Below are 55,617 nucleotides of genomic sequence, written 5' to 3' on the forward strand. Positions count from 1 at the left end.
TACAACACCGAACGCATCCAACAACGACTCAAGGGCCTGACCCCGATGCAATATCGAAATCAGACCCTTGAAGCCCTAACCGCCTAGAATTAAACCAGTCCAACTTTCGGGGGCCAGTTCAAATTCCGCTGGGGCGCATTGTATTGCAGGCCCGGGCGATTAAATGCCGGCCTAAAAGTTAGTCGTAGGTGCCCAGCTGGTAGCTGGGAAGGTCAACCCACATTTTGTTGAATTCCTCGACTTCACCAGACACCGGTTCAAGGGAATCGCCCTGTGCCCGCAGGCGCACGGTGTGGTGGGCGGTAATGCCCTCTGCGGTGGTGCGGCTGCGCTCTCCCCACGTGAAATCGACCTCGTTGTCTGAGACCGGGGTGATGCTCTCTACCTTGTGGAAGATGGACATGTCTTTGGCCGGAGCGCCATTGACGTAGAAGGCTATGCCATCAGCAATCGAAGCGCCGGTGCCCGCCGGACCGTTCAAGTCACCCATTGAGCCGCGGAAGATGATCCAGCTAATCGTGGCGCACGGGTCATAGGAGTTCTCAATATCGGCGATCCAGTAATTGAAATCACTGCCATCATCGGCGGGCATGCGCCCGGGAGCCGTGCCAGAGGCGTAGACCTTGCGCGGGTCGTTGGGCAGCTCCGTGCACTCGCTGTCCTTGGCCTTATCCTGCTGCTGCGTGGTTTCCTCCTCGCCCCCGTCGGTGGACTCGGACGGGGAGGGTGCTGCAGCGGAATCCGCATCCTCCCCGCCGGAGGATTCATCCTCGGCAGGTGCTTGGCTGGAAAAGACCGGCTCTGGGGAGGAAGAAGAATCCTCCTGAGCACCGCAGGCGCTTAGCGCGAGCGGCAGGGTAGTAGCAAGCAATACGGCGGCGGAGAAGCGGCGTAGGCAGCGTGGTGTCACGGCAGGCATGCGGGAACTCCAGGATTAGTCGAGGAGGGTGGCGACGGAGTCCGGGTCGGCGTCGGAAAGCATCTGGCGAATGCGGTCGTATTCGTCGTCCTCGCCGATGGCCTTGGCGGCGTGGCCGAGCGCGGCGATGGCGCGTAGGACACCCTGGTTCGGTTCATGGGAGAAGGGGACAGGGCCCCAACCCTTCCAACCATTGCCACGCAGGCGGTCGAGGCTGCGGTGGTAACCCGTGCGCGCGCAAGCGTAGGCGGTGATGAAAGCGGACGGCTCAGAGCCTTCCTGCTCCTTGAGCTCCTGCTCCGCTAGGAGCGCCCACAGCAGCGGGGAATCGGGGTGGGCAACAATGCCGGCGGCGAGATCCGAGGTGGACTCTGCGCCGGGATCAGCCGGCAGCTCAATGGGTTTCGGGGCAAGCATGTCTTTCATTTCCATGCCACCCCACTGTAGCGACGCCGGCGCGCGGCTACCAGAAATCGGAGACGTTCAGCTCAAAGGCATAGAGCGCGCGGCGCACCACCGGCAGCGATAGCCCGATAACGGAGGAAGGATCGCCCTCGATGCGGTCAATGAACCAGCCACCCATGGCTTCCAAGGTGAAGGCGCCGGCGCAGTGGAGAGGCTCGCCGGAGTGGGCATATGCTGCGATATCGGCCAAGCTGGCGTGGGCAAAGTGCACCGTGGTGGTGGACGTTTCTACATGGCGCTTATCGCCAAAGATAAGGCAGTGGCCGGTCAGCAGCTCGGCTGTGCGGCCGGCTTGCTGGTGCCAGCGCTCAATGGTGGCTTCCTCGGTAAGGGGCTTGCCTTGTAGCTCGCCGTCGAGCAGCAGCATGGAATCGCCGCCGATGACAGGCTCGGTGGGGTAGCGTTCGGCCACCTTTTCAGCCTTGGCGGTGGCGAGGGCCGCCACGACATCGGCCGGCGGGTGGCCCGCGAGCGAGGCTTCGAGAGAGCGCTCGTCTATATCGGCCGGCTCCAATACAGGCTCCACGCCCGCGCCGCGAAGGATAGACGCGCGCGAGGGTGATTGGGAGGCGAGGATAAGTCGCATTAGAAGTACCGCACGGTATGGAAGGCGGAGGGGTTGTAGACGCGCTGCGCCCCAAAGCGCTCGAAGCGCTCGGCCGGGTTGCCCCATTCATTGCGTTCTCCGGTAGCGCCTGAGTGCTTGGCGCTCATCTGCGCCAATACGGTGCGCAGAGCCGCGAGCTCATCCTCGGTGGGATTGCCCTTGACTACCTTGATTTCAGGTGCAGACATGTGCCCTCCTAAACGGTTCCGTGCTTCTTCGGTACCTGGGCCACGGCCTTGCGCTCTAGCAGGCGCAGGCCTTCTACCAGGTAGTGGCGGGTTGCCGTTGGCTCGATGACATTATCGGCCAGCCCGCGCTCCGCTGCGGCGTAGGGGTGCAAGAAGAGCTCGTCCATCTCCTCTTCTTTGTCCTCCGAGCCATAAATGGCCAGGGAAGCTTGGGAGGCCTGGGTGACGGCAATTTCCGCGGTGGGCCATGCGTAGACCAGGTCCGCGCCGAGGTCCTTGGCACCCATAAATACGTAGGCCGGGCCAATGGCCTTGCGGGTGATCACAGTGAGCTTGCCGACGCTCGCTTCAGCCTGCGCATAGGCAAACTTCGACGCCCTGCGCAGCAGGCCGGCCTTTTCCTCTTCCGGGGTAGGCACAAAGCCCGGGGAGTCCACGAATTCCACAATGGGGGTATTGAAGGCATCGCAGGTACGCACGAAGCGTGCGGCCTTTTCTGCGGCGGCGGAATCTAGGGCGCCGGCCAGTGCCAGCGGCTGGTTGGCAACGATGCCGACGGCGCGGCCATCGATGTAGGCAAAGCCGGTAACGATGTTTTGTGCCGCCTCGACAGAAAGCTCGAAGAAGGAGCCTTCATCGACGACAGCCTTGATGACATCGCTCATGTCATAGGCCTGCGCGGCGGTATCCGGGATGACGCTATTGAGATCAAAGTCTGCGACGCTACCGGCTTCCACTCGCGGCGCCTCGGCGCGGTTATTGGCGGGGAAGTAGGCCAGAACGTCGCGCACCAGGGACAAAGCCTGCTTGTCGTCGCTGGCCACCAGGTGAGCGGTGCCAGACTCTGCGTGGGCTGCGGCACCGCCGAAGGTTTCCGGCTCCGCGCCGGCCACGTGGCTGGCGGCCTGGTGGAGGGCGGTGCCCTGGGTGACTACGAGGACATCAGCAAACGTCGGCGCGAACGCCGCAATGCCGCTGGTATTGCCCGCGACAACGGAAATCTGCGGGATAAGGCCCGAAGCCTGGGAGACACGCGCCATGAGGCGGGCGTATCCGGCCATGGTGACGATGCCTTCTTGTACACGCGGGCCGGTGGATTCATAGATGCCGATGATGGGCACGCCGGTCTTGATGGCGAGGTCATATATCTTGGTGAGCTTTTCGGCATAAACCTCACCCATCGTGCCATCGAAGATTTCGCCGTCCTGGCTAAAGACGCACACGCGGCGGCCGTCGATAGTGCCGTAGCCGGTGACCACGCCATCGGTATAAGGGCGGTCATGCTCGCGACCGAAGTCGGTAGAGCGGTGGCGGGCTAGCGCGTCCGTTTCCACGAAGGAGCCCTCATCGAGCAGCTGCGTCACGCGGGTGCGGGCGGCCGGCTCGCCTTCTCCCAGCGGCGCGCGGGACTCGGCGAGCTTGGCGTCCAGGTCCTCGATCTTGCCGGCGGTGGTTTTCAGGTCAGTCATAGGCCCCCACATTACTAGCGCACCCCGGTCAATGCGGAATGGAACGCTGCGGGGACGCGGTGCGGAAAATGATTGGGTGGCAAATGCCACCACAGTGTGGGCGGTGCATAAAACCTGGGAATTCCTTGGGTGGCACTAGGCCAAAGGGCCCTAATCTGGGGGTGGTTCCCACTGTAAACATTTAACGGTGCTGGGCAGGTGAGTGCCCATTATTGCACCTCAAGGTGGATAAAAGCATTAGAAAGATTTTCATTCAACTATTGATGTGTGCCCCGTAAGCCCTTATGATTGCCTGAGTCTTCATGAATGTTTCCCCTGATTTTAACGATCTATTAAGGACGGTCTTCTGGTGATTAAAAAGGGACTGCGTTTGCTCGCACCGCTCGCCGTAGCGGCTCTCTTCACGCCAGTGGCACACGCGGGAGATGTTCCCCCGATGCCGCAGGCATATCCCATTTCCAACCTCTACAAGAGCTGCAGTGCCGCCGGCGATAATGCAGAGCGCGAATGGCGCTTTGCAGAAACCGGCCGCCGCTACATGAGCGACGGCACCCTGCAGTTTAAAAACACCACCAACCAAGAAGTGCCCTACACCGCCGAGGTAGAAACTGGTACCAATCACGAGATTGAAGCCAATTCCAAGGCCAAGCTGCCTTCCGGTTGGGACACCACCGCTAAGTCCGATATCGGTCTGAAGATGACCAACGGCTGGCGCGATAAAGAAACCTTCGGCCCAGTGAAGCTGAAGCCGGGTGAGTCCTTCCGCGTCGAGTACGGCGTGATTGAAAAGGACTTCATCTCCATGTTCGTAGGCTGCAACGATGACCGCTTGGAAAATATCCCAGGCTCTAACGTCATCCGCGGTAAGGGCCCGGCCGAGCGCTACGCCTTTGCCTACATCATCAAGGCGGACGGCTCCGTGTCTGATCTGGCCATGGAAATTCCATCCCGTTCCCCGGGTGCAAACTCCAAGCCCATCGAGGGCAACTACACCTCCGTATCCGGCCCGAGCCTAGAGAAGATCGCCGATCCGAAGAAGGATGAGATCATGCAGCCTTCTGCGGATCTGCAGCGCGATCCCTCCTGGCCTAAGGAAGGCGATAAGTGTGAAGCCGGCGATAGCTCCTGGTACCCGCTGGACATCACCGCTGTAAAGCCGACCTACCGCAAGGCTGGTTACTCCACGGACTTCCTCAACTGGTCCAAGGGTGACTACGAGTTTGCACCGGTAACTGACTTCGTCGTTGGCGCCGAGCACGCCCCATACACCAACTGGCAGGGCAACCGCGGCGATATTCCGAAGGGCTGGCTGGAGTCCGTCGGTGCCGTAAAGCGCGCCTACATGCCGGTCGGCACCGAGCTCAAGCACGTCGACCTCAAGCCAGGCGAGCGCGTGCGTGTGGAGTATGGCACCACCATGACCCGCATTAACTACCGCGAGATTCACTGCGGCAAGAGCGGAGACTACGACCTCACCTCTAACTACAAGCAGACCTCCGCCCCGAGCGGCTTCTGGGCAGAGGCCAAGATCACCGATAAGGCCGGCAATACCCGCACCGAGGACGTCACTCCGGACGACTTCCGTGACCTGCCGGTTTCCACCCAAACCATCTACTAAACCCCACCACACCTACACAAGGAGAAAGTTCCATGTTCAAGTCCAAGATTGCTTCTACCACCGCGGCTCTTGCCGTTGCTTCCGGCCTCATCTTCGCTCCGGCCGCTAACGCCCTGCCGCAGCGCGACCTCGGCCCGGCCAACCCGACCACCATCGGTGAGCGTTGCTCCAACCCGGGTGATACCGGCCAGACCGTTGACATCAAGCGCACCTACTTCGATGGCTCCGCCGGTTCCTGGACCGTGTCCAACTACAACGATGAGCCGCTGCCCGTTACCCGTTCTATCAAGGAAACCAAAACCAAGACCTGGAATGTTTCCGCCGGCGTTGACTTCAAGCTGATGGACCTCATCAACTTCACCTTCTCCTCCAGCTACACCGATAGCCAGTCCTACGAGGTAGGCGAGCAGGTTGGTCCGTACAACATCGCTCCGGGCAAGACCGCCGTCCTGCGCGCCGGCTGGGTTGTCTCTGACTTCGAGGGCCAGAAGACCGTGTGCGGCTCCGACCACAAGTGGCAGGCCAACGGCGGCACCTTCACCGCCACCCTGCCGAAGGAGCGCCACATCGAGGTCTCCACCCGCGATAACAACGATTGGGGCTAAACGTGAGCAAGACGTCCATCGCTAGCGCCCTCGCGGCGCTGAGCCTGGTGGCCGCTCCTGTTGCCCACGCCGCTGATTTCGGTGGGGACTTTGAGCTGCCCCAGCGCTGGAACGACGACTACAAGCCAGGCACGCATTGCTCGACGCCAGGTGAAAACGGCACCTACGTCACCGCAAAGCGCCGCTGGTTCAAGCAGACCGACGCTACTAGCGTGGCAAACCGCAACGCCGAGGAAGTACCGGTCAAGCACACTGTTACCCAGGCTCGCACGCAGACCATCGAGGTCTCCGGATCCGTTGAGGGCACCGGCGAGCTGGCCAAGGTGCTGACCAAGACCTATGGCTTCAACTACGTCAGCGAGCAGCACTGGAAGCTAAACCAGGTGGTTGGCCCGTACACCTTGCCTGCGAACTCGCAGGGCAAGCTGGTATGGGGCTTTACCATGCTCGACACTGACGGTCAGGACGTGCGCTGCAACTCCGACCAGCAGTGGGAAGCCCAGGGCAAGCCGTATTCGGCTTCTGTGCCAGAAGCGCGCTACTCCGAGCTGCGCCTCGAAGACGCGCCTGAGTGGAACTAGGCCACCACAACTATTAAGCGCCCTGTCGGCCCATAAGGACCGACAGGGCGCTTTTCTCTGTGGGTTGCGCAGTGCGCCAGTAGGAGAGGAGGCTGCAGCTGCGCGCTCAGGCTTAGGCTGGCAGCCAGGCGTAGCCGTACGGCCCGAGCTCTACTGGGCCCAAGTCGATGGAGCGATCGCTGAAGTTGTGCAAGCACAGCAGATCGCCGCGCTGGTAGCCAAGGACGGCTTCCTCGCCCGTCTCTACTGGTTCGCACGGAGCGGTGCCGAGATCCGGATGGGCATGGCGCTCGGCAATCATGGAGCGAACGGTGTTGAGCAACGAGGTGGCGTCATCAAGCTGGGCGGCCACGGAGGTACCTCCCACAACCGGAAGGCGGGAAGGTGCTTTGGTGCTGAAACCAGAGTGCTCGGAATCGTCCCACTGCATTGGGGTGCGCACCGCATAGCGGTCTGGGAGCGTGGTGTCATCGAGCATGCCAATCTCATCGCCGTAGTAGATAAACGGTGCGCCCGGCAGGGTCATCAGCAGCGAGAACATGAGCTCCACCTTGCGGCGATCACCGTTCATCAGCGGCATCAGCCGGCGGGCAATGCCCACATGGGCGCGCATTTCATCATCGGGGAGGAAAGCCTCATACATTAGCTCGCGCACGTCATCGTCCACCATCTCCAGGGTGAGCTCATCGTGGTTGCGCAGGAAGGTACCCCATTGGCAGCCATCCGGCAGGGCGGGTAGTTCGTCGAGGATGGAGTAGACCGGGGTGGCGTCGGCAAGCGCCAATGCTTGGTACAACCGCGGCATAACCGGGAAGTTGAAGACCATGTGGAAGCGCTCGCCCTTGCCATAGAACTGCATGGTCTCGGCCGGAGGCTGGTTGGCCTCCGCGATGAGCACCGCGTCCGGGTAGTGGGTGTCCATGAAGGAGCGAATCTTCTCCACAAACTCGATGGTCTCCGGCAGGGACTCGCCACCCAGACCATCGCGTTCAAAGAGGTAAGCAATAGCATCAAGGCGCAGGCCGTCCAACCCCTTGTCCATCCAGAAGGACAAGATCTTGAACACTTCCTCCTGCACGGCCGGGTTATCGTAGTTCAAATCCGGCTGGTGGGAGTAGAAGCGGTGGAAGTAGTACTGGCCGCGCTGGTCATCCCATGTCCAATTGGAGGTTTCCACGTCGGTGAAAATGACACGGATTTCGGGGTAGCGCTCTGGGTCATCGCCCCAAACATAGAAATCGCCATAGGGGCCGGTGGGAGCCGTGCGGGAGGCCTGGAACCACGGGTGGTCGGAGCTGGTGTGATTGAGCGCCAGATCCGTCATAATGCGCATGCCGCGGCGGTGCAGCTGCGCAATGAGCTCTTCAAAGTCCTCCATCGTGCCGTAATCCGGATGGATGGAGTAGTAGTCCGCGATATCGTAGCCATCATCGCGCAAGGGGCTGGCATAAAACGGCGAGAGCCACAGGCAGTCCACGCCGAGCCACTGCAGGTAATCCAGCTTATCGATGACCCCGCGCAGCGTGCCTACCTCCTTATCCCCATCGGCCTTGAAGGAGCCGACGAGGGCCTGGTAGAAGACGGCATTGTGGTACCAGCTCATGAAAGGTCCTTTCTTTTCGCCCGCCAGGTCAGGTAGGTAAGGAGGCACAAGACGCCGGCGAGGAGGCCGGGCCATAAGGCGGGGGAGTCGTGGAAGAGATTGAGTACAGCTTGGATAACCGCGAGGAGGCTAAAGAAACCGAGGAAACCTAAGGCGGTATCCCACAGCATGGCCCGGCGCATTAGGCCTTGACACCACCTGCGGTGAGACCGGCGACGATGCGGTGCTGGAAGATGAGCACCATGATGACCAATGGGATGGTCACCAATGCGCCGGCGGCCATGGTTGCAGCATACGGGTACTCGAAAGCGGACGGGCCGGAAAAGCGTGCAATGGCTACGGTCACCGGCTCGGTATCGGTGGTGGACAGCTGCTTGGCCAGCATGAACTCATTCCACGTGGTGATAAAGGCGATGATCGCGGTGGTAAATAGCGCCGGTGCTGCCAGAGGCAGGAGGATGAGGCGGAAAGCCTGGGAGCGCGAGGCACCATCCACCCGGGCTGCTTCTTCTAGTTCCCAAGGCAGCTGGCGGAAGAAGCTCAGCAGCGTATAAACCGTCAGCGGAAGCGCGAAGGAAATATTGGGGATGATCATCGCGCGGTAAGTACCAATCCATTCCAGGGTGCCAAAGAGCTGGAAGAGCGGAGTGACCAAAGCAATGGCTGGAAACATGGAGGCGGCCAGGATAATGCCGGTGACGATTCCCTTCCCCGGGAAGTCATAACGGGAAAGTGCATAGGCGGTAAAGACGCCGATGAGCACGGCCACAGCGGTAGTAACCAGGGAGATAAGCAGCGAGTTTCCAAGTGCGGCTAGGAAGTCATTTCCCTTATCGGTAGCCAGGGCATCGCGGAAATTATCCAGCGTGACGTGGGTGGGCCACGGGGTGGTATCGAAGGTGAATCGCTGATCCCGCAGCGCCGTTACCAGCATCCAGTAAAAGGGAGCTAGGCCCCAGAACATGATGAAAATGATGCCGGCGTAGTGTCCGAATTTACGCATTATTTAGCTGCCTTCCTGCCGGAGACATCCGCGCCAAGGAAGCGGATGAGGATAAAGGCGACGACGAAGATGAGAAGGAAGATAAGGGTGGAGAGCGCGGAGGCGGAGTTGAAATTGCCTTGGCGCATATCCTCTACCACTAGCTGGGAGATGGTCGCGGTGGGGGAGTTGGAGGAACTAGAAATCATGATGACCGGTAGGTCATACATGCGCAGCGCATCCAGGGTACGGAAGAGTACGGCCACCATGAGAGCCGGGCGCACCAGCGGGAGCGTGATGCGGAAGAAGGTCTGAATACGGTTGGCGCCGTCCACGCGGGCGGCATCGTAAACGTCCTTGGGAATCATCTGCAGGCCGGCCAGGATGAGCAGCGCCATGAATGGTGCTGTCTTCCATACGTCCGCGATGATGACAGCCAGGCGAGCGTAAAACGGGTCCGTGGTCCAAGCAATGTCCGCACCAAGCAGCGAGTTGATGATGCCCTCCGGGGCGAACATGAACTGCCACAGCTTGGCCGTGACGGCCGTAGGAATAGCCCAGGGGATAAGCACCGCAGCGCGCACCAGGCCGCGGCCGCGGTACTCACCATTCATAATCAGCGCCATCAGCATGCCCAGGATGGTCTCCAGCAGCACGGTAACGATGGTGAAAAAGAGCGTAATCTTTACCGCCGGCCAAAAGTCCGTGGCGATAACGCCCGGCGGGCAGGTAGAAATCTGACCAGTGCCGGAAACGCACCGGTTATTAATCCAGTACAGGTAATTTTCCAGCCCGGCAAAGCCGCCTTCCTCAAAAAGCCCCGTTTGCGGGTTGAGGTGCCTATTGCCTTGGAAGGACAGGAAAATGGCGCGGATGATGGGGTAGCCGATGATGACGGCGAGCACGATGAGCGCCGGAGCAATCAGCCCGGCCACGCGCCCATAATTCTTGTGCTGGGGCTTCGGCACGCTTGCCGACGCCCCCTTCGGCGCCCCCTTGGACGCAGTCGGCGAAGCTATAGCCACGCTGGACCGCCTTTCTGTTCAAGAAATGCTAAGTATTGGCTAGATTCTATCCCCATTAGGGGAGTGAAAACCACAAAGGGTGAGGCGGCGGGGTGTCCGCCTACCTCACCCGGATTGGGCGCTTAGCCCTGGGAAGCCGATTCGATGGCCGCCTTCATATCGGCGGTGGCATCATCCACCGACTTGCCATCCGTCAATGCAGCGTAGGCATTGTCTTGGATGGTCTTGGAAATCGCCGAGTAGAACGGGGAAACCGGGCGCGGTGCCGCGTTCTCCAGAGATTCCTTGAGTGCTGGCAGGTACGGGAATTCCTGCTGCAGCTGCGGGTCATCGTAAATGGAAGCCAAGACCGGCGGGAAGGACTGCTCCGCGAAGGACTTCTGGTTGTCCTCGTTGATGATGAACTTCATGAAGTCGAGCGCGGTGCCCTTATTCTTGGAGTTGATATTGATGCCGTTGTTATAGCCACCCAGCGTGGACACGCCTACGCCGTCCTTGCCCAGCGGGGCCTGAACCTCGACGTCGATGCCGGCATCCACCGCGTTGGAGTACATATATGGCCAGTTCATGGCGAAGGCGGTCTTGCCCTCAGTAAAGGCCATATTGGTTTCTTCCTCGGTAGCGGCGGTGGAGTCCTTGGAAATGGTCTCCTCCTTGTAGGCATCCACCATGGCCTGAAGGCCGTCCTTGGCCTCCTTGGAGTCCACGGTGACGTTGCCGTCCTTATCCAGCACAGAACCACCCCAGCCTTCCATAAAGTCGGCGGTGTTGAGTGCCAGACCCTCGTACTGCTTGAGCTGGGTGGTCAGGCAGTCCTTGCCCTTGTCCAAGGCCTTACATGCGGACTTAAGATCCGCGAACTTCTCCGGTGTCTTATCCGCGAGCTCGGTATTGCGGAAAAGCAGCTGTCCGTTGGTGTTTTGTGGCAGTGCGTAGAGCACGTCGTTATAGGTGGCAGACTCCACGGTCGCCGGCAAAAGATCATCCGTATTGGTTTCAAAGTCACCATTGAGCGGCTGGAGCCACTGGTTGGCAGCGAACTCCGCGGTCCACACTACGTCGAGCGCCATGACGTCGTAGTCATCGCTGCCCGCCTGTAGGGACTGTACGAGGGTCTCGCGCTGGGCGTCGGCCTCGCCGGCCAGTTCCTTGAGCGTGACCTTCTCGTCTGGGTGCTGCTCATTCCACTTTTCGATGATGGGGGTCACCTTGTCCGTGTCATTTTTGCCCATGGCAAAAGTGATGGGGCCGTGTGCATCCGCGCCGCCCTCGGAGGAACCACCCGTAGCAGAATCGGAGGAGGAAGAAGAGCAGCCGGCCAAGGCCAGAACTGCGGTAGTTGCAACGGTGGTGCGAAGCAGGAATCTCTTCATGGAATTCACCTTTCGGAAAACTTTCGGTTCTTTAAACCTAAAATACGGAAACCAAAAGGTGGATAATTTTGGCCTATTTAACTCTAAATGGGGGTAGTAAGGGGGATGCTGCTGGCTCGGCCGTGTACCTGTTTTACGACGGTCTAGCTGCCTTTGCGGATAAGTCTCCTCCGTGGGGAATCGTGGGTGCTAGTTGTATTGACCTTAGATGTTAATTGGTTTGCCGAGATCCGTCCCGCTGGGTAGACTCTGCCGCATGTACTCAGGCATCGCTTTCATGAAGCTGCGTTCCGCCCGCTGACGGCGGCGGGACCCCTTCTGATCTTTCGTCTGCCGTCCTGGCCATCTGCCGGGCGGCCATCTTGTGCTGCCCGGCTCCATGACGAGCTGAGAGTATGCAATGCCAAACACACCAACCTTGCGGTCATGTGTGTGGAGTGGAACGCCCCAAGGGCCCGCCGCACACATCCGCGCTGAATCAATACACATCACCTTGGGGGACAGGCACCTCCTGAACGGGCTGGACGTCACCGTCTCCGCCGGCTCACGTCTGGCGATCGTCGGCGACAACGGCCGTGGCAAGACCACCTTGCTTCACATTTTGGCCGGGATCCTGACCCCTGACTCGGGAATAGTGACCCAAATGGGTTCCCGCGTCTTGGTTAAGCAGGACATGTCTACCGAGGGCAACCGCACCGTAGGCGACCTCATCGCCGAAGCGACTGCTCCCTCCCGGTCTGCGCTCGAGGCCCTTGACGTGGCGAGCGCTGCACTCGCTGCGGGTGACGACGCGGCCGATGCCTATTCCGCAGCGCTCGAGACCGCCACGCTACTGGATGCCTGGGACGCAGAAAGGCGGGTGGACATCGCACTGGCAGGCCTCGACGCCTGCAGCGACCGCGCTCGCATCCTGTCGACCTTGTCGGTCGGACAACGTTACCGGGTCCGGCTCGCCGTCGCACTTGGATCGACCCCCGACCTGCTCCTGTTGGATGAGCCCACCAACCACCTGGATGCTGAAGGACTGTCTTTTCTAACCGAGCAACTGCGTGACCACCCTGGTGGCCTGGCTCTGGTCAGTCACGACCGCGCGCTGCTGCATGATGTGGCGACGACCTTCCTGGATCTCGACCCGACCCGAGATGGTGTCCCGCGAACCTACTCGGGCGGCTACAAAGGCTGGATTGAAGGCCGCCGACGAGAACGCCTCAAGTGGGAACAGGATCACGCCGCCCAGGTTGCCCGACACGAGGAACTGACACGCGCTGCAGCCGAGGCGCGCTCCCGCCTGTCCCAGGGTGGATGGAGACCTGAAAAGGGCACAGGCAAGCACCAACGCGCCACACGCGCTGCTGGAGTGGTCCAAGCCTTCAACCGACGTATCGAAGACCTGAAAAGTCATGAAATCGGCGTCCCGGCGCCGCCACTGCGTCTTGCGTGGCCCGCCTCGGCAACCCGTGCCGGACAGAGCATCATGAACGCCACCCAGGTTACTGTGAAGGACCGATTGGACGCTTCGGTTTCGGTCGACGTGAACGGCGGTGACCGGTTGGTGGTCACCGGACCGAACGGCGCGGGAAAATCCACCCTGTTGGCACTTCTCGCAGGGCGGCTGGCCCCCACCACGGGACATGTGCGAGTTAATCCGAGAGCGCGCATCGCTCTGCTGTCCCAAGAGGTCCCCGACTGGGATCGCTCCAGCCCCGCACACGAGGTCTATGAGGCGTACCTGGCGAAGCTAGGCCGTCGAGCTCAGGCGCCGTCCCTCGGCTCGCTCGGGCTGCTCGAAGCCTCCGCAACCGGCACGCCGGTGGGGCGCTTGTCGCAAGGACAGCAACGCCGTCTCCACCTGGCCATGTGTCTGGCCCAGGATCCAGACCTGCTGCTCCTGGACGAGCCCACCAATCATCTGTCCTCGATCCTCGTTGATGACATCACCACCGAGCTGCTGCAGACCTCCTGCGCGGTGATCGTTGCCACGCATGACCGGCAGATGCTCCACGACCTGGCCGACTGGCCCCACCTGAACCTTGACCTGAAGGACATGCCATGAACCCGCTTCACCCCTTGACCATTCCCACGTACCGTCAGCTGTTCGCAGCGATGGTGCTGACCATCTTCGCCCAGGGTGCCTGGGCCCTCTACCTTGCCATGCAGACCCTCGACCTGGGCGCCACGCCAGCCACCCTGTCGGGTGTCGTAGTCTGGAGCGGCATTGGCCTGCTTGCAGGATCCCTCCCAGCTGGCGTAATTGCAGACCGGATCCCCAATAAGTCCGTCATCGTGGGCGTGCTCACCCTGAACCTCGCTATCGCGACCGCGACGTCCACGGCAGCAATCCTCGACATTGTTACCTTCTGGATGCTCGCGGTTTCCGCGTTCATTATTGGCACTTCAACCGCCTTCTTCTTCCCCGCCTACACGGCGCTGGTGCCAGTCCTGTTGGACGGTGACGGCTTAATGGCCGTCAACGGCCTCGAAGGCGCCGCCCGCCCGTTGGTCGGACAGGCAATTGCGCCCGCCGCCGTCGGAGCGGTCATCGGTGCCAGCATGCCCGCCGCTGGCGGATACCTCATCGCAGCAGCACTCGGACTTGCCCTGCTTGCGGCTCTGCAGCTTCCCGCCCCCACCCGCGCCGAGTCCGAGGCCGACGGTGCGGAAGACTCACTGATCACCGACCTGCTCGACGGCTTCCGCTACGTTTCCCGCACACGTTGGGTCCGCTCCAGTGTCCTGTTCGCGGCCGTAATGGGACTGGTAGTGACTGGACCACTCGAAGTCCTCCTACCTGCCCTCATGCGCTCATCGCATGACAACGGACCTGCACTCTACGGCACCGTCCTGGCTGCCCTCGGCGCGGGCGGGGTGGTGGGTTCTCTGCTAGCTGGGTCGTGGCGCACACCGGAACGCTTCCTGCCGGCCATGGTCGGTGCCTGGGTGATCGGATGCCTGCCCCTGTCCATCCCGGCGCTCACCAGCAATTCGTGGGCCATCGGCGCAGGCCTCGCGTTCTACGGGGCGCTGATCGGGATCGGAATGGTCATCTGGGGAGCAGTACTCCAAGAACACGTCCCCTTGGAGATGCTCGGCCGGGTCGCCAGCCTCGACTTCTTTATATCCATCGCCTTCATGCCTCTGTCCATCGCTCTCACCGGACTCCTCAGCCGCCACATCGACATCAGAACTCTGTTTATCGCCGCCGGCCTAGTGCCACTGGCCACGGGAGCACTCCTCGCAGCCCTGGGACAACTCAAGATGCCGCAGAAGACGCTTGTCGAGGCAGGAGAGGATTAATGCATGCCAACGCCATCCTCACACCTCGCCACCGCTCGGAGGTCGCCCAACTCCTCGTCGACGACGGATGGCCGATTAGCGAGGTCGCTGCCCGCTTCCAGGTCTCATGGCCGACCGTATCCTCTCGTCCTGCCATTTCAACCGGCTGACTCGCGTCCGCCGCGCTACGAGCATGACCACCCCGGAGCAAGCCCTACGACCCGTGGATAGGCACGGTCTACGTCCACGCCGTCATCGACGACTACTTCTGCCTCGTCTACGCCGAGATTCACGATGGCGAAACCGCAATCACCGCCACCGCGGTCCTGGTGGGGTTGGCGAGTGATTCAACGCCCACCGGTATACTTCCGAAGCCGAACGCCGCGGTGAGCTCGACGCCTGGCTGCATTACTACAACCGGCATCGTCCCCACACTGCGTGTGGAGACCAGCCGCCGTTTTCACGTTTGACTTACGGCTCCGGTTAGTTCAGCTAGTCCTGGGCGATGCGACGGCCCGTTTCCGGGTCAAAGCGGTGCGCTTCGCGCGGGTTGAATGTCAGCACGACCTCTTCGCCGCGCTGTGGTGGGGTGCCCTCGGCGCGAGCGACAAAGCGGTTTTCGCCCACGGTGACGTAGACATAGGACTCGGCGCCCAGCTCTTCCACAATGTCCACCACGCCTTGGAAACCCACTGGGCCCTTGTTGATAAACATCTTTTCTGGGCGCACACCTACGCGCCCACCGTTGTAGTCAAAGATATTCATGGCCGGCGAGCCAATGAAGCCGGCGACGAATTCGTTTGCGGGGGCATCATAAAGCTCGCGTGGCGGGGCAACTTGCTGCAGCTCGCCGTCTTTGAGCACCGCCACGCGGTCACCCATGGTCATAGCCTCAACCTGGTCGTGGGTGACGTAAACCGTCGTCGTGCCCAGGCGCTGCTGCAGGCTGGCCAGCTCTGCACGGGTCTGCACGCGCAGCTTGGCATCCAAGTTGGAGAGCGGCTCATCCATGAGGAATGCCTTCGGCTCGCGCACAATGGCGCGGCCCATAGCCACCCGCTGGCGCTGGCCGCCGGACAGATCCTTGGGCTTGCGCTTGAGATACTCGGTCAGGCCGAGCGTTTCCGCCGCCTCATGCACCTTGGCCTTGATTTCGGCCTTGGGCAACTTCGCCAGCTTCAAAGCAAAGCCCATATTCTCTTCAACTGTCAGGTGCGGGTAGAGGGCATAGTTCTGGAAGACCATGGCGATATCGCGATCGCCTGGTTCCAGGTTTGTGACGTCCTTGCCATCGATGGTGATGCGGCCGCTCGACGTCGGCTCAAGGCCCGCTAGCGCGCGTAGCGTCGTGGACTTGCCGCAGCCCGAGGGGCCAACGAGGACCAAAAACTCGCCGTCCGCGATATCGAGATCCAAGTCCTTAACCGTGGGAGCGCTCGCACCGGGGTAGGTGATGTTGACCTTTTCAAAAGTGACCTTTGCCATGCGCAACACACTAGCACCATTGGTGGTCGGTATTCTTAAGGCTTATGACTGCACTTGATTTGGAACGCATTCGCACCGCGCTGGCGGACGATTTCACCACCATCGATTTCGTGGAAAAGACCGGCTCCACCAATACCGATTTGATGCAGGCCACCAACGTTGCGAATGGCACTGTGCTGCTTGCCGACGAGCAACTTTCCGGCAAGGGCCGCCTCGGCCGCACTTGGACCGCACCGGCCGGCTCCCAGGTCATCCTCTCCGTGCTCTTGCTGCCAGAATCCCTCGAGCACTTGGGCACCTTGCCGCTGGCCGCGGGCCTTGCAGTGACCGATTCGATTGAGGGCACCGTGCTCAAATGGCCAAACGACGTGCACATCGACGGTAATAAACTGTGCGGCATCCTTGCTGAGGCCGGTCCCGTGGGCCAAGCCTTCAAGGCCGAGCCAAAGACCGAGCTCACCAAGGTGGAGGTAGGCAAGGCCGAAGTCAACAAAGCAGAGGTCAATAAGGCCGTAGGTGGCGCGGCGCCATCCGCGCGCGTCGTCGTGGGCATGGGCATCAATGTCACCCTGACTCGTGAGGAACTACCGATTGAAAAGGCCACCTCGCTCGCACTCGAGGGCCGCGATACGGACCGCACCGAGCTGGCCATTACCGTGCTGAAGAACCTGCGCCGTCGCATCGTGCAGTGGGAGAACCAAGATCCGCAGCTTCTTCGTGACTACCGTGCGGTCTGCTCCTCGCTCGGCCAGGAGGTACGCTTAGAGACCCCGTCCGGCGATGTCACCGGGCACGTTGATGAAATCGGCGAAGACGGCCGCATCATGGTCGCCGGCGAGTACTATTCCGCAGGTGATGTCACGCACCTGCGCCCACAGCAGTAAATCACCACAGTAGACACGCGAGGTAGCATCCATAGCTATGGGACTAATGAAGATGGGCCAAGGTGAGGTCAAGCGCGCGGATGTCTCCGCGCCGTTTCGCGCGCTGATTTTCCCCTTCCTCGAGCTCATCCTCATCACCGGCCTGCTGTGGATTGCTATCGGCTGGTGCGATGTCCAAGCAGTAGACCCGATGCTGCGCAATGGCCTCGTCGCGGTATGGGCGCTGCTGGGAATCTGGCGCTTTCTCATTCCTCTTTATAAGGCCCGCCGGAAGCGCTTCATCGTGACTAATAGGCGCGTCATCGCGCGCGAGGGCCGTAATATTGATTCGATTCCGCTGCAGGATATCCGCGGCGCCCGCAAGCGCCGGGGCGGGGTATCCCTAGCGATTCACGGCTGGGACCGAGCCATGTATTTTCCCAACGTGGCCAGGCCCAAGCGCGTGGCTGAGATTATTAACGATCGCCCTTGGTTTTAACCTCCGTGGTGTGCAGCTGGCTATCCAGATCCTCGGGAGAGAGGTTGGCCCGGCTGAATTCTTGCGTCAGCGGCAGGCGCAGTTCTAGGTCGGAGGCGGGGCAGAGCTCAACCGTTGCCTCATCCACTACGTAGTCCAGCACGTGGCCACCGGAGGTGCGGGCGGCGTCGATAAAGTGCACGTGGCAGCCCGGTACCGAGATTCCCTTTTCATAAACGGGGGTGCGGAAGCCGCCGATGACGCCCTCGACGTCCTTAAAATGCAGCTCCTTATCGCCGCCCACGGCTTCTGACATTGGCGGGTAGGGCTTTTCTTGCTTGACCACCGTGCGGGTGGTCACCTCCTTGAACGTGCCCACGATGCGCACCGCGTACATGTAGTTAGTGGAAGGCTCGAGTTTATCGATGAACGCGGAGAGCTGATCGCGGCGCAGGCCCGCGGGGGCGTCGGCAGTAATGCGCGGGACAAAGTTCGTGGCCACCGCGTAAGGGGTGCGCTGGTCTAGGTCTGCAATCTGCGCGGAGCCATCGCCGCGCAGCTGGTAGCAGGTGCCATCCAAAATGATCATCTCTCCGTCGAGGCCATCAAAGGTGCCGAGGCCAAAATTGCCTTTACCTAGCAGTTCCGAAATGGTCATTTCACCGTCATAAATGCCGTCCAGCAAAGCGGTCATGAGGGAATTTTGGAAGATGGTATGACGAGTGAACATAGTATCCAGGCTAGTATTGGGGGCGTGAGTGACTTAAAGCCTATTGTAACTGTTTGTGGCGACGGTCAGCTGGCTCGCATGATGCAGCCGGCCGCCGCGGAACTCGATATTCACCTGCGGATTCTGGCCAGCAAGCCGGATTCCTCCGCCGCGCAGGTCACCCCGGACGTGGTGCTGGGGGATTACACCTCCTTGGAGGAGCTGCGCGGTGTGGCAGAGGGCGCGGATGCCATTACCTTCGAGCATGAGCATGTGCCCAACGAGCACTCCGCCGCGCTTATCGACGCCGGATTTAACGTCCAGCCCCAGCCCACCGCCCTCATTTATGCGCAAGATAAGCTCAAGATGCGCGAAAAGCTCGCCGCGCTGGGCGCTCCCGTGCCGCGCTTTGCCGCCATCGACTCGGTGGCCGATGCCCGCGCCTTTTTCGACGCCGTCGATGGCCGCGTATGCCTCAAGGCCCGCCGCGGTGGTTATGACGGCAAGGGCGTATGGTTCCCCACCGCCGATAATTGCTTTGAGCTGGTCTCCGAGCTGCTCGAGGCCGGAACCCCGCTGATGGCAGAGGAAAAGGTGGAACTTACCCGCGAGCTTTCCATCTTGGTCGCCCGCCGTCCTTCCGGCGAGGCCAAGGTGTGGCCGATTACCCAGTCCCGACAGGAAAACGGCATTTGTGCCGAGGCCATCGCACCCGCACCCGGCCTTACACCGGAACTTTCCCAGCGCGCGTCCGAGCTGGGCCTGTCCATCGCCGAGTCCCTCGGCGTGACCGGCGTGCTGGCCGTCGAACTCTTTGCTTTCGACGGCCCCGAAGGCGAGGATATCTCCGTCAACGAACTGGCCATGCGCCCGCATAACACCGGCCACTGGACCCAGGACGGCTGCGTGACCTCCCAATTTGAGCAGCACCTGCGCGCCGTGCTCGACCTCCCCTTGGGCGCAGTCGACGCGCTCGCACCCGTCACCGTGATGGCCAATGTTTTGGGCGCTGACGAAGATCCCGCCATGCCTATGCCGGAGCGCGTCCGCGAGGTCATGCAGCGCTACCCGCAGGCCAAGATTCACCTTTACGGCAAGGACCACCGCCCAGGCCGCAAGATTGGCCACGTCAACGTCACCGGTGAAGATACCGACGAGACCCTGACCATCGCCCGCCAGGCCGCGCACTTCCTCGTGCACGCCGAATGGGCTTAAATTCCTTCCTGTAGAAAGGACACTATGCAACCGCACGTAGGCATCATCATGGGCTCCGATTCCGATTGGCCCACCGTTGAACCCGCCGCTCAGGTCCTCGCGGACTTTGGCATCCCCTTCGAGGTCGGCGTGGTCAGCGCCCACCGCACCCCGGAAAAGATGCTGGCCTATGCCAAGGAAGCCCATACCCGCGGGTTGAAGGCGATTATCGCTTGCGCCGGCGGTGCCGCGCACCTTCCCGGCATGGTCGCCGCGGCCACGCCGCTGCCGGTCATCGGTATCCCCCGCGCACTAAAGGATCTCGATGGCCTCGACTCCCTCCTGTCCATCGTGCAGATGCCCAGCGGCGTGCCGGTAGCCACCGTCTCCATCGGCGGTGCAAAGAACGCCGGCCTCCTCGCCGCCCGCATCCTCGGCGCTGGCGATCCCGCCATCCAAGACAAGATGGTGGACTACCAAAAGCAGATGGCCGAAGAGGTCGAGCAGAAGGATAAGAACCTGCGAGACAAGCTGCTGGGAGAGTAGTTTTCCGGTCTAAGGCCAAACAAAACAAGCACGTTTTAGCCAAAGCCGCGTAGTTTTTCGGCAAAACGTGCTTGTTTTGTCTCCTAAGCTCTAGCGAAGTTCTCGTCGCCCCTTGCCAACATGCAAAACAACCACGATTCGGCAGAATTCGCGGAGGAAAAGGGTAAAACGTGCTTGCTTTGCATCGTTGTAGCCTGCGGCCTGAGGTAGCGTGCTTTAAGCTTTCGGGCAGGGGAATAATGCTCAAAGGGGGGAAGCATGGAAGAAGTACTGGTTTCAGGTCTAAGCAGGGGAGAGCTGCAAACTCATGTAGCGAATGGAAAGATAATCCGAATCGGCCGCGGGATCTATACGTGGCGGGAACCGACTCCCATGGAGGTAGCTCGCATCCTGCACAAGCGGTGGCCTGGAATTATGCTTGCAGGAAGCTCTGCGGTGCAGCTGTACTCCAAGAAGGAGATGACCTTTCCTCTAAAATGTGCCTACAGGCATGTCGTGAGTGGTTCGCAGTGGTTTGAAGTCGAGAGAACTCGGCAGAAAACGAGATTTACGTTTGAAGGTATCCCCGTGCAAAATCCCCTGCTAGCGGCGGCTGCGGTGGATGACGATCGAGCAGTAACGATGCTTGAAACGCGATATCAAAACAGGCGCGGTAAGCAAGCCTTAGAAAAAGATCTCGGATGCATTGCGCGGGTACCAGCTCGGGTTAGGGAATTAGTGAATAAATCTGCGGTAGGTGCCGATAGTGAAGCAGAAAGGAAAGTAATCCGCGCGCTTCAGTGTCGTGGGAAGAAGGTTCAGGTAAACCACCAGATAAGTCCCTATCTATGGGACATCGTTGTAGGGAAGGTCGCCGTAGAAATCGATGGCTATGACTTCCATAAGGCGGAGGATTTGGGGACCTTCGTTAAAGACCGCTGGAAGGGAAATGATGCGGCGCTAAGAGGGTATACCGTTCTTCGCTATTCAGGCAGCTGCGTTAAGCATCACTTGGTGGATGTGGTTCAGCAGATTTCTGAGGCTCATGAGGGGCGAACGAATTTCGGCTCTCTTGCTCACGAATCCGTGTGGCGTTGGCATTGGCTTTTAGCCGGGTATGAAGCCGAGCCAATTTACGGCTAGCGCCCTTCGATTTCTTCCGTGACCTGTTCAAAAGAGAAGCGTTCGCCGGTATCGGCAACGCGGGCTTGGCGGAGGGCTTCAGCATCTGCAGCGGCTTCGAGGCGGTCAAGGAAAGCTAGTTCCTGAGGCGAAATGATAACTGCGGCTTCCTTACCGTTGCGGGTGACAACGGTGCGGGTGCCTGCGTAGTGGGCTTGGTCAATGACCTGGCCTAAGCGGGTGCGGAGTTCGGAAAGTGGCAAAGACAATGAAAGCTCCTAAAACATCAAAGTACTACTAGTACTAAGTTAGCAAAGAGTACAATTTTTAAGAGGTCATGGGATACAACATCACGTTTACGCGGCAGGCCAAGCGGGAGTTACAAAAAATTCATCAGGGAAACCGAAAGCAATATCAACGGATTAAGCGCGCGATCGGTGGACTGGCCCAAGACCCATATCCACCAGGATCTATCGCTTTGTCCGGCAGGAGTGGCCGAAGAATAAGGGTGGGAAATTACCGCGTGCTGTACTCCGTTGAGGAGCAAGAAGTGCTGGTGGAAGTGTTTACCGTAGGGGCACGCGGAAACGTCTATAAGCGCTAGAAGGGCACGCCGGAGCGCAGAATGACATTGGCAAATGGCGTGGTGGACCCGGTGCGCACGACGAAGGAGGCGCGGGCGACCTCGCGCTTGAGGTCGTCATGGGAGACCTCGGTAAGCGGTACTGCGGGAAGCAGGGAGCGCACCTCGGGCGGAGTGGCATTGGCGATGGTGGCGGCTTCGACCACGACCTCCTCAAGGAGAGCCGCCAGGGTATCGGCAAAGGTGGGGATGCCGAAGGTCAGCGTGAGGTCGATGACGGGAACATCGTGGGGGATGGGCAGGCCGCAATCGGCGACAACGAAGGTATCGGTGTGCCCGAGGCGAGCGACAGCGTTGGTGAGCGCGGGATTGAGCAGACCAGATTTACGCATCGGTGACCTCCGGCAGGACGGATTCGGTGGTGGGGTAGGACGGTTGCGCGCCGTTGCCGGTGGCGGCGAAGGCGCCGACGCGGGCGGCGAAAGTGGCGGCTTCGACAAGCGAGGCACCGGCAAGCAGCTGGGCGCAGAAGGCACCTGCGAAGGCATCGCCGGCGCCGGTGGTATCCACGGCGGTCACGCGCGGGGTGGGGATGTCCGTGCCGCCCTCCGGGGTGGCCACGTAGGCGCCGTGGGCGCCAAGGGTGAGCACGACGGAGCGGAAACCGGCCTCTACCAGGCGGTGGGCGAGCTCGCGCGGGGCGCCCTGTGCAGGTAGGCCGAATTGGTCCAGGATGAGCCCTGCTTCATGTTCATTGGCCAGCAGGGGATCGGCCTGCAGGAGCGAATCGCGGTCGACCTCGACCACGGGCGCGAGGTTAACCACCACTCGGCCTTGGGCCGCCTCGACCGCGGCCTGGAAACCGGAGGCGGGGATTTCACCTTGGAGGAGGACCACGTCGGCGTCGGCGATGGTGGATGCACGGGAAGAGACAAAGGGGGCGTCGACAAGCGCGTTGGCGCCGGGGGAGATGACGATGGTGTTCTCGCCATCGGCCGAGACAGTAATGACGGCGAGGCCGGTGTTGGTATCGGCCTGCTCCACGGCGCTCAGATCGATGCCGGAGGTGCGCATGTAGTGCATGGCGGGCTCGGCATAGGGATCGGAGCCGACCGCGCCCACGAAGGCCACGGTAGTGCCCAGCTGTGCGGCCGCGACAGCCTGGTTAGCGCCCTTGCCCCCGGCCAAGATGTCGCCGCCAGAGCCCAGGAGGGTCTCGCCGGGCTGCGGGTGGCGCTCGGCGTGCACGATGAGATCGGCATTGATGGAACCGACGACGGTTAGCTTGCTCATTGGAAATCCTCCACATTGTCGCGGGTGACGGTGATGACCTCGACGGGGACGCTCTTCTCCGCCGCGCCACCGTGCAGGAGCGCTGCGGCTTGTTCGATGGCGCGGGCACCGAGCTCTGCGGGCTGCTGGGCGATGGTAGCTTCCAGCTTGCCATCTTTGACCGCTTTGAGGCCATCGAAGGTGCCATCAAAAGCCACCACCTTGACCTCAGATCCGGCGCGCGAACCCAAAGCTTCGACCGCGCCGAGCGCCATTTCATCGTTCTCTGCAAAGATGGCCTTGATATCCGGGTTGGCCTGCAGCAGGTTGGTGGCGACGTTGAGGCCTTCGGTGCGGTCGAAATTCGCCGATTGCTTGCCGACGACCCGAATGTCCCCGTACTTCGCAATCTGCTCTTCAAAGCCCTTACCGCGCTCGCGTGAGGCGGAGGTACCAGCGGTGCCCTGCAGGATGAGGATATCGCCCTTTTCCCCGATGGCCTCAGCGAGCTTATCCGCAGCCTGCGCGCCACCGGCGACGTTATCGGAGGCCACCATGGAATCCAGCTCTACGCCGTTGACATCGCGATCCACGCCGATGACGGGCACGCCGTCATTTTTGATGCCGCGAACCGCTGGGGCAACGGCATCGGAATCGGTGGGGTTGACCACGACGACCTTGGCGCCCATGGAGGTGGCATTGCCCAGCTGGTTGACCTGCTGGGCGGGGTCATCGGAAGCATCTTGGATGTCTAGCGGAACGCCGAGCTCCTTGGCCTTATCTTGTGCGCCGTGACGCAGCTCGACGAAGAAGGGGTTGGTCTGCGTCGAGAGCGCTAGGGTGATGCGGTTGCGGTCTTCTTCCGAGCGATTGCAGGAGGCAAGGCCCAGCGCGAGGGCCGGTACGAGGAGGGTAGCGATGAGCTTCTTCATAGCGGGTGCTCCTTAGTTGGCCGTCTTATTGCGGATGACGTCGAAGCCGACGGCCAGCGCGATGACCAGGCCGATCACGATCTGCTGCCAAAAAGAGGAGACGTTGAGCAGGTTCAAGCCATTGCGGATGACCGCTAGCAAGATCGCGCCGACCAGTGTGCCAGTGGCCTTGCCTTGGCCACCGGAGAGCGAGGCACCGCCGATGACGACGGCCGCGATGGCATCGAGCTCATAGCCGGTGCCGGCCTGTGGCTGTGCGGATTCGAGGCGGCCGGCCATGACCATGCCGGCCCAGGCGGCGAAGAAACCGGAGAGTGCGAAGACGGCGATCTGAATGCGTTTGACCGGCAGGCCCGAGAGGCGGGCGGCCTCCAGGTTGCCACCGATGGCGTACATGGAACGGCCGAGCACCGTGCGCTCCAGGATGAACCAGCAGATGAGCCCGGCGATGACCATCATGATGATGGGCACGGGGAAACCGGCGATATCGCCACCAAAGGCATTGACGGACGGGGCGGTTTCAATCGGCGAGCCCTGGGAGATGACCAGGGTGAGGCCGCGGGCGATGGACATCATGGCCAGCGTCGCGATGAAGGAGGGGATCTTGCCCCACGCGGTGGCCATTCCGCAGATGGCGCCGGCCAGCGCACCCACGATCAGGCCGAGAAGCAGGGTGAGCCAGCCAGGCAGTCCAGCGGTGGAGAACATATAGGCAGAGACCATGGCGCCGAGCGCGGCGACCGAGCCCACCGAGAGGTCGATGCCGGCGGTGACGATGACAAAGGTCATGCCGAAGGCCAAGATGGCTACCGTGGCGGCCTGGATGCCGATATTGAGCAGGTTCGCCACGGTAAGGAAGTACGGCGTAGCGATAAACAGCGCGATGCACAGGGCAATGAGGCCGACGAGCGCGCCATTATTCATCGCCCAGTTAACTACTCGATTCTTGGTCATGCTTCATCCTTGGGGTTAGTGCCGGCAGGCGCGGCAGCAGAGGCAGAGGTAGAAGAGGTCACATTGGACACTGCGAAGGCCATGACCTCGTCTTGGGTGGAGTCCTTAGGTAGCTGGCCGGCGAGTTGCCCGCCGGACATGACGAGGATGCGGTCGGACATGCCGAGCACCTCAGGCAAATCGGAGGAGGCCATGAGAACGGCGCCCCCGGCAGCGGTGACCTCATTGATGATGTTGTAAATCTCCACCTTGGCGCCAACGTCGACGCCGCGGGTGGGCTCATCGAGGAGGAGGACCTTGGAGCCGGCCAGTACCCAGCGGCCAAAGACCGCCTTTTGTTGGTTGCCGCCGGATAGGTTCCGGATGGGCTGGGAGAGATCGGCCATGCGGATGCGCAGCTTCTCCGCTACGTCACCGGCGCGGCGGCGTTGGCCGCTGCGGTCTGCCAGCCCTGCCTTAGCGGTGGGGTAGAGGGTGGCGAATCCGAGGTTATCGCCCACGGAGGCATCTAGGACTAGCGCTTGGGATTTGCGGTCTTCGGGGATATGGCCCACGCCGGCACGGATGGCGGCGCGAATATCGCCGCTGCGCAGCTGGGTGCCGCCGACGCGGATGGTGCCGGAATCGTACGGGTCAGCGCCCGCGATGGCGCGAATGAGTTCGGTGCGACCGGCGCCCACGAGCCCGGCGAGGCCGACGACTTCGCCGGCATGGACGGTGAAAGTGACGTCGTGAAAGGCGCCGTCGGCAGTCAGCTCGGAGACCTCCAGTAGGGCCTCGCCGCGCTCGGGAGGAACCTCGCGCGGGTACTGGTTTTCAATCTCGCGGCCGACCATGAGGCGCACCAGTTCGTCTTCGTCCGTATCGGCCGGGACCTCGGCGATGAAAGAGCCATCGCGCAGCACGCTGATGGTCTCTGCAATGCGCGCCAGCTCTTCCAGGTGGTGGCTGATAAAGACCATGGCCACGCCCTTGGCCTTGAGTTCCTCGAGCACGGCAAAGAGTGCATCAACCTCCTTGCCGGTGAGCGCGGCAGTAGGCTCATCCAAGATAAGAATGCGCGCGTTCATGGACAGCGCTTTGGCAATTTCCACGAGCTGCTGCTTGGCCACGCCCAGCTCACCCACCGGCATGTCTAGGTCCACGTCCAAGCCGATAAGGTGCAGTGCCGCTTGGGCTTGTGCCTTGAGGTGTTTGCGATTGACCAACCCAAAGCGGCGTGGGGTGCGCCCGAGCATGATGTTCTCGGCCACGGACATGGTGGGCACAAGGTTGAGCTCTTGGTGGATGGTGGCGATTCCCAGCGCCTCTGAGGACTTGGTATCTGGGATTTTCACCTCTGTGCCATCTACCAGGATGCGGCCGGAATCTGGTTCGTGAACGCCGGCGATCATCTTGATGAGGGTGGACTTGCCGGCGCCGTTTTCACCCAGCAAGGCCTGGACCTGGCCGCGGCGGACGGTGAGGTCTACACCCTTAATGACCTCCACCGGGCCAAAGGATTTGGTGACATTATCCAGGCGCAACACGCAGTCACTCATGGCGTGGCTCCATCGAGTTGGTGGGCGGTGGACATGCGCGGGATGTAGCGGGTTTCTAGCACCTCGCCTTCCGGTTGGTGCTTTTCATTGATGGCCGCGATGAGCTTGGCCGTGGCGGTCTCGCCCATTCTGGCCACACCTTGGTCCACCACCGAGATAGGGGAAGGTTGGAAGCGCAGGTAGATGAAGTCATCGAAGCCGACGAGCGCGATTTCTTCTCCGATGCGCTTGCCCGCATTATGGCAGGCCTCCAGCGCGCCGGCCGTCATCATGGAATCGCCGGCAATGAGCGCGGTGACGCCTTCTTGCAGGAGTGCGAGGGCTCCTTTATAGCCCTCGCGGTGGCGGTAGCTGCCGTGGTGGATATGGGTAGGCATGCCGCGGGTGGCGGTCTTGAAGGCTTGGAGGCGCTGGCGGCCGGTGGAGGTTTCCTGCGGCCCGGAAAGGTAGCCGATGTGCGTGTGCCCCTTCTCTTTGAGCTGTTCCACGGCTTGTTTTATGCCCGTGTGGGGGTCCGATAACACTGCTGGAATCTGGCCCAGGGTGCGGTCAATGAGCACGAGCGGGCGGTAAGCGCGCGCCTGCTCCAGCGCTTCTTCGGCGCCTTCGAGCGGTACCGCGATAATGCCGTCTACCTGGCGTTCCATCAGGGCATCGAGGGACTTGACTAGCCGCTGCGGATCCTCGCCGCAACTGGTAATCATCGTGGCGAGTCCCTGCTTATCGGCGGCCTCTTCAATGGCTGCGGCCATTGCGGCGAAGTAGGCATTATCTAGGCTGGGGATGACCAAGCCGATGGCGTTAGATCGGGAGCTGCGCAATGCTCGGGCTTGGGCATTGGGCCTATAGTTGAGCTTGATGGCCGTGTCCTTGACGCGTTGGCGCGTGGGCTCCGAGATGGCTGGGTTCCCCGAGAGCGAACGGGACGCGGTGGAAATGGATACTCCAGCAGCAGCGGCCACGTCCTTGAGGGTGGTTCCGGCCATGCTGTCCTCCTTGGTTTAGGCGTGTGGGCCGGCTTCTGGCCCTCCTGGGTGCAATCGATTGCATATTTGAGTTAAAGGTACGGCTATTTCCGTCTTTCTGTCAAGGGTGGGCGAGTCTATGCTGGTATCCATGTCTGACCCGCTCCTTGTTTTGGGCTCCCGCGTAACTCACGGCTACCCCGGCGCCATGCTGCGCTCGCGCCTAGACAAGGCGTTGGCGCTCTATAGCGGTCAGCAGATTATTGTCTCCGGCCGTGGTGAGGCGGGGCCCATGGCTACCTACCTCATCGAACGCGGTGTGCCGGCCGAGCGCGTAGTGGTGGAACCGGAAGCCACGAGTACCAATGAAAATCTAGAAAATGCCCATCGCTTGGCCCCAGATGCCGTATTGCACGTGGTGACCAATGATTTTCATATCCTGCGCACCGCGTTGTGGGCCTGGCACCTCGGCATTGCCGTGCGCCTGCATCCCGCGCGCACCCCGTGGCGGTTGATGCCGCGCAATTACCTGCGCGAAGTCCTAGCCACTCCTCACTCCGCGGCGCGCATAGTGTGGCGACGAATGCAGGGATAGCGCTCCTGCCTCGGTGTGGCGGCCCGCGGCCCATAGATGCCTCCAGCCCCGAAAGAGGTTAACAAGCGGTTAACTCTACTGCGGTGAGCAGCTGAAATAGAAGGTATTCGCGGGCGGTTATGCAAACGATTGACCTGTGCTTTGCCGTACTCCTAGGCTAAGTCCAACGAAAGTTATAGCCAGAAAGGTCTTTGTTATGACCAGTGGAGGAGCGGCTGGCCCTGACGCTGACTACCCCAGCGTCGCACTTGCCCACGGCGATTATGCGGCCGAGATTGGTCTATTCGGCGGTGCACTCAAGGCGCTGACCTATCGCGGCGCGCCCTTGGTAGAAAGCTACGAGGGCAAGCCGCCGCTGATGGCCGGAGTGGTGCTGGCGCCGTGGCCAAATCGCACCGAAGATGGCTGGTTTGAATGGCAGGGGACAGCCCACCAGTTAGGCATCACAGAGCCGGAGCGCAATAACGCCATCCATGGATTCGCGGTGGATTGGTGGCGCATCAAGGAACGCTCGGACAACCGGGCGGCCCTTGCCTTTGATATTGAGCCGCGCCAGGGCTGGCCGTGGGCGATTCAGCTAGAGGCTACCTACGCCCTCGATGAGCAAGGGTTGCATCACCGGCTGACCGCACGCACCACGGAGCCCGGCGAGGTTCCCTTCGCCTATGGGCTGCACCTCTACCTCTCCCCACAGGGAGCTGAGGCGGAGGAAGCGGTGCTCAGTGTGGACGTCGGCAAGCGCTACCTGCTAGGCGCCCGCAACCTGCCTACGGGAAAGACGGAGCAGGTGCGCATTGTTAATCAGCCCATCGCCGAGGTGGACTGGGACGATTGCTTCCACGGCGAAGGCCCACTGACGGCCGTGTATTCGGCCGGCGGAAAGGGTGTGCGCCTGGAGATGGGCGAAGGCCTGAACTGGGTGCAGATGTTTACCCCGGCCGATTTCCCGCGGGCGGGCGGCCCCGGCAAGGCATTGGCCGTGGAGCCCATGAGCGCGCCGCCAAATGCGCTGCGCAGCGGGGAAGACCTCGTGCGCCTGAGCGCTCAGAACCCGCAGAGATTCACGCTGCGCCTTGCAGCAGAGAACCAATAACTAGAAAGGTCAGCCATGGAGACTGCTGAATCCGTATTGAGGCTCGATGCCTCCTGGGTGGACTACTTCTTGGTAGCCATCTACTTCCTCTTCGTACTAGGCATCGGCTGGGCCGCCAAGGCCCGAGTGTCTAGCTCCATCGACTTCTTCCTCTCCGGCCGCGGATTGCCCGCCTGGGTGACCGGACTGGCTTTCGTCTCGGCCAACCTGGGCGCGGTGGAAATCATCGGTATGTCCGCCAACGGCGTGGAGTATGGCTTCCAAACCATGCACTACTTCTGGATCGGCGCCATCCCGGCCATGGTCTTTTTGGGCATTGTGATGATGCCGTTCTACTACGGCTCCAAGGTGCGCTCGGTGCCGGAGTTCATGCGCAAGCGCTTTGGCAATGCCGCGCACCTGGTCAATGCGATTTCCTTCGCCGTAGCCCAGCTGCTTATTGCCGGCGTGAACCTGTACTTGCTGGCCACCATCGTGGAGGCCCTGCTGGGCTGGCAGATGTGGGTATCGCTGCTCGTGGCCGGTCTCATCGTGCTGTCCTATATCACTCTGGGTGGCCTTTCGGCCGCCATCTATAACGAGGTCCTCCAGTTCTTCGTCATTATCGCCGCCCTCGCCCCGCTGACCATCATTGGTTTGAACCGCGTTGGTGGTTGGAATGGGCTGAAGGACGCGGTGGCCCAGGATTCGCACTTCCACACCTGGCCGGGCACGGATATCTCCGGTTTTGAGAACCCAGTGTGGTCCGTCATCGGCATCGTGCTGGGCCTCGGCTTCGTGCTTTCCTTCGGTTACTGGACCACCAACTTCGTGGAAGTTCAGCGTGCCATGGCCTCCGATTCCATTTCGGCCGCCCGCAAGACCCCGATCATCGGCGCCTTCCCCAAGATGTTTGTGCCCTTCCTCGTGGTCATTCCGGGCATGGTCGCCTCCGTTTCCGTGGCCGATTTGATGGAGGAGCGCGCGGAGCCCAACGACGCCATCCTGCTGCTCATGCGCGACCTATTGCCCAATGGCCTGCTGGGCGTGGCGATCGCCGGCCTGCTGGCTTCCTTCATGGCCGGCATGGCCGCGAATATCTCGGCCTTTAATACCGTCATCTCCTATGACATCTGGCAGACCTACGTGGTCAAGGACCGCGAGGATGACTACTACCTGAAGTTCGGCCGCATCGCCACGATTATCGCCACCGCTATTGCCATCTTTACCGCACTGCTCGCGCAAAACTTTGGCAATATCATGGACTACCTGCAAACCCTGTTTGGCTTCTTCAATGCGCCGCTGTTTGCCACCTTCATTCTGGGCATGTTCTGGAAGCGCATGACCCCACACGCCGGTTGGTCCGGTCTTGTGGCCGGTACCGCTTCCGCCATTGCCTTCTGGTACGTCGCGTCCTTCACTGACCTCATCAACCTGCCGGGCCAAGGCACGGCCTTCGTGGCGGCCGGTGTGGCCTTCGTGGTGGATATCCTGGTATCCATCGTGGTCACCCTATTCACCCAGCCCAAGCCGGATAGCGAGCTGGTTGGCTTCGTCTCTTCCGTGACCCCCAAGGACCACTTTGAGGACTACACCGAAAAGTCCTTGCCGTGGTACCAGCAGACCGTCCCGCTGGGCATCATTTGCCTGGTGATGGCCGTAGCCCTCAACGTCATCTTCGCCTAAGGAGCCCAAAATGTCTGAGAAAAAGCGCGCGGGCGCATTCGACCTGCGCAACGTCATCGCCGCACTCCTCGGCCTCTACGGCCTGATTTTGCTCGGCTGCTATTTCTTCCTCGACCCAGGCATCAACCCGGATACCGGGCAGGCTAAGAACGCCAGCGATAACCTATGGGCAAGCCTTGCTTTGCTGGCCGTGGCCGCTGCCTTTGTGCTGTGGGCACGCCTGAAGCCCATCACCATCCCAGGAGAAAACTAATGGTTGAGATTACCTCTGCCACGCTTGCCGACGGCCGCGAGATCCTCTACTTCGACGACCAGCCCCATCCCGACCGCGTGCTTGTCGACGCCCGCGACATCCCCACCGTTGCCCCCGCTTCCGAAATGCGCCGGGATCCCCTAACGGGGGATTGGGTGGCCTTTGCCGCCCACCGCATGAACCGCACCTTCTTGCCACCGGCCAACGAGAACCCGCTGGCGCCCACGCGCGAAGGCCAGCTGCCCACGGAGATCCCCAGCCCCAGCTATGACGTGGTGGTCTTCGAAAACCGCTTCCCGTCCTTTGCCACCGCCGCGGAGATTGAGCACCCGGAGGAAGACAACCTGCTCGGCATGGTGCCGCGTCTTCCGGCCCGCGCCCGCTGCGAGGTGGTCTGCTTTACTGAGGACCCAGCCCTATCCTTCAAGGACCTGCCGGAATCGCGCATCCGCACCGTCATCGAGGCCTGGGCCCACCGCACCGCCGCGCTATCCCAGATCGACGGCGTGGAGCAGGTATTCCCCTTTGAAAACCGCGGCGAGGAAATCGGCGTGACCCTCCAACACCCGCACGGCCAGATCTACTCCTATCCCTTCCTTTCGCCGCGCCTGCGCTCCATCGTGGATTCTGCCCGCGCCTATGACGGCGATCTCTTCCAGGATCTCCTCGATCGCGAGCGCGCCGCCGGCACCCGCATCATCGCCGAGACCGAGCACTTCACCGTCTTCGTTCCCGCCGCCGCCAAATGGCCGCTGGAAGCCATGGTCCTGCCCAACGAGGAAGTCCCCGATTTCGCCGCGCTTACCGACGCCCAACGCGCCGACCTCGCGCCCCTCCTCAAGAAGCTGTACTCCGCGGTGGACCGCTTCTTCGATGGCGTGAAGAAGACCCCGTATATCGCCGGTTGGACCCAAGCGCCGGTGGACCCAGACCTGCGCCCCGGCATCCGCATGCACCTGCAGCTCTTTTCGCTCATGCGCTCTCCCGGCCGCATGAAGTACCTCGCCGGTTCCGAGTCCTCGCAGGCCGTGTGGATCAATGACACCACCCCGGAGCGCATCGCCGCCCGCTTCAAGGAGATCTGGGATGCTTAACTGGATTGACACCCGCAGCGATGCGGAGCTTGCCGCCGCAGCCCGCGACCTCTTCGCCGCTACCTTCCCGGACGCGCCCGAGCCCGGCGGCGTGTGGGCCGCCCCCGGCCGCGTCAACCTCATCGGCGAGCACATCGATTACGCCGGCGGCGCCTCCATCCCCTTTGCGCTGGAACAAACCACCGCCGTCGCCGTCGCACCCCGCACCGATGGCCTTCTCCGGATGGCCTCCGAATTCGACGGCAGCGTCGCCCAAGCCAGCCTCCCACTCTCCGAAGTCCGTCCCGGCCACCCTTCCGACTGGTCCGGCTACGTCGCCGGCACCGTCTGGGCCGCCACTGCCGCGGATGTTCTGACCTGCACCGGCCTCGATATTGCCATCGTCTCCGATGTCCCCGTCGGCTCTGGCCTGTCCAGTTCCGCCGCCCTCGAATGCTCCGTGGCCGTGGCCGCCTACGAGCTTTGCCACGGCAACGCTCCCGATGACGCCGCCCGCGCGCAGCTGGCCCAGGCTTGCATCCGCGCCGAAAACGAGGTGGTTGGCGCCTCTACCGGCGGCTTGGATCAAAACGCCAGCCTCCTCGGCCAGCGCGGCAAGGCGCTATTCCTGGATTTTTCCACCGGCGCTGTCGAGCGCGTGCCGTTCAATATCGAGGCCCAAGACATGGTGCTGCTCATCGCGGACACCAATGCGCCGCACACGCTTTCCGACGGCCAATATGCCTCCCGTCGCGGCATCATCGACGCCGTCCAGTCCGCCGCCGGCCGCTCCATCCGCGACATCCCGGATGCCGTCGCCTTCGCCGCGACCGTCAACCCCCAGGAGGCTGAACTCTACCGCCGTCGCGTGCGCCACGTGGTGGAGGAAACCGCTCGCACCCTCGACGCCGCCACCGCGCTCACCTCTTCCGACCTGGCAAAGTTCCGCCGCCTCATGCGCGAAAGTCACCTTTCCCTGCGCGACCTGTACGAAGTCACCACTCCGGAACTCGACTCCGCCTTCACCGCGGCCGGCGAACTCGGCGCCCGCATGACTGGCGGCGGCTTCGGCGGCGCCGTCATCGCGCTCATCCCGCGCTCCGCCGTGGAGTCCACCGCCCAGGCCATTTACGACGCTGCAGCATCCCGCGGCTTCCCAGAGCCCACCTTCTTGGTGGCCCGCCCGGGAGACGGCGCCCGCCGCTTGGCTTAAGCTCCGGCTCCCTCCAAGCGCGCCTATTGTCGTTAGGTCCATATTGATCAGGCTGATCTGAAGGCTGGGCCGCCTCAGATCGGCCCTAACTCCCTCAATTCGGCCTGATCAGATCAGCCCTAAGCCTGTCCCAAAGCCCTAAGCGTTCGGATCACAACGCCGAGAGAGCTTTCTGAATCCCCTCGCGCAGCGTCTCGCGAGACTGCTTCATCGGATGCGCAATCGCGCGCAACCCCATGTACGCAATCTGGTCGGCCGCCCGATTCAGCGGATCGCCCGCATGCCCGAGCACACGGCGAATGTCGACCTCGCATTGGCCTTGGATATCGCCCCAAGCTTGCTGGAATCGGGACCGCGCACCCGAAGACACCCCTCGCCACGTGCGCCCCGGCCGTGATGCTTTAGAGCCGCGCTTATGCACAATCTGCTCGACCGCCTCCAAAGCGGCTACGGAATCTGACTCAATAACCGCCTTGCGAGCACCCACCTTGAGCAGGTATTTCAGCGCAAGCGTCAGTGCTTCGAGCTCAAGCTCATCCGTGCTCGCCTTGGTTTCTCGAGTTCGCAATCGGTAGTCGCCGTTTCCCGCAACGAAGCACATCGACCCCTTGAATACGGTATCCGAGGAAGCATCGGTGGCTATGCGCACCACGTCGCCCTCGGCCCACGAGGAGGCGCGCGAGAAGTTCGGCCACCAGTGTGCTTTCGGCGTCTCTACCTGTGCCGCTTGCTTCTTTTTCGGCGCCTCACCCATCTTGCGCGCCTTGCGTGCGGTGATGCCGGCTTGTTTTCTGCGCACGGAGCTCGCGCTCTTCGAAGCCCTATTTTCTTCCGCAAAGCTTCCCGTCACCGTGAAACCGTCGGCCGTGAGTGCCGCTCGCAATGCATTTTGCCTGCGACCAGTGACAATCCACACTCGTCCGTCGAGTCCCTTGAGCGCGCGTTTGACCTCGCGCACGCCGATATCGACGATATCGCCCTTCTTCGTTTGGCCGCGGCGCACAAAACGCGTCTGCTTGGTATTGACCGCGATGACCCAGCCTTCGATGGTGCCGTTGGGGGCGGAATCCCAACGCTCGTCCCAGAGCGCGACCGCAACGTGGATTGGTGCCGAGACCATATCCGAGGTGATCTTGCGGGTGCCGTAGGTGCGCGATTGCGTACCGGTTAGTTCTGAGAGCTCGATGGGTTCCATTATCTCTAGTAAAGCACGGTTAACCGTGCTGCTGAATTATCCCCCACACCGCCGCTGTGAACTGCTTCTCCTTAGGTCGAATGTGATCGAGCCGATCTGAGTACAACCCACCCTCAATTCAGCCTCAACGCCCTCAATTCGGCCCGATCACCTTGGACCTAATATTCCGACCCTCACTCAAGGTCCTCGGAAATTCACCTTCCTGAGCCTCATGACGCGTGCCCCGCCCCGCCAGCCGCGAAGATGAAACCATGATTACAGATCACTTCATCAACCTTCGTTACGCCGGAGCCGAAAGTCCGCACCATTTAGCCCTCCAGCGCGGTGAGCTCACCCAGATAGCGCCCTGGGTCGCCGTTCCCACGGCCACCTGGAGGCAATGGGTTCGCCATAAACAACAATTCGCCAAAGTAGTCGCTGCCGGGTGGAGCACCCACCGCGCCGTCCTCATCGGCAAATCGGCCGCGCGGCTGTGGGGAATGTGGGTAATTTCCAGGGAAGGGGAGGAGGTGGAGTTAGCGGTGCCTTCGGGAAGCATTCCCCCACGCAGGCTCACCCCGAAAGGCTACCGGTACCGCCGAGTAAAGTCCCTTCAAGAATCCACGGTGTCGATTGCGGGTGTGCGCGCCACGAATCCCGCCCGCACCTGCCTCGAAATCGCCCGGCTACACGGCTTCCCAGATGGCCTGGTAGCTACTGATTCTGCCCTTGGCCGACACGACGTCACTACATACGACCTGCGCGAAGAACTGGCAAAGATGCAGCGCACGAGGGGACAAGCAGCCATGCGTAAGGTTATCGAGCATGCATATGGCGGATCGGAATCGCCCTATGAGTCCTATCTGCGAGCCCTTATTATTGAGGGTTTCCCGCAGGTGAAAACTGAGCCCCAGAAATCGCTGCTCGGGAAATATCGGGCGGATCTTTGTCTCGATGGCTGGCTGGTTGTCGAGGTCGATGGCGATGCCAAATATGACGGTACCTATGGCGAGGCGCCCGCTTACGTGGTCAAGCAGCAGATAAAGAGGCAGCGAGCGCTAGAAAACCGCGGATACGTGGTGCTGCGCTTTGGCCCCAGCGATATGAAAGCGCCGGACGAGGCTTTGCGGATAATCGCTAGCCACTTGGAAAACGCGGCAGGAAAGTAGCCTAGATCACCCCCGCGCCACCCCGCAGTACATAAAAGTTGTTGAACAAAAGGCATAGCAACCTTTAAGATGATGCGCATCACAAACTAATGCGACCTGCATCACGAAAGGTGAAATCTAGTGAGTGCTGAGACATCACACGCCACTCCGGCGCAGGCAGGGGACAAGACCCCGCCCAAAGGCCTCGGCGCCATGGCCGGTGCCATGTTCCTCATGGCCACCTCCGCCATCGGTCCGGGATTTTTGACCCAGACCTCGGTCTTTACCGTGCAGATGGGCGCATCCTTCGCATTTGCGATTATGCTGTCCATCCTCGTGGACATCGCTATCCAGCTCAATGTGTGGCGAGTTCTCTGCGTGACCGGCATGCGCGCCAACACTCTTGGCAATACGGTGCTCCCCGGCCTGGGCTGGGTGCTTGCCGTATTCGTGTTCATCGGCGGCGCAGTCTTCAATATTGGCAATATCGCCGGTTCTGGCCTGGGCATTAATGCGATGCTGGGCATCGATTCGCGCATCGGCGGCGTCATTGCCGCGGCCATCGCGATCTTTATCTTCCTCTCCAAGAAGGCGGGCATGGCGCTTGACCGTCTCGTTGCGGTCCTCGGCGCGGTCATGATCCTGCTGATGCTCTACGTTGCGGTGGTCAGCCAGCCACCGGTGGGGGAGGCGCTCAAGAATACCGTCGCGCCGGGCGAGATCGACTTCTTCGTCATCACCACCATCATTGGTGGCACCGTGGGTGGTTATATCACCTTTGCCGGCGCGCACCGCCTCATCGATTCCGGCCACACCGGCGTGGAAAACGTCAAGAACATTACCTATACCTCGGTAAGCGGCATCGTGGTCACCGGCATCATGCGTATGCTCCTTTTCTTGGCGGTTCTCGGTGTGGTTGCCACCGGCGTGGCGCTCTCGGACGACAACACCGCGGCCGATGCCTTCTACAATGCCGCCGGCGAGTTTGGCCTGCGTGCCTTCGGCGTGGTCCTCTTCGCGGCCGGTTTGTCCTCGGTTATCGGCGCCGCCTATACCTCGGTATCCTTCGTGACCTCCCAGGACACCTCGACGCGCACCCGCAATATCTTCACCATTATTTTCATTGCGGTGTGCACGGTAGTCTTCGTGGCCATCAACTCCGCGCCGCAGAAGTTGCTCATCTTCGCCGGCGCCATCAATGGCCTGATCCTGCCCATCGGTTTCGCCCTCGTGATGTGGGTCGCCTGGCGCCGCCGCGACCTCCTGCAGGGCTATAAGTATCCTAAGTGGTTGCTCATCATTGGCGCCCTGGCGTGGGTACTTACCATCTTCATCGGCTTCAAGGCTTTCTCGGGTATCACCGAGCTGTGGGCATAATGCAGACCCCAGAGCAGGTGCGCGAGTATGCGCGCAGCCATGACATGGCCACCACCGCCGGGCATGCCCGCGGTTTCATGCAGGCTAACTTGCTGGCCGTGCCGCAGGAATACGCCTTTGACTTCTTGCTCTTTGCCCAGCGTAATCCCAAGCCATGCCCGATTGTGGGCGTGCTGGAAGCCGGTCAGTACACCTCCGAGCTGCTGCCGGGTGGGGACATCCGCACCGATATTCCGGCCTACCGTGTCTTTGAAAACGGCGAGCATACAGCCACGCTTGCCGACGCCACCTCGTACTACACCCCAGACATGGTTAGCTTCCTCATCGGTTGCTCTTTTACCTTTGAGACTGCGCTGCAGGATAACGGCATTGAGGTCGCGCACATTGCCCAGCAGCGCAACGTGCCGATGTTTAAAACCACGATTCCCACCACCCCGGCCGGTGTCTTTTCCGGGCCCATGGTGGTCTCCATGCGCCCGATTCCGGCCGCGCAGGCCTCCGATGCCGTGCGGATTACCTCCCGTTACCCATCAGTTCACGGCGCCCCGGTCCACGTGGGTGACCCGGCGGCCATTGGCATTGAGGACTTGAACCGCCCGGACTTTGGTGATCCGGGCGAAGTGCCGGAGGGCTGCTTGCCGGTCTTTTGGGCCTGTGGTGTGACCCCGCAGGCCATCGTGATGGAATCTAAGCCGCGCTTAGCTATTACGCACGCACCGGGCCAGATGCTCGTGACCAACGCCCGCGATCAAGATTTTCTCATTCCTTAATCGTCCAGCACGGCGAGGATCTTCTCGCAGGTATTCATGAGGCTGTCATGCGAAAGCGTGGCGGCCTCGAGGCGTTTTCCATCTGCGATAAGCGTGGCCAAGGTGATATTGCCTTGAATGTGGTCCGCATGCAGCTGAGGGTAGCGCGGGATTGCTAGCAAGAAGGTGAGCCGCATGCGGGCGAGCAGGTTATCCATCTGCTCATTGAGCGTAGGCGAGCCCAGCGCGGCCACCAGCGTGCGGTGGAAGCGTTGGTTGATGGCGGATACTTCCTGGTGCTCGCCGCGTGCCGCGTAATCGAAGGCGGAGGAAGTGAGGGTGACGAGCGAGGGGGCGTCGGCAAAAGCGCCCCACCGCACCGCCGCCGGTTCGATGGCCGCGCGGGCGGCAAAGAGGTCACGGATATAGTCTGCGTCCGGCGTGGCAAGGAAGACGCCACGGTTGGGGATGCGCTCGACAATGCGCTCCGCGGCAAGTCTAGTGAAAGACTCGCGGAGGGTATTGCGCGAGCAGTGAAAGCGCTCGGCTGCCTTGACCTCGCTGAGCTGCTCGCCCGGCTGGAACTCACCGGCGGAGATGGCCTCACGCAGCTCGGAGGCGACAGACTGGGAAAGCATGACCACAACTGTACTAAAAAGTTATGCACCTCACATTGAAATGAGGTGCATAACGATGGTGCGAGCGCTAATCGATGGTCGCGATGACCTTGGAGGAATCCAGACGGTCACCTTCTGCGGCCAGGAGCTTGATGGTACCGCCGCGCGGAGCCTTGATGGCCGATTCCATCTTCATGGCCTCGACGGTGGCGATCGCATCGCCCTCGGCCACGGTATCGCCGTCCGCAACGTTCCAGGCCACGAGGTTGGCCTCGAACGGGGAGGTAACCGCGTTGTCATCGGTGGACTGTGCGCCGGCCGAAGACGGCGCGGTGGAGGCAGAACCACCGGCCGATGCGGCACCCGGTGCGGCGAGGAAGTCCACGGGCACGCCGACGTTGACCAGCTTGCCGTCGATTTCCACGGCCACAGTGCGGCGCTGGGTGTAGATGGCCTCGACCTTTTCCACCTGGTTGGCGGCAGACGGGCGGTAGTTGTGATCCACCCAGTCCGTAAATACGCCAATCTCGGAGGCGCCGGCGGCAGCGACATCGTCTGCTGGGGCGGCAGTGCCGATGAGTGCAGGCTCATCCATCATGTCGCGGTGGAACGGCAGCACGGTGCGCACGCCGGTGACGGTGAACTCGCGCAGGGCAAAGCGGGCGCGAGCCAGAGCGATCTCGCGGGTTGGGCCCCACACCACGAGCTTGGCAATCAGGGAGTCATAGTACGGCGGGATGATAGAGCCAGAGCGCACCGCGGAATCCACGCGGATGCCCGGGCCGGTGGGCGGCTCGAAGGAGACGATGGTGCCGGGGCACGGGGCGAAGCCATTGAGGATGTCCTCGGCATTGATACGGAACTCAAAAGCGTGACCGTGGGACTGCGGATCCTCATCGAAGGACAGCGGCTCCCCGGCCGCGATGCGGAACTGCTCGGCGATGATATCGGTACCGGTGACTACCTCAGTAACGGGGTGCTCGACCTGGACGCGGGTATTGACCTCCAGGAAGGAAATGGTGCCGTCCTCGGAAACGATGTATTCCACAGTGCCGGCGCCGGTGTAGCCCACCTTGGAGCAAATGGAGCGGGCGCCTTCGATGATGCCGTTGCGTTGGGCGTCGGAAAGCGCGGGCGCCGGAGCTTCCTCAATGAGCTTTTGGAAGCGGCGCTGGGTGGAGCAATCGCGGGTGCCGAGCACGCGCACATTGCCGTGCGTATCGGCCAGCACCTGGGCCTCCACGTGGCGCGGGTGGGTGAGGAATTTCTCCACGTAGCACTCGGCGCGGCCGAAAGCCTCCATGGCCTCGCGGCCGGCGGAGTTGAACGCGCCCTCGATCTCTTCCATATTGTCCACGACCTTCAAGCCGCGTCCGCCGCCGCCATATGCGGCCTTTATGGCAATGGGCAGGCCGTGCTCTTCGGCGAAGGCGCGGGCCTCCTGCCAGTCATCGATGGGATCGGAGGTACCCGGTGCCAACGGCGCGCCGACCTCCTCGGCCACGCGGCGCGCAGCGATCTTGTCACCGAGCAACTCGATGGACTCCGGGGAAGGGCCAATCCAGATCATGCCGGCCTCGGTAACCGTGCGGGCAAAGTCAGCGTTTTCGGACAAGAAGCCGTAGCCCGGGTGGATGGCATCGGCGCCGGCGCGCACCGCGATATCGAGCAGCGCGGGCACGTTCATGTAGGTATCGGCCGCGGTATTGCCCGGCAGCGCATAAGCTTCATCCGCTACCTGGGTATGCAAGGCACCGGCATCCGCTTCGGAGTAAATGGCGATGGACTTAATGCCTAGGTCACGAGCGACGCGGGCGATACGCACGGCGATCTCGCCGCGGTTAGCAATGAGGACGGTTTTAATCTGCATTCTGTTCTCCAGTGTTCAAGGCTTGGGGTGCTACGAGTTCAAAGTTCACGCGCGCGCCGGGTGGCAGCTGCGCAGCAATATCAATATCTTCTTCCAATACGGTGGCGATGACCGGGTAACCGCCGGTCACGGCATGATCACGGAGGAAGACCACGGGCTTGCCATTGGGCGGGATTTGGATCGAGCCGGCGACCATGCCCTCGGAGGGGAGCTCGCCGTCCTTGACGCGTTCAATCGGCTCTTTGCCATCGAGGCGCAGGCCCACGCGGTTGGAATCTGAGGTGACGGTCCACTCGGTATCCAGGAAAGCGGAGACATTATCGCCAAACCAGTCATCGCGGGGACCGAGCACGCAGCGCAAGGTAGCGCGGGTTTTTCCGTCGGAGCTTTCGCGCACGCGCAATGGATTAGAAAGCTGGGCATCGGTCATGCCGGTAGAGCGCGGTAGAACGCCAATGACATCGCCGGTGGTGACCGGGTCCGGGCCAAGGCCAGAAAGGACGTCGGTGGCCGCGGAGCCAAGCTCGGATTCGGCGATGATGCCGCCGCGGATGGCCACGTAATTGCGCATGCCTACCGTTGCAGGATCCACCGAGACGGTGTGCCCGGCCGTGACCAGCACTGGGCGGGCGAGGTGAACCGGCATCTCGCCGAGGCGCACACGCGCGGTAGCGCCGGTGACGCAAATGACGGTATCGGTGAGCGCGTGGAGCTTAATGCCGCCGATATTCTCCAGCACCGTTGCCCCGCGCGGGTTGCCCACGGCCACATTGGCGGTCGCGGCGGCGGCGCGGTCGGCAGCACCGGAGGGAGTCACGCCGAGATCGCCCACACCGGGGCGGCCCAGGTCTTGGTAGAGGGTGAGCAGGCCGGCATCGATAACCTCCATGCGCGGCAAGCGGGCAGGGGCGCGCTTCGAGCGGGCAGAGTGATCAACAAGCTCAGGCAGCTTATCCACGCTGCGATAGCGCACGCGGTCGCCCGGCTGTACTAGCGCCGGTGGGTTGGCATTGGAATCCCACATTGGCGTATTGGTGGTGCCCAGCAGCTGCCAGCCGCCCGGGGAAACGCGCGGGTACACCGCGGAAAACTCGCCCGCGATACCCACAGCACCGGCCGGCACCGCGGTACGGGGGTTGGAGCGGCGTGGCACCGCGCGCGCCTGGGAAGGGTCCGACGGCGCACAGTAGGTAAAACCCGGGGCAAAGCCACCGAATGCCGCGGTCCACTCGGTAGAGGTATGCCAATCAATGAGCGCTTCGCGCGAAAGACCCAGCAGGTCTGCGGCCTCGTCCACATCCTCGCCGTCATAGAGCACATCAATTTCTACCGTGCGGGCCTCCGCGGCCGTGGCGGCGGCGGGGGAGAAGTCCTGCAGGAATTCCGCTGCATCGCGCGCCGAATCCGGCGCTTCAAACGTCAGCAGCAGGGTGGTGGCGGCCGCGATGCAGTCCACCTGATTCTTCAACGGCTTGGCAGAAAGCGCCGCGTGCCAATCCATCACCTGGTTCAATCCATCCAGGTCAATGAGCAACGCGCGCGTGCCCACAAAATTAATGTGCATTAGATAAAGCTCCGAATCTCGATGCCTTCTTCCCGCAGGCGCTTAACCACGCCGCGCAGCAGCTTCACCGCGCCGGGCGAATCGCCGTGGGTGCATACGGATTGCGCATCTACCTCAAGCTTCGTGCCATCCACGGCCGTAATCGAGCCGGTCTGCGCCACCTCAAGCACTCGCTGCACCACCTCATCGGCACTGCCAAGCACCGCATTGGCTTCCTTGCGTGAGACCAGCGTGCCATCGGGGTTGTAGTTGCGGTCCGCAAAAGCCTCACGGATGACGTTAAGCCCGCTGCGCTTGGCGACGTCCACCGCTACACCCCCTGGCAGTAACATCACCGGCAAGTCTCCGAAGGCCTTAATGCCCTTGATGACGGCTTCTGCTTGCGCCTCATCTTTCACGATTGCGTTATACATCGCACCGTGTGGCTTCACATAGGAAACCTTGGTGCCATTGGCGCGGGCCAAAGCGTCGAGCGCGCCAATTTGGTAGGTCACCTCGTCTGCAAGCTCGTCCGGGTTGTAATCGATAAAACGGCGGCCGAAACCCGCGGCGTCGTTATAACCCACGTGCGCGCCTACGGTCACGCCTGCTTCTGCTGCCGCCTTGAGGGTGCAGGCAATCGAGTGCGGGTCGCCCGCATGGAAGCCGGTGGCCACGTTTGCGGAGGACACCATCTCCAGCATTGCCGCGTCATCTGCGACCGGGTTGCCTGCAGTAGTCTCTCCCAAATCCGCATTGAGATCGATATGGAGCGAGGACATTCAACACCGTCCTTAAGATTGTTGAACAATTCGAATGTCATTAAGTGTAACCCTCGCCACTGCCATTTGTGAAGGCGGTTACGTTTCATTTACCCGCGTGCGCACCCCCACCCAGGCACGAGAAAACCGCCCCGCCCCGGGTAGGTCCGGGAGGAGGCGGCGTGGCCCGCTAGAGCCCAAGGGCCCGAAGGCCCTAGCTTGGGAAATCTTTAGCGGCCGTAGTTCTGGACAGCGTAGAGCTTGCCCTCAGAGTTGACGGCAACACCAACGCCGATGGTCTTGGCGCGCGGGTCCAGCATGATCTTGCGGTGGCCTGGGGATTCGTACCAGAGCTTAACCAGCTGTGCATCGGAGTAGTCGCTCCATGCCTGCAGGACGTTCTCGCCGCCGGCCGGGATATTGGAAGGGTAGTAGTTCCAGTGCTGTGGGCGGTGGCTGAGCTTATTGGCGCGAACCAGCTGGTTGGCCCAATCCTGAGCCAGTCCATTGAGTGCGGCGTTGGCGCGAACCGGGCGCAGGCCGTGTGCTTGGCGGTAAGCGTTGGTGTGATTGATGATGCTCTGTACGCGGTTGGAGGCCGGAGCAACTGGCTTTGCGGCGGCAGCCGGAGCGGCAGGCAGGTTGACGGAGGGTACCGGAAGGTTCACGCGACCGAAGCTGCTCAAAGAGCTCGATGCCTCTGCAGGGGCTACGCCAACACCGAGTGCGACGGCTGCTGCGAGTGCAGGAGCGACGAACTTCTTGGCGGAGAAGTGAACTTTGGGGGTGAACATGAGCGGTACCTTTCTACTGGAACCTAGCGGGAATCTATAAGGCGGGGATCTTGGAGTGTTAACGGCTAACTTCCGTTCCCCTTCACTTAAAAGTTAATCAATTCTGCCCGGGTAAAATCCAGCTGACCAGCAAATATTAGGATTCTTGAAGTTGATTTCGCGTAAAACTAATTGCCTCTTAGTTATTTCTCGATTTGAGCTAGGAAACCCCTAAATTCCCTCAGTGATGGCGCTCAGCTCCCCGCCCCCACGGGGGTAGATTTCAACCAATATCTCAGGTTCCCAGGGAAATGAGATTGTTTTAAGGTATGTGGGCCTAGTTTTAAGTCCCCTTCTGGCAAAACTGGCCAGTTTCTTGATAGAGCCTATGAGAAACCTTGTGGTTCTCTGGCTGTCTAAGGATTATAAGAGGGCACCAGGGTGATCCGTGATCTTGCTTGAGCCTGCCGCGCTGCCGCTACCACTCCCTCGAAACCGTCCCTCCGCCCCATCCCTGCGCAGTATTGGCATAAGAAAAGCGCCCAGCGGGGAAATCGCTGAGCGCTTGCAGTTGCAAGACTATTTAGGCCTGAGTGGTTGCGGCCGCCTTGTCAGTCGCTGGTGCAGGGGAGAGTACCTGGGAAATGATGTCGGCAGCTTCCTTGCGGGTCTTCGCGCCGTGGAGTTGTGCGCGGAAGTCCTCTTTCATGATGTTGCGGGCCAGCTTGGACAGCAGCTTGAGGTGCTGCTTTCCAGCGTTATCCGGAACAGCAATAAGGAAGGCCAAGGTAGTCGGGTCCTCACCCTCTGCCCACGTGACGCCGTGCGGCAGGCGGGCGAAGGCGAGAGTTGGTACCTTCACCCCGGCAGACCGAGCGTGCGGAATGGCTACGCCGTGACCCACACCAGTGGAACGGGTAGATTCGCGCTTCAATGCGGCGCTAGCGACCGCCTCGGCATCAGACATGCGCGCGGAGGTGAGCTTCACCATGGAGCGAATGACCTCTTCGCTAGAAGAACCCAGATCTTTATCGAGGCTAATCGTATCGACTGCAACAAGTGGCTTATCCTTGCGCTGCGTCAATCCCACCAGCAGGAGAATAAGGCCAGCGCAAACAACGATGCCGGCAAGCATGGCGATAAAGAAGCCAACGACGTTATCTACCGCGCCGAGCACCGCGACGATCGGGCCGCCGTGCATGACGTGGTCTTGTGCACCGAAAAGACCGGCGAGCGCACCGGCTACGGCACCACCGGCAACATTGGCGGGGATGACCTGTAGCGGGCGTGCAGCCGCGAGCGGAATGGCGCCCTCGGTAATGCCGAAGAATCCCATGAACAACGCGGCGATGCCCGCATCCTTTTCGGCCTTGGTAAACCAGCGGCGGCGCAGGAGCGTAGCTACGCCCACGGCGAGGGGAGGTACGGCAATCGCACATGCCGCCATGCCCATCGGCGCCGCATTGCCGGCCGCGATCATGCCGCCGCCGAAGAGGAAAGCCGTTTTATTGAAGGGACCACCCATATCGAAGGCGATCATGGCGCCCAGGATAAGGCCTAGCACGATGACGGAGGAGCCCTGCATTCCAGCGAGATAGTTGGTCATTGCCTCAAACGCGGCCGAGACCGGTGCGCCAATGAGCAAGATGAAGATGAGCCCCACGATGAGCGTGGTGAAAATCGGGATGACGATGATGGGCCAAATCGGTGCGATGAACTTGTGCACCGGAATCTTCTTAATGGCAAGAGCCACATAACCGGACAAAATACCGGTGACAATGCCGCCCAAGAATCCGGCACCTGCCTCAGAACCGTAAAGGGAGCCGGTGGTGGCGATGAGTCCGGTAATAAGGCCAGGGGCAAGGCCTGGGCGATCCGCGATGCCCACTGCAATGTAGCCGGAGAGCACCGGGACCATCAGTGAGAACGCCAGGGCGCCGAGCTCATTGACCGTGTTCCAGAAGCTATCTTCCGGAATCGCCATGCCCTCAGGCGTGGGCGTGCCGCCGATGGAGAGGGCGACCGCAATGAGCAGACCACCGGTCACCACGAACGGGATCATGTGCGAGACGCCGTTCATCAGCGCCTTGTACAAGGTTTGACCCACGCTATTTTTGCGAGGAGTCTCTTCCTCTGTCTTCTCGGAAGAGCCCTCCCAGCGCGAGGCGCTCAAGGACCTGCTGAGCAGTTCCTTCGGGTGCTTGATGGCCTCGTCCACACCGGTGGCCTCGAGACGCTTGCCGTGGAAGCGGTCCTTGGAAATGACCGTATCGGCACCAATGACAATGGCGTCGGCTTCCTCGATGTCTTGCTTGCTAAAGGTTCCCTCGACGCCGATGGAACCATGAGTTTCAATCTTGATGCGATAGCCCAGCTCTTGGGCTGCGGCCTCGAGGTTCTCGGCCGCCATATAGGTATGCGCGATGCCCGTCGGACACGCCGTGATGGCGAGGATGAGGGGCGATGACTCTGTAGTGCTCATGGTTCTCATTAAACGGCAATCGTTTGCGTTGGCACAAGAGCCGGTGCGTCTATTCTCTGCGGATCTGGTAAGTCGTGCGTTGCGAGCCACGCTGGCCCCGCATGACAATCCAGCCCTTCCTCTCCAAGGCCTTGAGTGCGTAGCGCGCTTGCCCGGTACTGAGTTGGGTGCGTTCCGCGATCTCGTGAAGGCTTAAGGCGGGAGCATAGTCCGCCTCCGCGCCGAGCTGCATACTGTGAAAAACTTGCGGAACGTTTTTGCCTAGCTGACGAAGCTTGTCCTCTACGTTGGCTTCCACTGCTCTAACCGTGGGGCGGGCAGAAACTCGATGCGGGCTATCCGGCCTGGTGCGGGGGAAGATGACACGAAACTCGGTGCCAGTATCTATAAGGCGCGGTGCAGCTAGGCCTGCATCTAAACAGGCACGAATCATCTCTCGGATTCCTCCGCCCTCGCCTTCAATGACCGGGTGTCCTTCGCTGGTGCGAACTAGTTTGGCAAGCTCATAAAGGCGCTGATTTACTGCAGCTTTGGATAAGGTGGTGCTGGTCAATTGGGAGACCGAGACCCCTCGCAGCCCACCAGGGCTAGTAATGATCACTGCCTGCCGGGTGATGCGAACCTCAATTCTTTTTCCCACGCCTCGCGTGTGCGGTCCTAAATCCCGGTGCACTAACGCGTTGGCTACAGCCTCCCGAAGGGCGGCCGGCGGAATTTCCGGGATCTCTTCCACATGACCGCTTTCCGCATAGCGCAGGTCGGCCTGCAGATTGGCACGCAGCCAATCCACCACATCATCGAGGAGAGCGGGTAGAGGGCCGTCGAAATGGGTGAGGTTCCGCGTGCGCGCGGCGTGCTCCCGCGGAAGCTGCACCGCCGCGGTTACCCCGAGGGCAGGTACTTTTCCCTGCGGCAAGAAGCCGAGGGCATAATTTCCGGCTACGGTCAGTTGCCCGTTTACGGTTGCGCCAAGTACCTCGAGGAGGCGCTTGTCCTCCGTGATGGTGGATAGGCGCCTACTGCGTGAGCGGGCTGCGCGTAGCGCCTCTGCCGTAATGCTTTCATCCATGTCCCGCAGGTCGCTGCCAGGCACTGTCTGCTGGTCATAAAATTCTTGCTCAGATTCGTGGAGTGCCGCCACCTCGAGGATGCGCAAGTCGTTAGGCCCCATCACATAATTGCCATCCGCTTGCCGTAGGTAGGCCTCTCCTTTGATGCGGGCTGGTTTAAGCATGGGTGAAAGGGGCGCTACCGTCACTGCGATTACTACCGCTTCATCGATGCTGATGTGGGTAAAAGAGAGCTGGGGCGCAGGTTCTATTAGCGTTCTTGCTTGGTCCGCCACAGCCTTTTCTACCTGTGCAGGGTGTGCGACGCCGGTGGCGGCAAAGTTGAGGCTCTGATCGACGCCCAAAAGGATGTCACCGCCCATTGGCATGTTTGCAAAAGCACATATGGTGCGAGCCAAATCATGCGGTGCGCGAAGGAAGGAGCGCTTACATTCCAGCATCGTGCGGTCATCGCCAAAAAGCCGCAGCTGCTCAAGTGCCTCACGGAGGCTAATTGCATCCCAACCCATGGCGTCATTATAAAACCCTCATTGCAAAGTAGCAATGATTTTTTAATGAGGGGGAAGGGGCTTCTCGCTCATTGTGATGAACGGTACGCTGGAGGCACTTCGCAACAGAAAGGGGAACGCTCGCTCGTGAGTAAAGCATCGCCGGACAATATCTTGCTCTACCTGCCGCCAAAGCAGGAAGATCAGGTGCGCGACATCTTTGCCGGTCTTGCTGAGCGCGGCTTTCCCGTCCAGCAGCAACGCCCGCACATTACGGTTACCTTTTCGCCGCACATGCAGCCGGAAGTGGTGGATTTGGCGGCCCAGCTGCTGCCGGCCGTTATCCCCGCGGATTTCCGGCGGGTAGGAAACGTCATTTTTGGCACCAAGCGTAAACAGACAGTGGCCTGGCTGCTGGAGACCACCGACGAGTTAGAAATCGCCGCGCGAAAAATCAGCGCCGCAAACCCGGACGGGCGCGGGCCGCGCTGGACCCCGCACCTGACCATGGGCTTGCGCCTGCCGCGCGAAGAGGTCCCCGGCTATATCCAAGCGATGGACGAGCTCACCTCAGCGCACTTCAAGGAACTTACCGCCGTCGAGGCCGCCTATTGGCGGCCGCGCACGCAGGAAAAGACCGTTCTAGCAGGGGGCTTAGAGTAGGGCCTGCAGGGCGCGGGCAACGCGCAGGACGGTCAGGTCCTCGCCCGGCTTGCCGACGACCTGCACCGCATCACCCACGCCTTCTTCCTCTTCGCCGCGCAGCGGCACCGTAATGGCTGGCCAGCCGAGCACATTGAACGGCTCGGTCCACCGCCGCAGGCTCGCGGCCGACTCCGCGGTATTGTCCGGGGTGATATCGGACCACTTGAGGGGGCCGGAGTCGAGGGTAGGGGTGAGGATAATGGGGGCGTCGGCAAGCAGGGCAAGGGCGTCTTCGCGCAGCTTTTCTACGCCCCGTGCGGCCGCGTCGTAATCTTCCTGGCTGATATTTTCCCCGCCCAGGACGCGCTGCAGAATCACGTCCTGGTACTTCTCGCGCTGGTCCAGCAGCGGCCGGTGGACGTCGTAGACCTCCTTCAAGCGCATCGGCTCGTAGAGCTCGGCCGTGGCGGCGATGGTGTCTTCCAAGTCCGCGCCCTCGGTGAGCTCAAAGTCCGATCGCTCCAGCGCGGCCAGAAGATTAGCGAAGCGCTCGCCCTTGGCCTTAAGGGCCGTGACATCAACAGCAGAAACGTCCTGCGCCGCGGCCGGTTCCTCCTCCGCAGTGGCAATAAAAGCCTGCTCAATCAGGTCAATCGAGCTGGCGAAGAAACCAATGCAATCAAAGCTCGGGGCAAAGGGGAAGACACCTTCGACCGGAATCACCCCAAAGGTGGGCTTGAACCCCAGCACGCCTTGGCATGCGGCCGGCACGCGCACCGAGCCGGCGCTATCGGAGCCCACCGTAAGCTGCAGCGCCCCGCAAGCTACCAACGCCGCCGAACCGGAGCTCGATCCGCCGCCGCACACCTCCGGATCACGTGGATTGATCACGCGACCATAAGCCGAGGCATCGCCCAAAATGCCGTAGGAAAACTCCTGCAGGTTCGCCTTTGCCACCGGCAGGGCACCCTTCGCCGTCAAGCGCTGCACCACCGGCGCATCCTTGACCGGAGTGCGGCCCACATTCACCTCGGTGCCGCAGGTAGTCGATACCCCGGCGACATCCACGATGTCCTTGAACGCCACCGGCTGTCCCTTAAGCGTGGGCGATTCATCCAGCGCGTGCTCATCAAACGGGATGACGGCAATTACCGCATTAAAGTCCTGCTGGGCGCTGTGCAGGCGATCAGAAACAGTAGGCATAACTGGAAGCTAAGTCCTTTCAACGTCGGCGTCCTTTGATGCTAACGATGTATTAGAAGGATGCAGATGTTACTACCGTACATCACGGAAAAGTTCTTGCAGCAAAGGCCGGAAAATGCCCGGGTCATGTGCCACACAGTAACGGCGGCCCGAAGCCTTATCCCCTTTACAGCGGGCTAGAAGTACGCACTCCGACGAACACAGCGGTTCCCATCGATTGCAACACAAACCACGGCGCCATGACAGGGAATAAACCCACGCTCCCCACTATGGAGCGAAAGATTCATCAACTACATTTAAAACCATGACTTCCACCACCTCCGAGCCCCCAAAGCTCCAGCCCAGCGCCTATATTCCGTTGATGTTCGCACTGCTGACGGCAGTGTTTGCTTTCCAGCTCAATGCGTCGATGCTCTCGCCTGCCTTGGCGACGATGGAGGATGAGCTCGGCGCCACCACCGCACAAATTGGCCTAACACAGACTGCCTTCTTTACGGCCGCGGCATTGTTCTCGCTCTTCCTTCCACGCTGGGGTGACCTCATCGGACGCAGAAAGGTCCTCGTCGGCATGATGGGCGTTGCTGCGCTGGGCTGCGTGGTTTCGGCCATTGCACCGAACGTCGCCGTGCTGCTTATCGGCCGCATCATCCAGGGCGTGGCCGGGCCGACCGTCCCGCTCTGCCTCATCATGCTGCGCCAGCAGGTGCTCAATGAGAAGCAATACGCACTGCTGCTGGGCATTGTGACCTCGGTAAACGGTGGTATTGCGGGCGTGGACGCCTTGGCCGGTGGCTGGCTGGCCGGCAACTTTGGCTATCGCTCGGTGTTCTGGACCATGGCAGTACTATGCGCCATCGCGCTAGTAGCAGTGCAGGTATTCACTAAGGAATCCACGGCCACCGAAACCCCGCGCATGGACTGGGCGGGCGTGCTGCCCCTGGCCGTGGCGCTGGGGTGCGTTCTCACCGCATTCAACGAGGCCGGCAAGCTTGCCGAGGCCAATTGGTTCCTCGTCATCATCCTCATCCTCATTGGTGCCGCCGGCTTCTGGGCTTTCTGGAATGTGGAGAAGAAGGTCGCCGACCCGCTCGTTCCGGTGGCTTACCTCAAGCAGCGCCGCACGTGGGCGCTGCTTTCTACCACGCTGCTCACCATGACCGGCGTCTTTGCAGTGATGAACGGCCTCATTCCAAACCTCGGCCAGGACCCAGACGCCGGTGCCGGCATTTCCGCCAGCACCATTTCCTGGGTCACCCTTACTCCGTACGCCCTCGCTGGCCTAGTCTTCGGCCCGATTGCTGGTTGGATGGCCTCCAAGCTGGGATATAAGTACGTCCTGCAAACCGGCCTCATTGGCACCGTCGTCGGCCTGATTATTTCTATCTTCGTGGTCAGCGCCCCGAACGCATGGACCCTGCTCTTCGTTTCCATTTTCTTGGGCGTAACCTACGCCGGCATTGCCAATATCATGCTTAACGGCCTGGGTATTGTGCTCTCGCCGGCCGATAACCAGGGCTACCTGCCCGGCATGAACGCCGGCGCCTTCAACCTCGGCGCGGGCTTGTCTTTCGCCGTGCTCTTTGCGGTTTCCGGTTCCTTCGAGCACGGCTACCGCGCGGGCATGATCGCCGGCGTCATCATCTTGCTTGCGGCCCTTGCCCTGTCCTTCCTCATTCCTCGCCCGGAGTCCATCGATGACACCGTGGCGGCCGTCAACACCCGAAAGTAGGCTCGTGGTATGACGCGAAAAATCATTCTGGACTGCGACCCCGGCCACGATGATGCGGTGGCCCTGCTCCTAGCTTTGGGCAACCCCACCATTGACCTGCTGGGCATTACCACCGTTGGCGGCAATCAGACCTTGGATAAGGTCTCCCACAATGCCCTGGTGGTCAAGGAAATCGCCGGCCACCCGGAGGTTCCGGTGTACGCAGGCTGCGATCGCCCGCTCGTGCGCCCAGTCGAGGTCGCCGAGGCCATCCACGGTTCCACCGGCATGGACGTCGAGGGCGTCCAACTTCCGGAGCCAAGCACGGCGCTTGCCGACGCCCACGCTATCGACTTCATCATCGACACCATCATGTCCCATGAGCCCGGCACCATCACCCTGGTGCCCACCGGCCCGCTTACCAATATCGCGATGGCCGCGCGCAAGGAGCCGCGCATCGTCGAGCGCGTCAAGGAAGTCGTCCTCATGGGCGGCGGCTACCACGAGGGCAATTGGTCTCCGGTTGCCGAGTTCAATATCAAGATCGATCCTGAGGCCGCCCACATCGTCTTCGAAGAGCCTTGGCCCGTCACCATGGTGGGCCTCGATCTCACCCACCAGGCGCTTGCCACCCCAGAGGTTGAAGCCGAGATCAAGGCGCTAAATACTCCCGTCTCGGAGTTCGTCGTCGGCCTTTTCGGGTTCTTCCGCAAGGCCTACCAGGCCAACCAGGGCTTTGATAACCCACCGGTCCACGACCCGTGCACCATTGCATACCTCATCGATCCGGACATCGTCCAGACCCGCAAGGCTCCCGTCCACGTTGAGCTCGCCGGCACTCTGACCACCGGCATGACCGTCACCGATTTGCGCGAGCCTGCCGACGCCTCCTGCCACACCCAAGTCGCCACCACCCTCGACCACGCTGGCTTCTGGCGCCTTGTCACCGACGCCCTCAAGAACCTCGCCTAGGCCACCCTCGCTTCGCCTCGCCTCCGCCGCGCGGGAACCCAACTTTCAGCCACGTTATGGCTCCTGAACCACCAGTTAGAGGAGGCAACGTGGCTGCTTTGGCCCTTATGTTTCACCTCTTCTAGGCTTGCGTACCTTGGAGATTCTTTAAGGAATATCGTGAGGTTCTTCCTGGGGAAATTCGAGATTCGGGGCCACAAGATGAAGCACTTTCTGGCGAAACTCGCGAATTGAGGTCTCGAGACCGACGCTAGCGAAAGCTACAGGGTGTCCGTCGAGAAGGAATGAGATCGTCTCATCCTGTTGGTTTCGGCCCGAAGAAGCATAGAGCATGATGCCCTTTGCGGTTTTCCATTCTTCGCCGAGAATTTCTTGGCTGCGTAAGTAGGCGTAAAGCTGATAAAGGTGCGGGCTTTTTAAGGATTCGTTTCTTACTCGGTTCTCAATGAGCATATGCGTGAACTTGGCATCGATAATGGAAATTTCACCTACTGGTGATCGCAAAATGATATCCGTTTGCATGCTCGGTAATTCTTTGGGCACCTGTTGAGCATTCCAGTACAGCCATTCGCCGCTACTTACTTTCCAACCTAAAGGGCAGAGATGGTATTGGAACAGACCAAATAGAGCTTTTTCGAAAAGCTTGCGGATCTCGTGCTGCGTGAAGTGCTTTCTGCTGAACAGAGAAAGGGCATCGTCCCCGCGCGTGGGGACGGCAAATTCTAAAAGCAATCTAGCTACGGCAACTGGTTTCTTGTCTGCAGGGGATAGCCTGGAGTGAGGAAATACCGTCGACTTTGGTTCGGAAATTCCCATTTGAGAAAGCCTTTGAGAAAGCACCTTACACCGTCGGGCACTGGCGTCACTGTCCACGCTGGACAGTAGTTGCGCTGCGTATTCGAGGGCGTATCGAAGGAATTGGTTAACTTCGCTGTTGATGGTGAGCTCATTGAACTCACAGGCAATAAGCCCCTTCTCAAGGAGTTGGCGGCGGGCAGTTTCGTACATGTTAATTCGGCCTCGCACCCGAGTTATATTTCGTTCGGTCAGCGTAAATCCGATGCTTAATTCTCTCCGGAAACGCTTTTCTACAGCGTCACACAGCATTGTTCCAATGAGCTCTGGAAGCTCAACGCCTGCGTCTTCCACCGTGGAACTAGATATATGCCCATCAACGAAAGACTGCGAGGCGTATAACTGGAGCATCCATATACTACGGATAGGAACGTATATGTCTTCCGGTTGTAGCGAATTAGCCGATGAGGACATTGAGAGCCTGCTCTCGCTTCGCAGGATTGTCGAACCAGTACTCTCCTATGAGCGGCTTGAGATCCGAGGCTACTACCTGGTTAAACCATTCCATAGTTGCATCGAAGGAACTGTCTGCTAGCTTTCGGCGTGGAGTAACAAAGCTGTGTCCGATTAGGTAGTCATCACCGAGATTGAAATCGTCTCGAATTAATTGATTAACCTCTTCGATTCTTCGCGCGATTTCGCTGAGAGCTTGGTCATTGCGGTTACGCTGGGCAACACAGAAATTTCGCCAAGTAGAACCCAACTGCGGTTCGAGATTTATGAAGGCAAACCTGCGTCGTAAAGCCATATCTACCATGGCGAGGGATCGGTCTGCCTGGTTCATCGTACCAATAACAAAGAAGTTATCAGGTAAGAAAACTGCTTCCCCTTCCTGGCTATATAGCGTGGTGAGTGCATTTTCTGGATTTCTCTTGTCAGCTTCTAAGAGGGTGAGCATCTCGCCAAAAATTTGCGCGGGATTGCCGCGGTTAATCTCTTCAATCACTACTACGTGTGGATTGGAGTCCTCTTTAGCCTTTTCCACAGCTTGGAGAAACGGTCCATCTTTCAATTCCAGCTTTCCATTACTGCTGGGGCGAAAGCCCTGAACGAAGTCCTCATAAGACGTAGATGGATGGAATTGAACGGAGGTGACGACATCTTCCGCATCTGATTTACACAAGACATAAGCTAAGCGGCGAGCAAGCCAAGTCTTGCCTGTACCTGGTGGGCCTTGGAGAATTAGGTTCTTCTTCTCCTTCAGGCGTTCCAGCATTAGTTCGATATAGTCTTTTGAGATAAAGCAGCCGTCTTCGATAAGTCCAGAAATGGTATACAGGTCTTCTTCCGACGAGGACTCTACGGTTTGGGCAGTAGCATCCGTTGGTTCTTGGTTAAAAACCCAAGCTTCATATGACAATCTCGGAAAATTAGCCGGTTCGATCTCGGCGGTAGTAAGCCAGTCTCGGATTTCATCGAGTGTAAGCAAATAATCTTTACCCGTCGAAACATTTTTCTGAATATTGATTCCAAGCGCGGAGTCTTGGGCAAGATACTTGGTGATGACTGAATCGAAAGTGAGGAAATACCGGGGACGTGCCCAGAACAATGCCATGGTGTATGCCGTGAGCTGGCGGTCTTTGGTCATCACGTCGAAATCGTATATAAACTGAGCTCGATTTTCGGGCGTATCTGATTGGCTCACCGCGAGGGCCGAAGCGAAAAGACTCCAGCTATTCTCCCAAAAATCTAGATTAATAACATCCGACGGCTTCGTAGCAAAGCACGAGCGTAAGTTGTTGAGTTGGGGCAGTCCCGAAAAATCCGTTGGTGCTGGGGCTTCAATTCCGAAGACGGTTTTAAAGGCTTGGCAAATTGCCACCTTATTAGATGCCGAAATTTGCCGGTTAGCAACACCGAGGATGGTAAAAGGATCCATATCAGTAGCGGGCACTTCTTTATCATCTATGTGCCAATTCCATAGGTGCTTGAACCGGAGTGGGCGTCCTGAGATTTCAGCGGTCTCTTTTAGCTTTTCGAGTAGCTCCGCGCGGTTATTTTTGAATGCAAGTAGCTTGGTGGCGAGTTCTTCGAAAAATTCCGGCCAGTCAAACGACGGTGACAGTGGAGTCTCAGAGGAAAATTCAGGATCTCCCATGCCTTGGATGACGGATTCTACTCGGTCGTAAGCATGATTGCGTGAAACCTGGCAGATAGTAAGCAGTGAAGTTAGAGATCGTTGGAGGTCTATTCCTAGGTCATCGCGATTGAAGAAATCGCTTGACCAGTTGATCGGTCGGACGTGCCGCATCTCTTTCGGCTCATGAGGGCGGTACTCGTAATCGCCGGAGACATAGCCAAAATAAACTCGCCCTTTGTGCAACTTGCTCGGCATCAGAACCAGGTCGCCTACCTGCATTTGGTTTTTAAACCGGTTGAGTTGGGAAGCGTAGCTTGTGGATGTTTGTGCTTTGAGATCTGGGTGCTCTCGGACCATCGCAGCCTTGATAGAGTCCAAGGTATTTTGCTTGTTCACCTCTGGGCCATAGTCCATGCCGGGGATGCCTAGGTTGGACTCTAAAGCTTTCTTTTCGCGCTCGCCCTGGCGGCCCGCGCGAAGTACCCAGAAAAAATCCGCACTAGATTCCTCAGGAACTTCTTCCTGCGGGCCTGAATCGGCGTCTTGTTGCTTATGCGCCTTAGAAATAAGACCATTGATTTCTCGGATCTGATCTTTGTCCAAAGGATATGGGTTGGAAGCAAGCCAAGTGGCGCCCTCGGCAGTCAAGGAAAAGGACCCCGGTTTAGAGGAACTGACAAAGCCTATTCTCCTTGCATTGAACACTGCCCATCGTGTCCGGTCTTCCACAACTGATCGGTTTTTGAGCTGGCGGTGAGCTTGTCCTGGAAAGTCCGCTTCAGCAATTTCTTGAACGTGTTCAAATAGTTCAGGGTAAGCGACTTCTGACGTACCCCGCATCGTTTCTAAGACGACGGGAAGAACGGTTCTCCAAGAAAA

54 protein-coding genes and 2 pseudogenes (1 of these 56 only partly in view) are annotated in these 55,617 nt (G+C 60.5%); 26 read left to right on the forward strand and 30 right to left on the reverse strand.

The genetic code is table 11. The features are described from left to right. A partial coding sequence (locus MHK00_RS04525) for an IS3 family transposase (RefSeq protein ID WP_239230518.1) occupies positions 1-87 on the forward strand: 87 nt, incomplete at its 5' end. A 91-nt stretch (positions 88-178) separates the two neighbouring features. Here the strand turns inward: MHK00_RS04525 and MHK00_RS04530 are convergent. From MHK00_RS04530 to MHK00_RS04550, 5 genes are read right to left on the reverse strand one after another with little or no spacing between them, the layout of a single operon-like run. Beyond that, positions 179-919: a hypothetical protein gene (locus MHK00_RS04530; protein ID WP_250410671.1), complete on the reverse strand. Its 741-nt coding sequence runs from the start codon at positions 917-919 to the stop codon at positions 179-181. A 15-nt stretch (positions 920-934) separates the two neighbouring features. Then, complete coding sequence (locus tag MHK00_RS04535) at positions 935-1,351, reverse strand: DUF3151 domain-containing protein (protein ID WP_250410673.1); 417 nt, start codon at positions 1,349-1,351, stop codon at positions 935-937. Between the two features lie 31 nt (positions 1,352-1,382). After that, positions 1,383-1,970 (reverse strand): Maf family protein, encoded by a 588-nt coding sequence (locus MHK00_RS04540; RefSeq protein ID WP_250410675.1) that lies wholly within the window; start codon positions 1,968-1,970, stop codon positions 1,383-1,385. Next, positions 1,970-2,179: an acyl-CoA carboxylase subunit epsilon gene (locus MHK00_RS04545; protein WP_198492599.1), complete on the reverse strand. Its 210-nt coding sequence runs from the start codon at positions 2,177-2,179 to the stop codon at positions 1,970-1,972. Before MHK00_RS04545 ends, MHK00_RS04540 begins: the two co-directional genes overlap by 1 nt. Positions 2,180-2,187: 8 nt before the next feature. Next, positions 2,188-3,648 carry an acyl-CoA carboxylase subunit beta gene (locus MHK00_RS04550; RefSeq protein ID WP_250410677.1) on the reverse strand — a complete coding sequence of 487 codons (1,461 nt, stop codon included), beginning with the start codon at positions 3,646-3,648 and terminating at the stop codon, positions 2,188-2,190. A 349-nt stretch (positions 3,649-3,997) separates the two neighbouring features. Between MHK00_RS04550 and MHK00_RS04555 the strand changes: the two genes are divergently transcribed. Genes MHK00_RS04555 through MHK00_RS04565 form a run of 3 tightly spaced genes read left to right on the forward strand, consistent with a single transcriptional unit; the run spans position 3,998 to position 6,452 of the window. Continuing rightward, the gene (locus MHK00_RS04555; protein ID WP_005326723.1) at positions 3,998-5,266 is read left to right on the forward strand and encodes a hypothetical protein; all 1,269 of its coding nucleotides are present in this window, start codon (positions 3,998-4,000) and stop codon (positions 5,264-5,266) included. Between the two features lie 32 nt (positions 5,267-5,298). Then, entirely contained in the window at positions 5,299-5,871 is a 573-nt protein-coding gene (locus MHK00_RS04560; RefSeq protein ID WP_005322542.1) for a hypothetical protein, read from the forward strand. 2 nt (positions 5,872-5,873) lie between these two features. Continuing rightward, positions 5,874-6,452 (forward strand): hypothetical protein, encoded by a 579-nt coding sequence (locus MHK00_RS04565; protein ID WP_005326721.1) that lies wholly within the window; start codon positions 5,874-5,876, stop codon positions 6,450-6,452. A 112-nt stretch (positions 6,453-6,564) separates the two neighbouring features. Here MHK00_RS04565 and MHK00_RS04570 read toward each other — a convergent pair whose 3' ends face one another. The 5 genes from MHK00_RS04570 to MHK00_RS04590 all read right to left on the reverse strand — a co-directional run bounded on the left by MHK00_RS04570 (position 6,565) and on the right by MHK00_RS04590 (position 11,435). Beyond that, positions 6,565-8,055, reverse strand: a complete 1,491-nt coding sequence (locus MHK00_RS04570; protein ID WP_005326719.1) for an alpha-amylase family protein — start codon at positions 8,053-8,055, stop codon at positions 6,565-6,567. Beyond that, positions 8,052-8,237 (reverse strand): hypothetical protein, encoded by a 186-nt coding sequence (locus MHK00_RS04575; RefSeq protein ID WP_005326716.1) that lies wholly within the window; start codon positions 8,235-8,237, stop codon positions 8,052-8,054. The genes MHK00_RS04570 and MHK00_RS04575 overlap by 4 nt, the downstream gene beginning before the upstream one ends. After that, entirely contained in the window at positions 8,237-9,058 is an 822-nt protein-coding gene (locus MHK00_RS04580; RefSeq protein WP_250410678.1) for a carbohydrate ABC transporter permease, read from the reverse strand. Before MHK00_RS04580 ends, MHK00_RS04575 begins: the two co-directional genes overlap by 1 nt. Further along, a complete protein-coding gene (locus MHK00_RS04585) occupies positions 9,058-10,062 on the reverse strand; it encodes a carbohydrate ABC transporter permease (RefSeq protein WP_436232068.1) in 1,005 nt (334 codons plus the stop codon). Before MHK00_RS04585 ends, MHK00_RS04580 begins: the two co-directional genes overlap by 1 nt. Positions 10,063-10,184: 122 nt before the next feature. After that, the gene (locus MHK00_RS04590; RefSeq protein ID WP_250410680.1) at positions 10,185-11,435 is read right to left on the reverse strand and encodes an ABC transporter substrate-binding protein; all 1,251 of its coding nucleotides are present in this window, start codon (positions 11,433-11,435) and stop codon (positions 10,185-10,187) included. A gap of 400 nt (positions 11,436-11,835) precedes the next feature. Here MHK00_RS04590 and MHK00_RS04595 point away from each other — a divergent pair, with 400 nt between their 5' ends. The 4 genes and pseudogenes from MHK00_RS04595 to MHK00_RS12005 all read left to right on the forward strand — a co-directional run. Next, positions 11,836-13,488: an ATP-binding cassette domain-containing protein gene (locus MHK00_RS04595; RefSeq protein ID WP_366512259.1), complete on the forward strand. Its 1,653-nt coding sequence runs from the start codon at positions 11,836-11,838 to the stop codon at positions 13,486-13,488. Next, entirely contained in the window at positions 13,485-14,729 is a 1,245-nt protein-coding gene (locus MHK00_RS04600) for an MFS transporter (RefSeq protein ID WP_250410684.1), read from the forward strand. Before MHK00_RS04595 ends, MHK00_RS04600 begins: the two co-directional genes overlap by 4 nt. Next, positions 14,729-14,848 (forward strand): annotated as a pseudogene (locus MHK00_RS12000) (IS481 family transposase); the annotation flags it as partial. The gene MHK00_RS04600 and the pseudogene MHK00_RS12000, both read left to right, overlap by 1 nt. Positions 14,849-15,108: 260 nt before the next feature. Next, positions 15,109-15,195 (forward strand): annotated as a pseudogene (locus MHK00_RS12005) (hypothetical protein); the annotation flags it as partial. Between the two features lie 5 nt (positions 15,196-15,200). On the opposite strand, the gene MHK00_RS04610 reads toward MHK00_RS12005, so the two are convergent. Further along, positions 15,201-16,193, reverse strand: coding sequence for an ABC transporter ATP-binding protein (locus MHK00_RS04610; protein WP_250410685.1), 993 nt, complete (start codon positions 16,191-16,193; stop codon positions 15,201-15,203). Between the two features lie 44 nt (positions 16,194-16,237). Here MHK00_RS04610 and MHK00_RS04615 point away from each other — a divergent pair, with 44 nt between their 5' ends. Both MHK00_RS04615 and MHK00_RS04620 read left to right on the forward strand, forming a co-directional pair. Then, complete coding sequence (locus MHK00_RS04615) at positions 16,238-17,077, forward strand: biotin--[acetyl-CoA-carboxylase] ligase (protein ID WP_250410687.1); 840 nt, start codon at positions 16,238-16,240, stop codon at positions 17,075-17,077. A gap of 37 nt (positions 17,078-17,114) precedes the next feature. Beyond that, positions 17,115-17,555 carry a hypothetical protein gene (locus tag MHK00_RS04620; protein ID WP_179387465.1) on the forward strand — a complete coding sequence of 147 codons (441 nt, stop codon included), beginning with the start codon at positions 17,115-17,117 and terminating at the stop codon, positions 17,553-17,555. On the opposite strand, the gene budA is transcribed toward MHK00_RS04620, so the two are convergent. Beyond that, on the reverse strand, positions 17,533-18,264 hold the full coding sequence (gene budA, locus MHK00_RS04625) for an acetolactate decarboxylase (RefSeq protein WP_250410689.1): 732 nt from the start codon (positions 18,262-18,264) through the stop codon (positions 17,533-17,535). The two genes, MHK00_RS04620 and budA, sit on opposite strands and share 23 nt — an antisense overlap. Here budA and MHK00_RS04630 point away from each other — a divergent pair. From MHK00_RS04630 to MHK00_RS04640, 3 genes are all read left to right on the forward strand, one after another. Then, on the forward strand, positions 18,250-19,458 hold the full coding sequence (locus MHK00_RS04630) for a 5-(carboxyamino)imidazole ribonucleotide synthase (RefSeq protein WP_285439602.1): 1,209 nt from the start codon (positions 18,250-18,252) through the stop codon (positions 19,456-19,458). The genes budA and MHK00_RS04630 overlap by 15 nt on opposite strands. A 24-nt stretch (positions 19,459-19,482) precedes the next feature. Further along, on the forward strand, positions 19,483-19,983 hold the full coding sequence (purE, locus tag MHK00_RS04635) for a 5-(carboxyamino)imidazole ribonucleotide mutase (protein ID WP_005322524.1): 501 nt from the start codon (positions 19,483-19,485) through the stop codon (positions 19,981-19,983). Positions 19,984-20,241: 258 nt separating this feature from the next. Beyond that, complete coding sequence (locus tag MHK00_RS04640) at positions 20,242-21,105, forward strand: endonuclease domain-containing protein (RefSeq protein WP_250410691.1); 864 nt, start codon at positions 20,242-20,244, stop codon at positions 21,103-21,105. Here the strand turns inward: MHK00_RS04640 and MHK00_RS04645 are convergent. Further along, positions 21,102-21,353 carry a type II toxin-antitoxin system Phd/YefM family antitoxin gene (locus MHK00_RS04645; RefSeq protein ID WP_250410693.1) on the reverse strand — a complete coding sequence of 84 codons (252 nt, stop codon included), beginning with the start codon at positions 21,351-21,353 and terminating at the stop codon, positions 21,102-21,104. The two genes, MHK00_RS04640 and MHK00_RS04645, sit on opposite strands and share 4 nt — an antisense overlap. Before the next feature lie 68 nt (positions 21,354-21,421). Here MHK00_RS04645 and MHK00_RS04650 point away from each other — a divergent pair, with 68 nt between their 5' ends. Then, entirely contained in the window at positions 21,422-21,688 is a 267-nt protein-coding gene (locus tag MHK00_RS04650; protein WP_198492614.1) for a type II toxin-antitoxin system RelE family toxin, read from the forward strand. Here the strand turns inward: MHK00_RS04650 and rbsD are convergent. From rbsD to MHK00_RS04680, 6 genes are read right to left on the reverse strand one after another with little or no spacing between them, the layout of a single operon-like run. Then, positions 21,685-22,059 (reverse strand): D-ribose pyranase, encoded by a 375-nt coding sequence (gene rbsD / locus MHK00_RS04655; protein ID WP_250410695.1) that lies wholly within the window; start codon positions 22,057-22,059, stop codon positions 21,685-21,687. The genes MHK00_RS04650 and rbsD overlap by 4 nt on opposite strands. Further along, positions 22,052-22,960 (reverse strand): ribokinase, encoded by a 909-nt coding sequence (locus MHK00_RS04660; RefSeq protein ID WP_250410697.1) that lies wholly within the window; start codon positions 22,958-22,960, stop codon positions 22,052-22,054. Before MHK00_RS04660 ends, rbsD begins: the two co-directional genes overlap by 8 nt. Beyond that, positions 22,957-23,871 (reverse strand): substrate-binding domain-containing protein, encoded by a 915-nt coding sequence (locus MHK00_RS04665; RefSeq protein WP_005326696.1) that lies wholly within the window; start codon positions 23,869-23,871, stop codon positions 22,957-22,959. Before MHK00_RS04665 ends, MHK00_RS04660 begins: the two co-directional genes overlap by 4 nt. 12 nt (positions 23,872-23,883) lie before the next feature. Continuing rightward, positions 23,884-24,825 carry an ABC transporter permease gene (locus MHK00_RS04670; protein WP_150851164.1) on the reverse strand — a complete coding sequence of 314 codons (942 nt, stop codon included), beginning with the start codon at positions 24,823-24,825 and terminating at the stop codon, positions 23,884-23,886. Next, a complete protein-coding gene (locus MHK00_RS04675; RefSeq protein WP_200435803.1) occupies positions 24,822-26,366 on the reverse strand; it encodes a sugar ABC transporter ATP-binding protein in 1,545 nt (514 codons plus the stop codon). The genes MHK00_RS04670 and MHK00_RS04675 overlap by 4 nt, the downstream gene beginning before the upstream one ends. Then, positions 26,363-27,352, reverse strand: a complete 990-nt coding sequence (locus MHK00_RS04680; protein ID WP_198492619.1) for a LacI family DNA-binding transcriptional regulator — start codon at positions 27,350-27,352, stop codon at positions 26,363-26,365. The genes MHK00_RS04675 and MHK00_RS04680 overlap by 4 nt, the downstream gene beginning before the upstream one ends. Before the next feature lie 130 nt (positions 27,353-27,482). On the opposite strand from MHK00_RS04680, the gene MHK00_RS04685 reads away from it, so the two are divergent. The 6 genes from MHK00_RS04685 (at position 27,483) to galK (ending at position 33,223) form a co-directional block, all read left to right on the forward strand. Then, the gene (locus tag MHK00_RS04685) at positions 27,483-27,926 is read left to right on the forward strand and encodes a YdcF family protein (RefSeq protein ID WP_239193407.1); all 444 of its coding nucleotides are present in this window, start codon (positions 27,483-27,485) and stop codon (positions 27,924-27,926) included. Between the two features lie 196 nt (positions 27,927-28,122). Then, positions 28,123-29,019 (forward strand): aldose epimerase family protein, encoded by an 897-nt coding sequence (locus MHK00_RS04690; protein WP_198492620.1) that lies wholly within the window; start codon positions 28,123-28,125, stop codon positions 29,017-29,019. 15 nt (positions 29,020-29,034) lie between these two features. Further along, positions 29,035-30,684, forward strand: a complete 1,650-nt coding sequence (locus MHK00_RS04695; RefSeq protein WP_225745861.1) for a sodium:solute symporter family protein — start codon at positions 29,035-29,037, stop codon at positions 30,682-30,684. Positions 30,685-30,694: 10 nt separating this feature from the next. Continuing rightward, positions 30,695-30,937 carry a hypothetical protein gene (locus tag MHK00_RS04700; RefSeq protein ID WP_005322508.1) on the forward strand — a complete coding sequence of 81 codons (243 nt, stop codon included), beginning with the start codon at positions 30,695-30,697 and terminating at the stop codon, positions 30,935-30,937. Beyond that, on the forward strand, positions 30,937-32,031 hold the full coding sequence (gene galT / locus MHK00_RS04705) for a galactose-1-phosphate uridylyltransferase (protein WP_250410699.1): 1,095 nt from the start codon (positions 30,937-30,939) through the stop codon (positions 32,029-32,031). The genes MHK00_RS04700 and galT overlap by 1 nt, the downstream gene beginning before the upstream one ends. Further along, the gene (galK, locus tag MHK00_RS04710) at positions 32,024-33,223 is read left to right on the forward strand and encodes a galactokinase (RefSeq protein ID WP_250410701.1); all 1,200 of its coding nucleotides are present in this window, start codon (positions 32,024-32,026) and stop codon (positions 33,221-33,223) included. Before galT ends, galK begins: the two co-directional genes overlap by 8 nt. A 151-nt stretch (positions 33,224-33,374) precedes the next feature. Here the strand turns inward: galK and MHK00_RS04715 are convergent, their stop codons facing one another. Continuing rightward, positions 33,375-34,418, reverse strand: a complete 1,044-nt coding sequence (locus MHK00_RS04715) for an RNase H family protein (RefSeq protein ID WP_250410703.1) — start codon at positions 34,416-34,418, stop codon at positions 33,375-33,377. A gap of 251 nt (positions 34,419-34,669) precedes the next feature. On the opposite strand from MHK00_RS04715, the gene MHK00_RS04720 reads away from it, so the two are divergent. The 3 genes from MHK00_RS04720 (at position 34,670) to MHK00_RS04730 (ending at position 37,692) form a co-directional block, all read left to right on the forward strand. After that, positions 34,670-35,566: a DUF559 domain-containing protein gene (locus MHK00_RS04720; protein ID WP_250410705.1), complete on the forward strand. Its 897-nt coding sequence runs from the start codon at positions 34,670-34,672 to the stop codon at positions 35,564-35,566. 192 nt (positions 35,567-35,758) lie between these two features. Continuing rightward, a complete protein-coding gene (locus MHK00_RS04725) occupies positions 35,759-36,922 on the forward strand; it encodes an NRAMP family divalent metal transporter (RefSeq protein WP_150851636.1) in 1,164 nt (387 codons plus the stop codon). Beyond that, a complete protein-coding gene (locus MHK00_RS04730) occupies positions 36,922-37,692 on the forward strand; it encodes a putative hydro-lyase (protein WP_150851634.1) in 771 nt (256 codons plus the stop codon). Before MHK00_RS04725 ends, MHK00_RS04730 begins: the two co-directional genes overlap by 1 nt. Here the strand turns inward: MHK00_RS04730 and MHK00_RS04735 are convergent. The 7 genes from MHK00_RS04735 to MHK00_RS04765 all read right to left on the reverse strand — a co-directional run bounded on the left by MHK00_RS04735 (position 37,689) and on the right by MHK00_RS04765 (position 47,296). Beyond that, positions 37,689-38,309 carry a GntR family transcriptional regulator gene (locus tag MHK00_RS04735; RefSeq protein WP_250410706.1) on the reverse strand — a complete coding sequence of 207 codons (621 nt, stop codon included), beginning with the start codon at positions 38,307-38,309 and terminating at the stop codon, positions 37,689-37,691. The genes MHK00_RS04730 and MHK00_RS04735 overlap by 4 nt on opposite strands. Before the next feature lie 67 nt (positions 38,310-38,376). After that, positions 38,377-40,158 (reverse strand): acetyl/propionyl/methylcrotonyl-CoA carboxylase subunit alpha, encoded by a 1,782-nt coding sequence (locus tag MHK00_RS04740; RefSeq protein WP_250410707.1) that lies wholly within the window; start codon positions 40,156-40,158, stop codon positions 38,377-38,379. Further along, entirely contained in the window at positions 40,148-41,722 is a 1,575-nt protein-coding gene (locus MHK00_RS04745; protein ID WP_250410708.1) for a 5-oxoprolinase subunit B/C family protein, read from the reverse strand. Before MHK00_RS04745 ends, MHK00_RS04740 begins: the two co-directional genes overlap by 11 nt. Continuing rightward, positions 41,722-42,483: a LamB/YcsF family protein gene (locus MHK00_RS04750; protein WP_250410709.1), complete on the reverse strand. Its 762-nt coding sequence runs from the start codon at positions 42,481-42,483 to the stop codon at positions 41,722-41,724. Before MHK00_RS04750 ends, MHK00_RS04745 begins: the two co-directional genes overlap by 1 nt. Before the next feature lie 209 nt (positions 42,484-42,692). Next, on the reverse strand, positions 42,693-43,256 hold the full coding sequence (locus MHK00_RS04755; RefSeq protein WP_179387481.1) for a CAP domain-containing protein: 564 nt from the start codon (positions 43,254-43,256) through the stop codon (positions 42,693-42,695). Between the two features lie 562 nt (positions 43,257-43,818). After that, positions 43,819-45,726 (reverse strand): fructose-specific PTS transporter subunit EIIC, encoded by a 1,908-nt coding sequence (locus MHK00_RS04760; RefSeq protein WP_285439603.1) that lies wholly within the window; start codon positions 45,724-45,726, stop codon positions 43,819-43,821. 40 nt (positions 45,727-45,766) lie between these two features. After that, on the reverse strand, positions 45,767-47,296 hold the full coding sequence (locus tag MHK00_RS04765) for an ATP-binding protein (protein ID WP_250410711.1): 1,530 nt from the start codon (positions 47,294-47,296) through the stop codon (positions 45,767-45,769). A 126-nt stretch (positions 47,297-47,422) separates the two neighbouring features. Here MHK00_RS04765 and MHK00_RS04770 point away from each other — a divergent pair, with 126 nt between their 5' ends. Continuing rightward, entirely contained in the window at positions 47,423-47,938 is a 516-nt protein-coding gene (locus MHK00_RS04770) for a 2'-5' RNA ligase family protein (protein WP_250410712.1), read from the forward strand. On the opposite strand, the gene MHK00_RS04775 is transcribed toward MHK00_RS04770, so the two are convergent. Then, a complete protein-coding gene (locus tag MHK00_RS04775) occupies positions 47,930-49,123 on the reverse strand; it encodes an amidase (RefSeq protein WP_250410713.1) in 1,194 nt (397 codons plus the stop codon). The two genes, MHK00_RS04770 and MHK00_RS04775, sit on opposite strands and share 9 nt — an antisense overlap. A 304-nt stretch (positions 49,124-49,427) precedes the next feature. Between MHK00_RS04775 and uriT the strand changes: the two genes are divergently transcribed. Next, positions 49,428-50,852, forward strand: a complete 1,425-nt coding sequence (gene uriT, locus MHK00_RS04780) for a uridine transporter UriT (RefSeq protein ID WP_250410714.1) — start codon at positions 49,428-49,430, stop codon at positions 50,850-50,852. Between the two features lie 9 nt (positions 50,853-50,861). Further along, complete coding sequence (uriH, locus tag MHK00_RS04785; protein ID WP_250410715.1) at positions 50,862-51,803, forward strand: uridine-preferring nucleoside hydrolase UriH; 942 nt, start codon at positions 50,862-50,864, stop codon at positions 51,801-51,803. Between the two features lie 147 nt (positions 51,804-51,950). Here the strand turns inward: uriH and MHK00_RS04790 are convergent, their stop codons facing one another. Both MHK00_RS04790 and MHK00_RS04795 read right to left on the reverse strand, forming a co-directional pair. Then, positions 51,951-53,072 carry a 5-methylcytosine restriction system specificity protein McrC gene (locus MHK00_RS04790; RefSeq protein ID WP_366512260.1) on the reverse strand — a complete coding sequence of 374 codons (1,122 nt, stop codon included), beginning with the start codon at positions 53,070-53,072 and terminating at the stop codon, positions 51,951-51,953. Beyond that, positions 53,056-55,617, reverse strand: the 3' portion of a protein-coding gene (locus MHK00_RS04795) for an AAA family ATPase (RefSeq protein ID WP_250410717.1). 21 nt of this gene lie beyond the right edge of the window; 2,562 of the gene's 2,583 nt are visible here — the last part of the coding sequence; its start codon lies off the right edge, out of view — the gene reads right to left on this strand; its stop codon occupies positions 53,056-53,058. Before MHK00_RS04795 ends, MHK00_RS04790 begins: the two co-directional genes overlap by 17 nt.

Source organism: Corynebacterium tuberculostearicum (assembly GCF_022347385.1).
Lineage (GTDB): Bacteria > Actinomycetota > Actinomycetes > Mycobacteriales > Mycobacteriaceae > Corynebacterium > Corynebacterium tuberculostearicum_M.

Excerpts from the sequence above, each read along its gene's own strand:
- MHK00_RS04630 (WP_285439602.1), top strand. The coding sequence starts at position 18,250 with ATGACGAGTGAACATAGTATCCAGGCTAGTATTGGGGGCGTGAGTGAC.
- rbsD (WP_250410695.1), bottom strand. The coding sequence starts at position 22,059 with ATGCGTAAATCTGGTCTGCTCAATCCCGCGCTCACCAACGCTGTCGCT.
- MHK00_RS04750 (WP_250410709.1), bottom strand. The coding sequence starts at position 42,483 with ATGTCCTCGCTCCATATCGATCTCAATGCGGATTTGGGAGAGACTACT.
- MHK00_RS04715 (WP_250410703.1), bottom strand. The coding sequence starts at position 34,418 with ATGGAACCCATCGAGCTCTCAGAACTAACCGGTACGCAATCGCGCACC.
- MHK00_RS04575 (WP_005326716.1), bottom strand. The coding sequence starts at position 8,237 with ATGCGCCGGGCCATGCTGTGGGATACCGCCTTAGGTTTCCTCGGTTTC.
- MHK00_RS04615 (WP_250410687.1), top strand. The coding sequence starts at position 16,238 with ATGACTGCACTTGATTTGGAACGCATTCGCACCGCGCTGGCGGACGAT.
- MHK00_RS04590 (WP_250410680.1), bottom strand. The coding sequence starts at position 11,435 with ATGAAGAGATTCCTGCTTCGCACCACCGTTGCAACTACCGCAGTTCTG.
- MHK00_RS04660 (WP_250410697.1), bottom strand. The coding sequence starts at position 22,960 with ATGAGCAAGCTAACCGTCGTCGGTTCCATCAATGCCGATCTCATCGTG.
- MHK00_RS04665 (WP_005326696.1), bottom strand. The coding sequence starts at position 23,871 with ATGAAGAAGCTCATCGCTACCCTCCTCGTACCGGCCCTCGCGCTGGGC.
- MHK00_RS04620 (WP_179387465.1), top strand. The coding sequence starts at position 17,115 with ATGGGACTAATGAAGATGGGCCAAGGTGAGGTCAAGCGCGCGGATGTC.
- MHK00_RS04550 (WP_250410677.1), bottom strand. The coding sequence starts at position 3,648 with ATGACTGACCTGAAAACCACCGCCGGCAAGATCGAGGACCTGGACGCC.
- MHK00_RS04580 (WP_250410678.1), bottom strand. The coding sequence starts at position 9,058 with ATGCGTAAATTCGGACACTACGCCGGCATCATTTTCATCATGTTCTGG.
- MHK00_RS04700 (WP_005322508.1), top strand. The coding sequence starts at position 30,695 with ATGTCTGAGAAAAAGCGCGCGGGCGCATTCGACCTGCGCAACGTCATC.
- MHK00_RS04735 (WP_250410706.1), bottom strand. The coding sequence starts at position 38,309 with ATGCTTTCCCAGTCTGTCGCCTCCGAGCTGCGTGAGGCCATCTCCGCC.
- purE (WP_005322524.1), top strand. The coding sequence starts at position 19,483 with ATGCAACCGCACGTAGGCATCATCATGGGCTCCGATTCCGATTGGCCC.
- MHK00_RS04675 (WP_200435803.1), bottom strand. The coding sequence starts at position 26,366 with ATGAGTGACTGCGTGTTGCGCCTGGATAATGTCACCAAATCCTTTGGC.
- MHK00_RS04765 (WP_250410711.1), bottom strand. The coding sequence starts at position 47,296 with ATGGGTTGGGATGCAATTAGCCTCCGTGAGGCACTTGAGCAGCTGCGG.
- MHK00_RS04535 (WP_250410673.1), bottom strand. The coding sequence starts at position 1,351 with ATGGAAATGAAAGACATGCTTGCCCCGAAACCCATTGAGCTGCCGGCT.
- galT (WP_250410699.1), top strand. The coding sequence starts at position 30,937 with ATGGTTGAGATTACCTCTGCCACGCTTGCCGACGGCCGCGAGATCCTC.
- MHK00_RS04685 (WP_239193407.1), top strand. The coding sequence starts at position 27,483 with ATGTCTGACCCGCTCCTTGTTTTGGGCTCCCGCGTAACTCACGGCTAC.
- MHK00_RS04720 (WP_250410705.1), top strand. The coding sequence starts at position 34,670 with ATGATTACAGATCACTTCATCAACCTTCGTTACGCCGGAGCCGAAAGT.
- MHK00_RS04690 (WP_198492620.1), top strand. The coding sequence starts at position 28,123 with ATGACCAGTGGAGGAGCGGCTGGCCCTGACGCTGACTACCCCAGCGTC.
- MHK00_RS04745 (WP_250410708.1), bottom strand. The coding sequence starts at position 41,722 with ATGCACATTAATTTTGTGGGCACGCGCGCGTTGCTCATTGACCTGGAT.
- MHK00_RS04695 (WP_225745861.1), top strand. The coding sequence starts at position 29,035 with ATGGAGACTGCTGAATCCGTATTGAGGCTCGATGCCTCCTGGGTGGAC.
- MHK00_RS04530 (WP_250410671.1), bottom strand. The coding sequence starts at position 919 with ATGCCTGCCGTGACACCACGCTGCCTACGCCGCTTCTCCGCCGCCGTA.
- budA (WP_250410689.1), bottom strand. The coding sequence starts at position 18,264 with ATGTTCACTCGTCATACCATCTTCCAAAATTCCCTCATGACCGCTTTG.
- MHK00_RS04790 (WP_366512260.1), bottom strand. The coding sequence starts at position 53,072 with ATGTCCTCATCGGCTAATTCGCTACAACCGGAAGACATATACGTTCCT.
- MHK00_RS04670 (WP_150851164.1), bottom strand. The coding sequence starts at position 24,825 with ATGACCAAGAATCGAGTAGTTAACTGGGCGATGAATAATGGCGCGCTC.
- MHK00_RS04570 (WP_005326719.1), bottom strand. The coding sequence starts at position 8,055 with ATGAGCTGGTACCACAATGCCGTCTTCTACCAGGCCCTCGTCGGCTCC.
- MHK00_RS04560 (WP_005322542.1), top strand. The coding sequence starts at position 5,299 with ATGTTCAAGTCCAAGATTGCTTCTACCACCGCGGCTCTTGCCGTTGCT.
- galK (WP_250410701.1), top strand. The coding sequence starts at position 32,024 with ATGCTTAACTGGATTGACACCCGCAGCGATGCGGAGCTTGCCGCCGCA.
- MHK00_RS04640 (WP_250410691.1), top strand. The coding sequence starts at position 20,242 with ATGGAAGAAGTACTGGTTTCAGGTCTAAGCAGGGGAGAGCTGCAAACT.
- MHK00_RS04730 (WP_150851634.1), top strand. The coding sequence starts at position 36,922 with ATGCAGACCCCAGAGCAGGTGCGCGAGTATGCGCGCAGCCATGACATG.
- uriH (WP_250410715.1), top strand. The coding sequence starts at position 50,862 with ATGACGCGAAAAATCATTCTGGACTGCGACCCCGGCCACGATGATGCG.
- MHK00_RS04725 (WP_150851636.1), top strand. The coding sequence starts at position 35,759 with ATGGCCGGTGCCATGTTCCTCATGGCCACCTCCGCCATCGGTCCGGGA.
- MHK00_RS04740 (WP_250410707.1), bottom strand. The coding sequence starts at position 40,158 with ATGCAGATTAAAACCGTCCTCATTGCTAACCGCGGCGAGATCGCCGTG.
- MHK00_RS04595 (WP_366512259.1), top strand. The coding sequence starts at position 11,836 with ATGCCAAACACACCAACCTTGCGGTCATGTGTGTGGAGTGGAACGCCC.
- MHK00_RS04600 (WP_250410684.1), top strand. The coding sequence starts at position 13,485 with ATGAACCCGCTTCACCCCTTGACCATTCCCACGTACCGTCAGCTGTTC.
- MHK00_RS04540 (WP_250410675.1), bottom strand. The coding sequence starts at position 1,970 with ATGCGACTTATCCTCGCCTCCCAATCACCCTCGCGCGCGTCTATCCTT.
- MHK00_RS04775 (WP_250410713.1), bottom strand. The coding sequence starts at position 49,123 with ATGCCTACTGTTTCTGATCGCCTGCACAGCGCCCAGCAGGACTTTAAT.
- MHK00_RS04545 (WP_198492599.1), bottom strand. The coding sequence starts at position 2,179 with ATGTCTGCACCTGAAATCAAGGTAGTCAAGGGCAATCCCACCGAGGAT.
- uriT (WP_250410714.1), top strand. The coding sequence starts at position 49,428 with ATGACTTCCACCACCTCCGAGCCCCCAAAGCTCCAGCCCAGCGCCTAT.
- MHK00_RS04610 (WP_250410685.1), bottom strand. The coding sequence starts at position 16,193 with ATGGCAAAGGTCACTTTTGAAAAGGTCAACATCACCTACCCCGGTGCG.
- MHK00_RS04755 (WP_179387481.1), bottom strand. The coding sequence starts at position 43,256 with ATGTTCACCCCCAAAGTTCACTTCTCCGCCAAGAAGTTCGTCGCTCCT.
- MHK00_RS04680 (WP_198492619.1), bottom strand. The coding sequence starts at position 27,352 with ATGGCCGGAACCACCCTCAAGGACGTGGCCGCTGCTGCTGGAGTATCC.
- MHK00_RS04760 (WP_285439603.1), bottom strand. The coding sequence starts at position 45,726 with ATGAGAACCATGAGCACTACAGAGTCATCGCCCCTCATCCTCGCCATC.
- MHK00_RS04650 (WP_198492614.1), top strand. The coding sequence starts at position 21,422 with ATGGGATACAACATCACGTTTACGCGGCAGGCCAAGCGGGAGTTACAA.